The following is a 55,712-nucleotide window of genomic DNA, read 5'->3' on the forward strand; positions in this document are numbered from 1 at the left end:
CCGTCGTCTCCGACGGCGCCGGTGCCGATCGCGACCCGGTAGCGATGCGGGGCGATCCGCAGCACGTTGACCTTGTGGACGGTGCCGCGCAGCTTGAGGTCCACGCCGCGGCCGACCTGGTGGTGCACCTGCGGGCGGCCGCCCCGAGCGGTCTCGAAGAGGCGGGCCCGCTCGATGGCCTCGGCCTCCTCGTAGGCCTCGATGCCGGCCGCGACCAGGGCGATCCCGGAATGGCGCTGGGAGACGAGGCGCCCCTCGCCGCGCACGCGGTCGATCCACCCGGTGTCGGCCCACACGGTGTCGGCCCACCCGGGGGCTCCGCCCCCGGGGACAACCGGACGTCCGGTGACCTCGGGCTGCTCGAGCAGGTCGAGGATGAAGCTCTTGTTCGTGGCCCCGCCCTCGATGACGACCGTCGTCTCGGCCATCGCGCGGCGCAGTCGCGCCAGCGCCTCGTCGCGGTTGCGGCCGTAGGCGATGATCTTCGCGATCATCGAGTCGAAGTCCGCCGGGATCGAGTCACCCTCACCGACACCGGTGTCCACCCGGATCCCGGGACCGGAAGGGAAGTCGAGCAGCGCGATCCGCCCCGGGGACGGCGCGAAGTCCCGGTCGGGGTCCTCCGCGTTGAGGCGCGCCTCGATGGCGTGGCCCCGCTCGACCGGCCGCTCACCCTCCAGCCGCCCTCCGTCGGCGACATGGATCTGGAGCTTGACGAGGTCGGTGTCGGTCGTCACCTCGGTGATCGGGTGCTCGACCTGCAGGCGGGTGTTGACCTCGAGGAAGGCGAAGAACTTCTCGCCCGGGTGGTAGAGGAACTCGACCGTGCCGGCGCCCGCGTAGCCCACCGCGACCGCGAGGCGTTCCGCTGCGGCCCGCACCTCGCCGGCCTCGTCGGCCGACAGGACGGGTGACGCCGACTCCTCGATGACCTTCTGGTTGCGCCGCTGCACCGTGCAGTCCCGGACGCCGACGGCCCAGGCCGCGCCCTGGCCGTCCGCGATGACCTGGACCTCGATGTGGCGGGCCCCGGTGACGAGCTTCTCGAGGAAGACGACACCCGAGCCGAACGCCCGGGCAGCCTCGTCGCGGGTGCGCTCGTACGCCTCGGTCAGGTCGGCGTCCGACTCGACCTTGCGGATCCCCCGGCCACCACCACCGGCGGTCGCCTTGAGCATCAGCGGGTAGCCGATGCGGGCCGCCGCCTCCTTCGCCTCCTCGAGCGTGTCGACGCCGCCGCGTGACCAGGGCGCCACCGGGACGCCCACCTCCTCGGCGATGAGCTTGGAGCCGATCTTGTCGCCGAGCTTGCGCATCGCGTCGGCGCTGGGACCGATGAAGACGACCCCGATCCGCTCGCACAGCTCGGCGAAGGCGGGGTCCTCCGCGACGAAGCCCCAGCCGACCCAGGCTGCATCGGCCCCCGACTCGACGAGCGCACGCTCGAGCACGGCGTGGTCGATGTAGGGGCGGTTCGCGGCCGGGCCGAGGTCGTAGGCGTGGTCGCTCTCGCGGACGAACATCGCCCGCCGCTCACCTTCCGTGTGCAGCGCGATCGTCTCGATGCGGTGGCCACCGGGGCCGGACTCGGCGTTGAGGTCGCGGACGGCGTGGATGAGCCGCATGGCGGCCTCACCACGGTTGACGATCGCGATGCGCGAGATCATGGAGCGGTTCTCCTTCGGTCACCCGGTCGGGCAGTGACGCGACACACGTCACAGCGCAGCCTTGCACTCGCAGCAGGTTACGGGCGAGTGCACTCCCTGACCATCGCGGGTCGGGAAGAGAGATCCTGCCGCTCACCACCCCTGCGGGACGTCGACTCCGTGCGCGCGCAGGACGGTCCGGACCGTCGCGGCATGGCGGTTCCGGTAGACGAGCGATGCCGTCGGCTCTGCGTCGACCGGTGAGTCGATCCGGTCCCACCACGGTTGGTCGTACCGAGGGTCCGGGCGTACCTCCGTGTCGACTCCCCGGCTCCGGAGCTCATCGGCGATCCGGGCCACGTCAGCGACGGACGCGCTCCAGACGAAGCTCGTCTCCATCGCGGCCCACCGCCGGCGGTCGGCGACGAGGACGATCACGACCGGGAGGAGGGCGAGGGACGAGCCCCACCAGCCGGGCAGGTCGATCGCCCGGACGAGGAGAACGCCCGCGATGCCGGCAGCAGCGCACAGGCCGAGGAGGGCGGACCAGCCAGCGAGGTTGAGCTGCGCGGTGCGCAGCCAGGGACGCCGGGGGGAACGGCCCTCGCGCAACGGCGCGTACTCGCCGAACCCTCGGCCGCTCCTGCTCGGTGGCATGCGCACAGCGTGCCACTCGGGTCGATCGATGTCAGGCTGAGGTGTCAGGCGGAGCTGACCGGCAGGACCGGACTCCAGGGGAGCTGGTCGGCGAGGATCATGCTGCTGCTCGGCCTTCCGTAACGGGCCAGGCGGTCGATGAGCTCCTCGAAGGTGTCCATCGACGTCGTCGCGACGACGAGGACCGAGCAGCCTTGGCCCGTCACCCGGTAGAGCTGTTGCACCTCGGGCCACGAGGCGACGTCGGGATCACGGAGCAGGCACGTCGGCCCATAGCAGTCCATGACGACGACGGCCCGCACCGGGCGCCCCACCCGCTCGAGGGCGACCTGCGCGTGGTACCCGGCGATGACGCCGGCGTCCTCCAGACGCCGCACGCGGTCCGCGACCGCGGGCGCTGACAGCTTGACCCGACGGGAGAGCTCGTTGAAGGACAGCCGGGCATCCGCCTGGAGCTCGGAGAGGATGTGCCAGTCGACGCGGTCCACGGGACCCATCATGACCGAGTCCGGCCGACACCCGACGGGTTGTCGGGTTCGCCGGGTTCGCCGGGTCGGCCGGGTTTGCCGGGTCGGCCGGGTCGGCCGGGTCGGCCGCCGGGTCGGCCGGGTCGGCCAGGTCGTCGACCGCGGGCAGCCGTGGATCAGGCTGCGGGACGTCCGATGCGCACGCGCCAGACCTCGGGACCCTCCTCGAGGTAGTCCCAGGTGAACTGGTCCTTGTACTCGGCGTCGAACTGGTCGTAGAGCGGCTTCGGGTCGTGGTCGTTGACGAGCTCGAAACCGGTGCCCGGCGTCAGCGCGTGGTACGAGTCGAGGATGAGGGTGTGCCGGCGGGCAGGCGGCTCGGAGCGGACGTCGAGCTGGGCGTCGGTGGTCATGCGGGCTCCTTGAATAAACACGGAATGTGCCGTAACAAACATCGGTAGCGTACCCCACCGCCGGCCGACGTTGCGATCGTGACCCGAAGGGCCGGATCAGGCCATGAAGACAAGGCGACCACGCCCAGACCGGGCCCATCGCGCCTTCCGAGCCCAGCGGCATACGGACACGATGTGCGCATGCACGACGACTCCCCCTTCCGCACCATCTTCGAGCCCTTCCGGATCCACTCCGTCGAGCCGTTGACCATGACGACCCGGGCCGAGCGCCGCGGCCATCTCCAGGCGGCCGGCCACAACCTCTTCCAGCTGCGTGCCGAGCACGTCCTCATCGACCTGCTCACCGACTCCGGCACGGGCGCGATGAGCCGTGACCAGTGGGCCGCGATCCAGCACGGCGACGAGTCCTACGCCGGCTCACCCTCGTACTACGTCTTCGTCGATGCGGTCCGCGAGCTGTTCCCGTTCGAGCACGTCATCCCCGTCCACCAGGGACGCGCGGCCGAGAAGATCCTCTTCTCCGCCCTCGGCGGACCCGGCAAGGTCGTCCCCAACAACACCCACTTCGACACGACGCGCGCCAACGTCGAGGCGACCGGGGCGCGAGCCGTCGACCTCGTGATCCCCGAGGGGCGCGACGCGGCGAGCGACCACCCGTTCAAGGGCAACATGGACGTGGCCGCCCTCGAGTCGCTCCTCGCCGAGCACGCCGACGACGTGCCCTGCGTCATGGTGACGATCACCAACAACAGCGGGGGCGGCCAGCCGGTCTCCCTCGCCAACCTCCACGCCGTCCGCGAGGTGTGCGACCGCTTCGGCAAGCCGCTCTTCCTCGACGCGTGCCGGTTCGCCGAGAACGCGTGGTTCATCCGGGAGCGCGAGGAGGGCCAGGGCGATCGCGAGGTGGCCGACATCGTCCGCGAGGTCGCCGGCCTCGCCGACGGCATGACGATGAGCGCCAAGAAGGACCCCATGGGCAACATCGGCGGCTGGCTCGCCATGAACGACGACGAGCTGGCCCAGGCGTGCCGCAACACGCTCATCCTCACGGAGGGGTTCCCGACCTACGGTGGCCTGGCCGGGCGCGATCTCGAGGCGCTGGCCCAGGGTCTGCGTGAGGTGGTGCAGCACGACTACCTGCGCTACCGGATCCGCTCGACCGCCTACCTCGGGGACGCGCTCGTCAGGCTCGGCGTGCCGGTCCTGACCCCGATCGGCGGCCACGCCGTCTACATCGACGCCAGGGCGCTCGCCCCTCACCTCTCGCCGCTGGAGTACCCGGGCCAGGCGGTCGCCGTGGCGCTCTACGAGCTCGGTGGGATCAGGTCGTGCGAGATCGGGACGGTGATGTTCGGCCGCCAGCCGGACGGGTCCGAGCGCCCGGCGTCGATGGACCTCGTGCGGCTCGCGATCCCCCGCCGCACCTACACGCAGAGCCACATCGACTACGTCATCGAGGTGTGCGAGCGACTCGGGGCGGTCGCCGACTCGCTGCCCGGCTACCGGATCAGCTCGGAACCGCCGGCGCTGCGCCACTTCACGGCGACCTTCGAGCCGCTCACCTGAGCGGCTCGACCCGGCGGACGGCAAGCCGAAGGGGCCCGGTGTGGTGTGGCGACGCCCGGGCCCCTCGGTCAACTGGTTGTCAGGCGCCTGCGAGCGCCGGCTCGGACCTCCCTTCCTCCAGGGCGGCCACGGCCGCGAGCGGTTCGAAGCGTGAGGTGAAGAAGCGGAGCGTCGGCGGCTCGTAGACGAACGTCAGGCCGCGGATCTCCCGGCGCCGTCGGAAGACCCGGATGACCGACTCGGCGACGACGTCCATGTGGGAGTTCGTGTAGACGCGCCGCGGGATCGTGAGCCGGACGAGCTCGAGCTTGGGGTGCCGGTGGTTGCCGTCGGCGTCCCGACCGGCGGAGACGATGCCGCGCTCCATGCTGCGGACCCCGGAGTCGAGGAAGATCTCGGCAGCGAGCGCCTGGGCGGGGAGGTCGTCCTGCGAGAGGTGGTCGAGGAAGGCGGCTGCGTCGATGAAGACGGCGTGCCCCCCGATCGGCTCGACGATCGGCACGCCGGCCTCCTGGAGCCGCTCCCCGAGGTAGCGGACCTGGCCGATGCGGTGGGTGAGGTAGTCGTCGTCGAGCGCCTCCCTGAGCCCGACGGCCATGGCGTCGAGGTCACGACCGGCCAGGCCGCCGTAGGTCGGCATGCCCTCGTAGACGACGACGAGCTCGCGTGACTTGGTGAGGATGCGCTCGTCCCGCATCGCGAGGAAGCCGCCGATGTTGACGAGGCAGTCCTTCTTGCCGGACATCGTGATGCCGTCGAAGTGGGAGAGCATCTCCTTGGCGATGTCGGCCACCCGGCGGTCGCCGTAGCCGTCCTCGCGCTCCTTGATGAACCAGGCGTTCTCGGCGAGGCGGGTCGCATCGGACCACATGATGATCCCGTGGCGGTCACAGATCTCGCGGACGGCGCGGATGTTGGCCATCGAGACCGGCTGGCCGCCGGCCATGTTCACGGTCACGGCGACGTTGATGTAGGCGATCTGGTCGGCGCCGACCTCGTCGATGAGGGTCTGGAGCTTGTCGAGGTCGACGTTGCCCTTGAACGGGTGCCGGGAGCTCGGGTCGTGGGCCTCGTCGATGATGACGTCGTGGAAGGTGCCGCCGGCCAGCTCCTGGTGGACCCGCGTCGTCGTGAAGTACATGTTGCCGGGGACGTGCTGCCCCGGTGTGATGAGGATCTTGGAGATGAGGTGCTCGGCCCCGCGGCCCTGGTGCGTCGGGCAGACGTAGGGGAACCCGTAGTTCTCGCGCACCGACTCGACGAGGTGGTCGAACGACCGGGCACCGGCATAGGCCTCGTCACCCAGCATCATCGCGCTCCACTGGCGGTCGCTCATCGCTGAGGTGCCCGAGTCGGTGAGCAGGTCGATGTAGACGTCGTCGCTGCGCAGCAGGAAGGTGTTGTATCCCGCTGCCCGGATCGCGTCCTCGCGCTGCTCGCGGGTCGTCATGGTGATCGGCTCGACCATCTTGATCCGGTAAGGCTCGGCAATGGCTGGCATGGGTGGCGCCCTCTCTGTGGGGGACCGGCTCGGAGCCGGGTCGTCTGCCGCCACTGTGAGCCCATCAGGATTCGATGCGCAATCGGTCCACCAATCGCTGATCACACTGCCCATTCTGATCACCCAAAGAGGCATTTGGAGGAGCAGATTGCCTACATGCTGCTCAGCGCACGAGAGCACGGTCGCGAGCGATGACGGCCGCCTCGGTGCGCCCGGCAGCCCCGAGCTTGGCGAGGAGGTTGGACACGTGGACGCTGACCGTCTTCGTGCTGATGTAGAGCTGCTTGCCGATCTGGCCGTTGGACAGGCCGCGGGCGACCAGAGCCAGCACCTCCAGCTCGCGCGGGGTGAGCTCGACCGGTCCGCCCGAGGCTCCGGGGTGGGGCGACAGGGCGTCGATCTCGCGGAGGAGCGGTGCGGCGCGAAGCCGAGCCGCCACCTCTCGTGCCTCCGTTGCGAAGCGGCGCGACTCGGCGTCGTGACCAGCCGCGTGCAGGGCGGCGGCGAGCCGGGCGCGGGAGCGGGCTCCCTCGAAGACATGACCGAGCCGGTCGAACGCCTCGACCGCCCGAACCCAGGCGCCGACCATGTCCGCGGCCGGCGGGGCCTCGTCCTGACCCAGCGCCCAGGTCAGCCGGAACCGCTCGGCGCGGAGTCGCGTCGCCCACGCCCACGTCTCCGTGCTCGACTCGCGCAGCACGTCGATGTCGGCCGGGTCCCACTCGGGCCCCGCGGTCTTGCGGATGGTCTTCGCCACGAGCCTGTCGGCCCTCGCCTGCAGCTCGTCGACTGCTCGCACGGCCCGCTCCCGCAGCTCCGCCTCGGCCCGTGGACCGAGCGCGGCGACCTGACCGGCCAGGAGGGCCGCCATCCGCACGCTCGCGTGGTAGGTGCCCCACACCTTGTCGAGCGCCTGCGCCGCCTCACAGGTCAGCTCGACCATGCCGACGAGGTCACCGCTGTCGCCGAGCAGGTCGATGCCGGGCATGACGGTCAGGACCACGGCCAGCCCGTCGACGTACCACCACTCCCGCAGGGCGGGCAGCCGGCTGCCGGCGACGACCTCGCCGCGGCCGACGGGGACGGTGAGCGCCGCCGCCTCGAAGAGCGCACGCGCCGGCTGCGGTGTCACCTTGGAGGCCAGCCCCAGGCGGCTCGCGACAGAGTCCCACTCGCCCAGCTCGTAGGCGGTCAACCCGCTCAGCAGACGGCAGTCCAGCCCCCACGGCGCCCACTGCAGGTGGAGTCGCCGCGCGATGCGGGTGCCCTCGTCGTAGTGCGCCAAGGCGCCGCGCAGGTCTCCACGGCGGTGCGCGACCGCCGCGAGCTGGTGGGCCAGGCGCAGCTGGATGGGGTTGTCCGTCCCCTTGACGTCCTCGAGCAACCCCCGGAGATACGCCTCGACGGCGTCGAGATCCTGCTGTGCCTCGATGACCCGGGTCAGGATCGTCCGGATCTCGAGCAGGGACTCGCCCATCCCCAGCCGCTCCGCCATCGCCATGACCTCGTCCCCGGTGCGGACGGCGGCGACGAGGTCGCCCGCGTCGACGAGCTGCTGGACGTGCGCAATGAGCACGAGCACCCGCCGCGGGGTCTCGTCCGGGTGAAGGAGGGCCACGGCCTGCGCGGTCAGCTCGAGGCCCTCGACCGGGAGGTCGAGCATCCGGGAGAGCGTCGCGTAGCGGGCGAGCAGCTCAGCCCGGACCTCCGGCCGCTGTCGGGGCCCGGGGTTGTCGATGGCGTCCCTGAGCAACCGCACGGCCCGCAGGATGTCGCCGGTGGCCGTGGCGGCCTCCGAGGCCCGGATCGTCACGTCGTCACCCTCGGGGTCGTCCTCCTCCAGCCAGCCGAGCGCCTGCTCGAAGTGGAAGAGGGCGTCCTGCGGCCCGCCGACCTCCATGGCGGCCTCGGCCGCGGCGCGACTGGCCGCCACCGCGGCAGGGAGGTCTCCGCTGGCGGCGGCGTGCCGCGCCAGCTCCGACGCGGGAGCCAGGTCTGGGCACTCAGCGAGCACAGCGGCATACCTCTTGTGGAGCCGGAGCCGCTCGCCGGGGAGGAGCGCCTCCGCTGCCGTCTCGCCGAGCAGGGCGTGACGGAAGGTGTAGGCGGGCGGCCACTTCGTCTCGAGCACGTGGTGCTCGACCGCCTGGGCGATCGCCGCCTCCAGATCCGGCTCGGGCAGGGCCATGATCCGGGCCAGCAGCTCGTGCCCGATGAACCGGCCCCCCTTGAGGGACACCGCGCGCACGACGCTCTGGGCTGTCTCGTCGAGGCGTTCGATGCGGGCCCGGAGGACCCGGCCCAGCCCCCCGCTCACCTGGTGACCGGCGACCGCGCTCGCTGCGAGCTCTTCAGCGAAGAACGGGTTGCCCTCCGCCCGTCGGGTGATCTCCCGCAGCGTGCGCTCGTCGTCGGGCACGCCCTCGATGCCCTCGACGATCTCGTCCACGGCGGCGTCGGAGAGGGGAGCCAGGCTGACATGGGCCACGTGGGGGATGCGATCCCACACGGCGAGGGTCTCGTGGAGCGGGTGCTGGCGGTGCAGGTCGTCGGACCGGTAGCTCGCGACGAGGCCGACGGGAGTCGTGAAGGCGCGGGTCAGCAGGAGGGTGAGCAGGTCACGGGACGAGTGGTCGGCCCAGTGGACGTCCTCGATGACGACCAGGGTGGGTTGCTTCGCCCCGAGCGCGGTGAGCAGCGCATGGACCGACTCGGCGACGAGGCCGGGGCTGGCCTCCTTCGCCGAGTCGGTGCTGCCCGGGGTGTCGCCGTCCCTGCGTGGGAGGAGCCGGGATAGGCTCGGGTGGGAGCCGAGCACCTGGGTGACGACATCGGGCGCCATGGTGTCGAGCAGGCCGATGAGCTCCACGAACGGGAGGTACGCGAGAGCGCTACCGGCCTGCCCGACACAGTGGCCGGTGACGGTGAGCCAACCGGCCCGGCTCGCGTCCGAGGTCAGCTGCATCAGCAGGCGCGACTTACCGATGCCAGCATCCCCGGAGACGATGGCCACGCCGCCGCGGGAGGCATCGGGCGAGTCGACGACTCCGACGGCTCCCGCGAGGCGGGCCAGCTCCGAGTCGCGGCCGACCATGGCACCGGTGGTGAACGGCATACGCCGGATTATCCGGTATGGGTCGGACCACGTCTCGGGGGTTTCGGGGACGGTGGAGGTGGCAGCGGTCGGTGCGCTCTTGACGGTGTCCACGAGAGAGCTCCGTGTGCAGCTCGGGCCGCGAGACGGTTGGGGGCCCGGGCCAGGGTCAGTACGCCCGGGCCGGCGTGGCCACGCGGGTGCCCTCGTCACGGCGCCGGCGGTGGGCGCGCGCCTCGACGGAGAGCGACGGTGCCGGCCGGCGCCGCCACGTGCGGCGGGGGCCCGGCTCGTACCGAGCCTGCAGCTCCGCCTTCATGAACTCTGGGGTGATCAAGGTGATGGAGGTGGTCATGATGTTCCCTGTCGTCGTCCGCTCGTTTCTGACCTCCCCAGAGTCGGCTCGTGAGGTAGTCGCCCACATCGGGCGAGATCCCTATCTCCGCCCCCGACGTCCACGGCCCGCCTACCTCAGGTGGCTGGGTCCTTGGGCGGCGGGTACCTCAGACGGCGGGGTACCTCAGACGGCTGCCTGGGTCGCTGTGACCTGGCGGACACCGGCTTGCTTTAGGTAAGGCTTACCTATTCAATGTTGCGCGTGACTGCGGTGGTCGAGACGGCGTCGCGGGTGTCCTCCGGGCTCCCGTGGCTGCGCGACCTCGCGGACCGCGGGCAGGCCCGGGCCGTCGTCACCCAGCAGGGCACGGTCACCTACGCCGAGCTGGCGCGCCGGGTCGACGCCGTCGCCGGCGCGCTCGGCACCGCGCGCCGACTCGTCCTCGTCGAGGGTGGCAACCAGCTGGAGAGCCTCGTCGGCTACCTCGGTGCCCTCGCGGGCGGCCACGTGGTGCTCCTGGTCCCGAGCGAGAGCGAGCCCGCCCGCGTGACGATGCGGGCGGCCTACGAGCCGGATGCCGTCATCGCCGCGGACGGCACGATCACGCTGCTGCGCGACACGTCGACCCACGAGCTGCATCCTGACCTCGCCCTGCTGCTCAGCACGAGCGGCTCCACCGGCTCCCCGAAGCTCGTGCGGCTCTCGTGGGAGAACCTCGAGGCCAATGCCGACCAGATCGCGACCTACCTCGGCATTCGCGAGAACGACTGCGCCGCGACGACGTTGCCGCTCCACTACTGCTACGGACTCTCGGTGGTGCACAGTCATCTCAGCCGGGGCGCGAGCATCGCCCTGACCGACCTGTCGGTCGTCGACGAGTGCTTCTGGCAACTGTTCCGCCACGCGGGCGCCACCACGCTGGCCGGGGTCCCCTACACCTTCGAGCTGCTCGAGCGGGTCGGCTTCGAGTCGATGGACCTGCCGACCCTGCGCTACGTCACGCAGGCCGGCGGCCGGCTCGAGCCGGACCGGGTCCGGCACTGGGCGCGGGTGGGACGGACGCGGGGCTGGGACCTCTTCGTCATGTACGGCGCCACCGAGGCGACGGCGCGCATGGCGTACCTGCCCCCCCACCTCACGCTCGAGCACGCAGCGAGCATCGGCGTGCCGGTCCCCGGGGGGTCCTTCGAGGTCGTCGACGGCGAGCTCGTCTACTCCGGACCGAACGTCATGCTCGGCTATGCGGAGTCGCCGGCGGACCTCGCCCTCCCGCGCACCATCGACCGGCTCCGCACGGGCGACCTGGGGCACCTGACGGAGTCCGGCCTCTACGAGGTGACGGGCCGGAGGAGCAGGTTCACGAAGGTGCTCGGTCACCGCATCGACCTCGATCGCATCGAGGCCGGCCTGCGGGCCGGCGGCTACGACGTGCGCTGCGCCGGCCGTGAGGGCCTCCTCGGGGTCGCCGTGCGCGAGTCGGCGCGCGGCGCCCGGGCGGTGGACCACGGCGCGGTCCGGCGCCTGACGAGCAGGCTCAGCGGAGCGCCGGTCTCGGCCGTGCGGGTGGTCGGCGTTGCGGAGCACGCCACCCTCTCGAACGGCAAGACGGACTACCACGAGGTGCTCGCGCTCGTCGACTCCAGTGCTCCGGTCGACGAGAGAGCCTCCGGCCCCGCGACCTCCGTCGCTGCCCTCTACGCAGCAGCGTTGGGCCGCGCTGACGTCGCCGCGTCGTCGACGTTCGTGTCCCTGGGAGGGGACTCCCTGTCCTATGTCGAGGTCTCGATCCGCCTGGAGGAGCTGCTCGGGACCCTGCCGCCCGCCTGGCACGTCACGTCGGTCGAGGTCCTCCAGCAGGTGGCGACGGGCCGATCCGCTGCGGTCGGCGACGCCTCACCGGGTGGACCGGCCGACGGCGGGGCCGCATCGTCCACACGGCCGTGGAGCCGCCGCCGCCCTGGCCGGACCGTCGAGACGAACGTCTGGCTGCGGGCAGTCGCGATCGTCCTCATCGTCGGGACCCATGCCGATCTCTTCGCCCTGCAGGGAACCGCGCATGCGCTGCTCGTCCTCGTGGGCTTCAACGTCGTGCGCTTCGCCCTCGCCTCGGAGCGTGCGCGAGTCCGGGTGCGGGCCCTGGCCAGGGGGGCCGCGCGCGTCGTCCTGCCCACGGTGGCAGTGATCGTCCCGGCGCACCTCGTCGGCGGTTACTACGAGCCGCGCAACCTCTTGCTCGCCAACTGGCTGCTGGGCGAGGAGCGACTCGGTCCGCCGTGGCGGTTCTGGTTCATCGAGGCGCTCGTCGTCGCCCTCGTCGTCGCCATGGCACTCGTGGCGCTGCCGGCGTTCGCACGGGCGGAGCGGCGCTGGCGTTTCGGCCTGCCGCTGGCGCTGACGGCCGCCGCCTTCACCCTGCGTCTTCCGCTCTACCCGTTACCGGGGCCACGCATGCAGGGCTCGGCGCTCGTCGTCCTGTTCCTCTTCTTCCTCGGGTGGAGCATCGCCCGTGCGGGGACGCGCCGCGAGCAGTGGATCGTCACTGCCGTCGCCGTGCTCAGCGTCGGCACCTTCTCCGGCAACCCGGCCCGGGACGGGCTCTCGCTCGCCTTCGTGCTGCTGCTCATCTGGAAGCCGCTCTCGCGGATCCCGAGTTGGCTCGTCCCGGCGGTCCAGGTGCTCGCCGCGAGCTCCTTGTACGTCTACGTCATCCACTGGCAGGTGCTCGAGCACCTCTGGGGAGCGCCCATCCCCGCGTTCCTCGGCTCGCTCGCGGTCGGTGTCGGCTACTGGTGGCTCTGGACCAAGGGCGCTCCCGCTGCCCGCCGCGCGCTGACGGCTGCCGCGAACGCGCGTTTGGCGCCGTGTCAGCAGCACCCCGGTGATGCAGAGCGCCCCACCGAGGAAGGTCAGCGCCGGTGGAACCTCTCCGAGCAGGACCCAGGCGACCAGGGTCGCGATGAACGGCACGAGGAAGGTCGTCAGCGTCAACCGGCCCGCGTCGCGGCGCGCCAGGACGAAGGCCCACAGGGAGAAGGCGACGGCAGTCGGGAAGATGCCCAGGTAGGCGATCCACAGGAGTGAGCTCGGGTCGGCCTCGCGCACGACGGTGACGAGCTCGCCCGACCACGGCAACAAGGTCACCACGCCGATGACGCACGCGAGGAACGTCACCTCGGGTCCGGGCAGCCGCCGGAGGAGCGGCTTCTGAGCCAGCACGCCGATCGCGTAGGTGACTGCTGCGGCCACGGCGAGCCAGACACCCAACCGGTCGCCGGACCCGCCGTTGGCGAAGCCGCGGGCGATGATGACGACGCCACCGAAGCCGATCACCATTCCGACGAGCAGCCACGGAGTCATGCGCTCGCCGAGGAAGACCGTGGCGAGCAGCGCGACGATGATCGGGCCGATCTGGACGAGCAGCGCGGCCGTGCCGGCGTCGATGCGGCGTTCGGCGTCGTTGAGGGCGAGGTTGTAGATGCCGAACCACGCCACGCCACAGAGGATGAGCAGGCCCCAGTCGCCGGGGCGCGGCCACGTGGGCGGCCGCCGGAAGACGAGGACGCCGAGGGCGAGGGTCGCGACGAGGAGTCGGCCCAGGGACAGGGCTCCGGGCGGGACGTCATGGCCCAGGTGTCGGATTGCGACGAAGGCCGACGCCCAGAGGACCAGCGTGATGCCCATGGCCGCGAGGACGACCCAGGTCGGGGCGCGGCTCGGGGTGGTCGGCAGCGGGGCGGAGCGGCCGGCGTCCGCGGTCTCGGTGGAGGACGAGCGTGCGGGCATGGTCATGGCACGACCGTAGGCATCGCGCGCGCCGGCGTCGTCCGAGTTTTCGCGACCGCGCCCGGCGACGCGGAGCAGGTGCCGGAGGACGGCGCGACGGTGGAGCCGGTCCGGACGCTGAGGTCGCGAAGGAGCCTCTCGTCGTCACGGTCGGGTCCGGACCCACCCGGGCGCCAGCCCGGCGTCGTGGAGGAACGCCGGTGCTGCGCCTGGAGGGCGACGACCAGAAGGCCGAGGAACACGAGGGGGATCAGGGAACGCATGGCAGAAATATGTCGCACGATCAATTCCGGCCACGAGTGGCAGAACCGACGATGTTCGCCAGATTCCTGCCACGTGTGTCAGACTCGCTGCATGTTGCGCTCGGTCGCCGTGATCCTCGAGGAGCCCGTCGCGCCGTTCGAGCTCGCCGTCCTCTGCGAGGTCTTCGGCATCGACCGGACCGAGGACGGTGTCCCCTCTTTCGACTTCCGGGTGTGTGCCGCTGACCCGACCCGAGTCCTCGCGACCAAGACCGGGATGGGTGTGGTCGCCACCCACTCCCTCGACGCAGCGCGGGACGCGGATCTCGTTGCCGTCCCGGGCGGCTCGGTGAACGGCCCGTCCCGCCCAGAGGTGCTCGAGATCCTCCGGGAGGCGGTCGACCGCGGCGCGCGCGTGCTCTCCGTCTGCAGCGGCGCCTTCTGGCTGGCCGAGGCCGGGCTCCTCGACGGCCGTGACTGTGCCACGCACTGGAAGTACGCGAACCTCCTCGCCACCCGGTTCCCCAGAGCGAGGGTCGACCTCGACGCCCTCTACGTGGACGACGGTCCGGTCCTGACTAGCGCCGGGACGGCTGCCGGGATCGACGCCTGTCTCTACCTCGTCGGTCAGGAGCTCGGCACCGACGTGGCCAACCGCATCGCGCGCCGCATGGTCGTGTCCCCGCACCGTGCGGGGGGCCAGCGCCAGTTCGTCGAGTCGCCGATGCCGGCCGAGCCGTCGGACGGCCTGCAGGGGCTGCTCGACTGGCTGCTCGAGCACCTCGACGAGGAGCACTCGATCCCGAGCCTCGCGGCGCGGGTGACGATGTCGGAGCGGACCTTTGCCCGGCGGTTCAGCCAGGAGGTCGGCACGACGCCGCACAAGTGGCTGACCGCCCAGCGCGTGCTGCGGGCGCGGCGGCTCCTCGAGACGACCACCCTCGACGTCGAGGGGATCGCCCGGGCCTGCGGCTTCGCGACCGCAGCCCTGTTGCGCACCCACTTCCAGAGGGAGGTCGGCCTGGCCCCCCTCCAGTACCGCAGGACCTTCGCCGGCCACGGGGCGCGGTCACCGTCCGGGCAGCCGCCGTGGAAGGCCTCGAGTGAACAGTCGATCGTGCTATCTACCGACGTATTGGCAGCACACTAGACGGGCATAGAACTCGTCATCGCCGGTTCCGTCGGTGGATCGCGGCGCTGAGCACGGTTGCGAAGCCGCACCACACGGCGTAGGGCACCAGGGCTCGGCCGGCCACCGGTTGGACGGCTGCCGCGCGCCGCGCCAGGTGGGCGCCGCTGGCCGTCAGGGCGGCAGCCTCGACGGCGGCGACACCCGGGCTCCGGCCCCTCCAGAAGATGACACTCCACCCCGCGTTGAGCACGAGGTTGCCCGCGAGCGCCGCCAGGAAGCGGTCCCGGGGTGATCCGGTCCTCGCCTCCGCCGGCTCTGCAGAACGGTCCAGCTCGGTGAGCACGGCCGCGGCGCTCGCGGCGATGTCGGCGTAGAGCAGGGTCCAGACGATGGGGAAGGCGGCCTTCGGCGGTTGCCACGCGGGCAGGTCGAGGTTGCGATACCAGCGCGAGTTGGGCTGGGTGGCAAGCGATCCCACCAGAGCCGTAGCTGTGACAGCACCAGCCGTGAGGGCGAGGTTGCGCAGGGCCGTGTCAGGAGGCGTCCCGTCCATGGCCCGCCGGACAGCCTCGTCGAAGCCGGTGAGGCCGGTCGGCACGGCGACGAGGTCGAGCAGGTCCGACTCCTTGGCGACGACCTCGTGGACGAGGCTGCCGACGAGAGGCTTGGCGATCCCGGCGCCGATCGGCGTGACCAGGCCGACCCAGTGGCTGGCGAGGCGGGGGGTCAGGACCGGGACGGTGACGACGAGTCGGCGCCGCAGGCCGGTCACGGCCGCGAACCGCTGGATCATCTCCCGGTAGGTCAGCACCTCCGGCCCCCCGATGTCGAAGGTCTGGTTGACGTCGGCCGGCAGGTCGGCGGCGCCGACGAGCAGCGTGACGACGTCGTCGACGGCGATCGGCTGGATCCTGTTGTCCAGCCACTTGGGAGCGACCATCGCGGGCAGGCGGGTGGCCAGGTAGCGCAGCATGTCGAAGGACACGGACCCGTCCCCGACGACGACGGCGGCCTGGAGGACCGCGGTGGGCACCCCGGAGTCGAGGAGGATGCGGCCGACCTCGACGCGGGACGCGAGGTGGGGCGAGAGCTCCTCGTCGTCCGGGTGGAGCCCGCCGAGGTAGACGATGCGCTGCACTCCCGCCGCGCGCGCCGCAGCGCCGAAGGCAGCAGCCGCCGCCCGGTCGCGCCTGGCGAAGCCGGGCTCGTCATCCATCGAGTGGACGAGGTAGTACGCAGCCCGTATGCCGCTGAGCGCCGTCTCGAGGCCGCCCCGGTCCGCGACGTCCCCCACGACGATGTCGACATCCCGAGCCCACGGCTGGCTGTCGAGCGAACCGGCCCGTCTGGTCAGGACGCGGATCTGCCAGCCCTCGGCGAGGAGCCGGGGAACCAGCTGTCCCCCGATGTAGCCGGAGGCGCCGGTGACGAGGACGGTCCGGTCGCTCGGCTGGTCGGGGGACTGGCCGGGGGACCGGTCGGAGGACTGGCCGGGGGACTGGTCGGCGGGGCTGGCCGCGGGGCTGGCGGTCATGGTTCACCTCACGAGGTCGAGGACGGGTGGGAGGAGCAGGAGCATTCCGGCCGACCACGTGATGTGGGTGATGACCGGTCCGAGGATCCCCCCGGTGACGCGGCGCTGCAGGGCGGTGACGAGGCCCACCACGGCCGCGGCGAGCACGAGCAGGGGGATGCCGCTGCCGACCGTCGTCAGCGCGTAGAGGACCGTGGTGACGGCGACGGCGTGCTTCGGGAGGGCCGCATAGAGGGCGCCGCGGAAGTACAGCTCCTCCGCCACGCCGTTGAGGACCGTGATCCCGAGCACCACGGGGAGGGAGCCGAAGCGGGCGTGGTCGAGCAGGTCGTCGACGGGTTCGCGCAGCACCGGGACCCGGGCCACGACGAGGGCACCGACGAGGAACACGGCGAGGAGCAGGCCGCCCAGGGCCAGCGACTGGACGACCGGGCGCTGCCGGGCACCCCGGCGGGTGTGGCCGAGCCCCAGCCGCAGGCGACCGGAGAGCACCGCACCCAGCGCCCACACGGCCGCCAGGGCCAGGGTCGCAGCGTAGAAGAGGGCGTCGCCGGGGCGGATCCGCAGCGCCCACGCGAGGACAGCGGCTCCGATGACGAGGCTGACGGCGACGACGAGCCGCCGTCGGAGCAGGGCCGCGGGAGGATCCGGTTGTGGGGCCGCGACGGGCCGCACCAGCGCCGCGTCGATGAACGCCCGCAGCTCGGCCACCGGGCCTCGCACCACGTCACCTCCTGGACAGCTCGTAGCGGGTCAGGGCTTCCCTGCGCTCGGCGTCGTGGTCGACCACACGGCGGGGATACCCATGGTCGTACCCATTCGGGCGGTCCCACGGCTCGTGCACTGCGGGACCCTCGAGGTGCCTCAGCTCGGGCACCCATCGCCGCACGTACTCCCCGTCGGGGTCGAAGCGGTGCGCCTGTCGCACCGGGTTGAGCACCCGGAAGTAGGGCGCGGCGTCGGTCCCGGTGCCGGCCACCCACTGCCAGCCGTGGCTGTTCGAGGCGATGTCGCCGTCGAGCAGGTGGTCGAGGAAGTGCCGCGCGCCGACCGGCCATCGGACGTGGAGGTCCTTGGTCAGGAAGCTCGCCGTGATCATCCGCAGGCGGTTGTGCATCCACCCCTCACCGAGGAGCTGGCGCATCCCGGCGTCGACGATCGGGTAGCCGGTCCGGCCCTGCCGCCAGGCGTCGACGAGCCGATCCGTCTCGGGGTCGGAGTCGTAGGGCATCCGGCTGAGCTCGGGCCGCAGGTCCTGCCACGCCGACTCGGGCCGGTGCCAGAGGACGTCGGCATAGAACTCCCGCCAGGCCAGCTCCGTGACGAACGTGCCCGCGCCCGTGGTCCTGCCGTCGGGGTGGCTGGCGATGTCGGCGAGCAGGGTCCGAGGGTGGATCTCGCCGTACTTCAACGGGATCGACATCCGGCTGGTGACGTCGAGGTCGGGGCGGTCGCGGTCGTGGCCGTAGCCGGCCAGACGGCCGTCGGCGAGGAAGTCGAGCCACCGCTGCCGCGCCGACACCTCGCCGGCCAGGCCGACCGAGCTGACTCCGGCGACCGCCGGCAGCGCGACTCCGTCGACGTCTCCGTCGAACCACGGGATCCGCAGCGGGGGGACGGCCGGCGGCGGGGACCCGCGGTCGCGCCAGGCCCGGGCGAACGGGGTGAAGACGCGGTAGGGCGCCCCGGCCTGCGTGACGAGGAGACCGGGCCCAGCGGCATACGGCGTCCCGGTCGCGACGAGGCGACGACCCTCGGCTCCCAGCGCCGCCTCGACCGCAGCATCCCGCCGGCGCCCGAAGGGCGTCGTCTCCCGCGTCACGTGGACGGTCCCGGCGCCGACCTCACGGGCGAGCGCGGGGACGACCTCGACCGGGTCGCCGGTGCGGACGACGAGGCGTCCCTCGAGGGACTCGGCGAGCGCCCGGACCGAGGCGACGAGACGCCGTGACCGGGGTCGGTGAGCCGTCAGGAGGCGGGGGTCGAGGACGAAGACGGGGAGCACCGACGCCCCGGCGTCCAGCGCGGCGAGCAGCGCCGGGTGGTCCGACAACCGCAGGTCCCGCCGGAACCAGAGCACCGAGACCGTCACGCCCGCGCACCTCGTGAGGTGAGGGCCGTCCACACTCTCCCGGGGACGATGCGGGCCACACCCGCCGCCAGGGCCATCCGCTTGGGGAACACGATGTTCTCGTGCCCACGCTCGAGCCCGTCAGCGATGCTCCGCCCCGCCTCGTCGGCCTCGATGAGGAACGGCATCGGGAAGTCGTTGACCGAGGTCATCTCGGTGCGGACGAACCCCGGAGCGACCGTCGTGACTTGGACTCCCTTGGGCGACAGGGAGGCCCGTAGTCCTTCGAGCAGGTTCAGCTGCGCCGCCTTGGTGGCGCCGTAGGCCTCCGACCCGGCCAGCCCGCGGTAGCCGGCCACGGAGGCGATGCCCACGACGTGGCCGCGGTGCTGCGCGACGAACCCGGGCACCACGGCCCCGAGCACGTTGTTCAGGCCGAGCAGGTTGACCTCGACGTGGCGGGCGAAGACGTCACGGTCCCACGCCGCGGCGTCGAACTGCTTCCAGTAGCCGGCGCTGTGGACCACGATGTCGAGGCCGGCGAGGCGCTCGCGGACGGCTGCTGCCGCCGCGTCGACGGCGGCCGAGTCGGTGACGTCGACCGGCACGGTCGTCATGGCACCCGCGGAGACGTCCTCCAGCTCGGCGGTCCGCCGCCCGCTGATGGCGACGTCGGCGCCGCGGCGGACGAGCTCCCGGGCCAGCTCCGCCCCGATCCCGCTCGATGCACCGACGACCCAGACCTTCTGCCCCGCGAGCGGTGCCCTCATGTCGCGTCCCGGGCAGCGTCGGCGTGCCCGGCGACGCCACGCAGACCGGGTCCCTGCCGCTCGAGCCGGATCTGGGCCACGTCGAGGTAGCCGGACGCGAAACCCGCCTCGCAGTAGGCGAGGTAGAACTCCCACTTGCGCCGGAACGTCTCGTCGAAGCCCAGGCGCTGGACCTCGGGCCACTGCTCGACGAAGGTGGCGCGCCAGCGCCGCAGGGTCTCGGCGTAGTCGTGGCCGAAGCCGTGGACACCCGTCACCCGCAGCTGGGTCTCGCGGCCCGTGACGTCGCGGATGGCGCGCAGGCTGGGAATGAGGCCGCCGGGGAAGATGTGCTTCTGGATCCAGCCGTAGGAGCGACGGGTGACGAGGTAGCGGTCGTGGGACATGAGGATGGCCTGGATGGCGACCGTCCCGCCGGGCGCGAGGAGGCCCTCGATCGCTCGGAAGTAGGTGGGCCAGTACTCCTCGCCGACGGCCTCGATCATCTCCACGGACACGATCGCGTCGTAGCTGCCGCGCGCCTCGCGGTAGTCCTCGAGGCGGATGTCGACGCGGTCGCCGACGCCGGCTGCGTCGGCGCGCTGACGCGCGAGCGCGGCCTGCTCCCGCGAGAGCGTCAGGGTCGTCACCCGGGCGCCTCGCTGCGCAGCCTCGATGGCCAGCGTCCCCCAGCCCGTGCCGATCTCGAGGAGCTGGGTGCCCTCGCCGACGCAGGCCTCGTCGAGGATAGCGCGCACCTTGCGCAGCTGGGCGTCCTCGAGGGTCTGGTCCTCGAGCGGGATGGTCCGGTCGAAGAGGGCGGAGCTGTAGGTGAGTGTCTCGTCGAGGAAGGCGGCGAAGAGCTCGTTGGACAGGTCGTAGTGCGCCTCGATGTTCCGCCGGGACCCGGTGAGCGTGTTGCGTTGGTCGCGCGGGATGGCGCGGTCGACGACCTGCCGGAGGGCGACCCAGTGGCGCGGGATCGCCGTCGTGAGACGCTCGGCGAAGGGTCGGAGCACGTCCGCGAGGTCGGTCCCCGGCGCGGCGCGCCAGTCCCCGGCCATGTAGGCCTCCCCGATCCCGATCTTCGGGTGGTGGGCGAGGCGCTCGAAGAAGTCGGAGGGTCGGCGCAGCTCGACCGCGGGCCGTATGCCGCTGGGCTCGCTCCCGCTCGCGGGTGCCCTCCGCAGCGGAGTGCCGTCCGGGAGGAGGACGTCGACGGGAACGCGGTCGAGGACCTGCTCGAAGATCGTGCGGGCCAGCTTGGCCTGCAGCCGGATCGGCGCGAGCGTGGGAAGGACGGGCTGGGGCTGGATCGTGGTCATCGGACTGCCTCCTCCAGGCGGTTTGGTCGGGGTACCACGGGCAGGCGCCGCAACCACAGTCGCACACCGTGCCACCGGATCAGGGCCGTGACGCGGTGGGTCATCAGCGCGTGCCGGGCCGCGGTCGAGACGAGGGCCCGGCCACTCGCCGGTGTCGGGGTGCCCGTCACCGCCGCGTCGAGAACCGTGTGGCCGTCCCTGGTCAGTCGGATCGCCACGGCGACGCGCTGCTCGTCGAGGATGAGACGCACCTCGTACGAGCCGGAGACGTCGTTGAACGGGGAGACGTAGAAGGCCTTGTCGACGACGGCGCGCCCGTCGTCGTCGACGTCGACGAGGTAGGCGTGCCTGCCTCGGTAGGTGTTGTGCACCTCCAGGACAGCCGCCACGAGCCGGCCGTCGGGGGCCAGGCACCAGAAGACGGTGAGCGGGTCGAAGACGTGGCCGAGGGAGCGCGCGTGCGCCAGCATGAGGACTCGGGCCCGGGCCGGGAGCGCGACGCCGCGCGCGGCGAGGAACCGGTCGAGGTCGCCGCGGATCCCCCCGCCCAGCCGCCCGCCGTCGAGGTGGTCGGCCGGCTCGAAGCGGGCGAGCAGGGAGAGCGGCCACGGCAGGCGCGGCAGGGCGTCGAGGTCCACCAGCCACTGGTAGTGCCGGTGTCGGAAGCGGTGCGTCAACGGCGTCCGGCGCGTGTGCGTGACGACCCCCTCGACGAGGCTCGGAACTGCTGGCGGGGCGATGGTGGTGCTCACCAGGAGGCTCCGAACGACTCTGCCGCCTCGACGCCGGAGCGGCAGCCGTCCTCGTGGAAGCCCCAGCCGAGGTGGGCCCCGGCGAAGGCCAGGCGCTCACCCCCGGCGGAGCGCAGCCGGCCCGCGGCGGCGACCGCCTCACTCGTGAAGATCGGGTGCTCGTAGGACATGTCGGCCGTGACCGCCGCGGGGTCCACGTGGGTGCCGGGGTCCAGGGTGACGACGTGGTCCTCGGTGCCGTCGAGGCCCTGCAGACGGTTCATCCAGTAGCTGACCGTGACCTGGGGGCTCGGCGCGTCGCAGGAGCGCATCCGGTAGTTCCACGCGGCCCGGGCCTGCCGGGCCCGCGGCAGCACCGACGAGTCCCGGTGGAGCCAGACGGTGTTGCGGGAGTACCGGATGGCCGCGAGGTCCTCCTTCTCCTGCGGGGTGGCATCCGCGAGCAGGTCCAGGGCCTGGTTGGCGTGGGTGGCGACGACGACCCGGTCGAAACGCTCGGGGGCGGCGTCGCCGACGCGCACGTCGACGCCGTCGTCGTGGCGCTCGACCGCGGTGACGGGGGCTGAGCGGCGCACGTCGGGCAGCCGGGAGACGAGGCGGTCGACGTAGGTGGCCGACCCGCCGACGACGGTGCGCCACTGGGGCGAGCCGCTCACCGTGAGCATGCCGTGGTGGTCGAGGAACTGGAAGAGGTGACGCGCCGGGTACGTCGCGGCGTCGAGGTCGCCGCACGACCAGACCGTCGCGACGAGGGGGATGGCGAAGTGGCGCACGAAGTAGCGGGAGAAGCCGCCGTCGCGCAGGAACTCGCCCCACGTCGGCTCCGTCGAGGGGTCGGCGAGGAGCCGTCGGGCCGCCCGGTGGAACCGGGGGACCTCGGTGAGCAGCCGCACATACCGCGGGTCCGCGGCGCGCCACGGCTGGGCGAGGATGCCCGGGAGGCCTCGGCCGCCGGCGTAGGAGAGACCGCACCCCTCGCATGTGATGCTCATGCTCATCTCGGTGGGGCGGGTCTCGACGTCGAGCTCGTGGAAGAGCCGGAGCAGGTGGGGGTAGGTGCGCTCGTTGTGGACGATGAACCCGCTGTCGACCCGGAGCGGGCTCTGGCCGGCCGGGCCGGTGGCGGGGACGGTGTGGGTGTGCGCGTGCCCGCCGACCCGCTGGTCCGCCTCGAAGAGGGTGACTGCGTGACTGCGGGCGAGGACGTGGGCCGCGGTCAGGCCGGCGACGCCTGATCCGACGACGGCGACCGTCGGCTGCCGGTTCTCGTTCATGGGGGTCTCCCTCAGGTGCTCGTGGAGGTGGGGTTCCCCTCACGTGTGACTCAATGTAAAGTCTCTGTATAAAGTTTGTCAAAGGTTAGTAGAAGGAGAGTGCCATGCAGTTCGTTCGCACCGTGACCGTCAGCCAGCCCGCCGACCGGGTCTTCGCCTATCTGTCCGACTTCACGACGACCACCGAGTGGGATCCCGCCACCGTCACGACCGAGCGCATCTCGGGGACCGGCGGGGTCGGCACGCGGTATCGGAACGTCTCTCGGTTCATGGGGCGTGACGCCGAGGTGAGCTACGTCGTCACCGAGCTCGAGCCCGGCCGGCGCATCGTCCTTCGCGGAGCCAACGACAGCCTGGTCGCCCACGACGACATGACCGTGGAGGGCGACTCCCGGGAGGCGACCGTCACCTACTCCGCGACCTTTGACCTCAAGGGCTACCGGAGGATCGCTGCTCCGTTGCTCGCGCCGGCGCTCAAGCGCCTGGTCGACAACGGCGCCCACGGACTGCGCCACTCCCTGCAGGGGCTCTGAGCGCACTTCGGTGCCGCCGGAGACCTAGACTGCACAAACCATGTACACCATCAAGCGCGCCGCAGAGCTGACCGGCATCAGCCTGTCGACCCTCCGGGCCTGGGAGCGGCGTTACGGCGTCGTCAGCCCCGCTCGCACCGACGGCCGCTACCGCCTGTACTCCGCCGAGGACCTGCAGGCCCTCGGCATCATGTCGTCGCTCGTCAACGAGGGGTGGTCGGCGCGCGAGGCTGCCGCGGAGACGAAGGCCCGCGTCTCGGGCGGTGGGCGCCGACAGGGCCCGCTGTCGGAGGTCGCGGCCGGCCCGTTGCCCCGGCGGGAGCCGCCGCTCCCCGGTGTCGACGACCTCGTCCGGGCTGCCGGGAGGCTCGACACCGTCGCGGTCTCGGAGATCCTCGACGAGGCCTTCAGTCGCGCCCGTTTCGAGCGGGTGGTCGACGACTGGCTGATGCCCGCGCTCGTCGTCATCGGCGACAGCTGGGCCGACGGCAGGATCTCCATCGCCGGGGAGCACCTGCTCAGCTATGCCGTCCAGCGGCGTCTCGCGGCTGCCTACGAGGCGGCCGGGGCCAGGGCGACCGGCCCGATCATCACCCTCGGCCTGCCCCCTGGTGCGCGGCACGAGCTCGGCGTCCTCGCCTTCGCCGTGGCCCTCCGGCGGGCCGGGTTCTCGACGGCCTACCTGGGGGCAGACCTACCGGCGGGGGACTGGGCGACGGCAGTGGTGGCGCGCGGGGCCGCGGCGGTGGTGCTCGCGGTGCCGCGGGCCGCAGATGTGGTCCCGGCCCGCCAGGTGTGTGCGGAGCTGGGCGCGGCCCATCCGGATCTCGTCGTCTTCATGGGCGGCGCGATGCAGGACGACGTGGGGGTCGGGTCGGTGCCCCTGGGCCACGACATGCGTGGGGCCATCGAGCTCGTGGACTCGACCCTGTCCGCGCGGCGCCCGGCCGGGGGTTGGCAGCCGGGCGCCGGCGGTTCAGGCGAGCCTCAGCACCAGGGGTAGACGAAGAGGCTCGAGGAGCCGGCCCGGTGGTCGGCCAGGATGACGGACAGCGGCAGCGGGTCCGGCAGGGCCGACACGTCGGTCGTCGCCCGCGGAGCGACGCCGAGGCCGACAGCTGTCGCGATGGGCAGGCCGCCCCGCGCGACGTCGTCCATGAGACGGGCCTCGATGAGCGTCTTGAGGCCGGCCTGCTGGCACGCGGTGTCAGGTGCCGCCGAGGCGGGGACGGCGGTGGCGACGGCGCCCAGCGAGGCGACAGCGGCCGCGGCGAGGGTGGCGGTGAGCTTCTTCATGGGAACTCCTTGAGGTTGTGGCTCGGTGGGAATCCCATTGTGCGGCCATCTGCACAAGGTCTGTCAAGTGTTTGTGCAATGTCGGTCCACCTTGAGTGACGTGCCAGGCGGCGCGTCCGACACGAATCGGGCCCCGGCCCGATCGGTGGTGGCCGGTCGCACATGCTGACGACACGAACCGGGCCCCGGCCCGTTCGGTGGTGGCCAGCTGGTCGGGGAGCGCACGCCTCAGGCGGCCGGGAGGGTGCGACCAGCGAGGGAGGCCGGCGCGCCTGGCCGGCCCAGCGGCATACGGTGTCCTGTCACGACGGGCCGACGGCTGGAGGCCCGGCCGCGCCCGGACGGCACTGCCGTCGGCGCGAGGGTCATCGACCCGTCGTGGTGGGAGCCGGGCGCCACAGGGCTCGAGGCGCCGGGACCGTTGTCGTATGCCGCTGGGCGGGGATGGCTGCCGCGGGTCGGCATGCGCAGTCCTCAGGGGCCCGATCAGAGCACGGCCTGCAGCGTGACGAAGCCATAGCCCCGCGCCCGCAGCGCGTCGATCATCCGGGGAAGGGCGTCGGCGTCGAGTGTCGAGCCGTCCTCGGGGTGCGCCCCCACGTGCATGAGGACGATCTCACCGGGGACGGCCGCGTCCAGCACCCGGCCGACCACGGTCGAGACCGTCTGGCCGCCCGACGTCCCCTTCCAGCCCAACGTGTCGACGGTCCACCGGAAGGGCACGTAGCACTCCGAGTTGACCACGGCGATGGTGTGCGTCGAGACCGCGCCGAACGGGAAGCGGAAGTACGGCCGGGGGTCCTGACCGGTCACGGCCCTGAGCCGGCTCTCCGCACCGTTGACCTCGACCCGGATCCGGGTGTCGGAGAGGGTCGTCAGGTCGGGGTGGTTGTAGGTGTGGTTCCCGATCGGGTACTTCGCCATCGCCCGGGCGCTGTCCGGGAAGGCGTCGACGAAGTCACCGGTGAGGAAGAAGGTCGCCGGGACGTCCCGTCTGGCCAGCGTGGCGAGGATCGAGGCCACCCCGTCGTTGCTCGCGCCCGCATCGAAGGTGAGCGCGACGACCTTGCGGTCGGTCGGCACCCTCGTCAGGTCACGGCCGAGCAGGCCGTCGGGGATCGAGCAGGCCACCGGGCGCGGGGAGGAGGTGGTGGTCGGACGGGGGGTCGTCGGCGGAGGAGTCGGCGTCGTGGGGGACGACGTGGGTTTCGGCTTCGGCGTGGTGGGCTGGGAACTGGTGGGCCCGGATCTGGTGGGCCCGGATCTGGTGGGCTCGGACCTGGTGGCGGTCGACGAGGACGGTGCACGTGTCCGGGGCTGCGTCGCCGACGTGGTCGGCCGCGGCGCGGGTGTCGACACCGACGGCGGAATGGAGGACGAGGCGCTCGCGGACGTGGTCGGCCGAGGGAGCGTCGGGCTCGTGGATGACGGCTGCCCGAGAGGATCAGGGCCAGGTCCCCCGCAGGCGGCGAGGAGCAGGCTCGCAGCCAGGCTCGCTGCCGCGAACCAGCGGGACCGGGGCCGGTGGAGTGTGGCCATGGCGCCTTCTTCCTACTCCTCCAGTTGACGCCCGTCCTCACCCGCTGGTTGACAGCTGTGGCACACGGCACGCGTCTCGTGCGTCACACCGCGACGGGACGGTACGTTCGGCACGTGAGCGACGGACGGGAGTCGGCGTGGCGCCGGTTCGCGCCCGGGCTGGGCGTCCTCGTCACCTATGACCGCGCCTGGCTGCGCGGCGACGTCCTCGCCGGCGTCACCGTCTCGGCCTACCTCATCCCGCAGGTGATGGCCTATGCCGAGGTGGCGGGACTGCCCGCCATCACCGGGATCTGGGCGTGCGCCCCGGCTCTCGTCGTCTACGCGCTGCTCGGTTCCTCACGGCAGCTGTCGGTCGGCCCGGAGTCGACGACCGCCCTGATGACCGCTGCGGGGGTCGGCGCGCTGGCCGGGGCGGCCGGGGCCGGCCGCCACGCCGAGCTGGCCGCGTTGCTCGCCCTGGCCGTCGGCGTGGTCTGCGTGCTCGCCTGGCTCGTCCGGCTCGGCTTCCTCGCGGAGCTGCTGTCCAAGCCGGTCCTCGTCGGCTACATGGCCGGCATCGCCGCGCTGATGATCGTCAGCCAGCTCGGCAAGATCACCGGGATCGACGTGGAGGGTGGCTCGTTCCTCGAGGAGGTCGGCTTCACCGCGACGCATCTCGAGCAGGTGCACTGGCCGACCCTCGCGATCGCCCTCGGTGTTCTCGCGCTGCTGCTCGCCTTCGGTCGCTGGGCGCGGCGGTGGCCCGGGCCGCTCATCGCGATGCTCGGTGCCGCGGCCCTCGTCCAGGCCCTCGGCCTTGCCGACGAGGGCGTCGCGGTGGTCGGGGAGGTGCCCAAGGGCCTGCCTCCGTTCGGCCTGCCCCGGCTCGACGACGTGGAGATCTGGGCGCTGCTTCCTGCGGCCATCGGCGTCGCCGTGGTGGCCTACAGCGACAACGTGCTCACCGGACGTGCCTTCGCGCTCAAGCGCCGCGAGACGATCGACAGCAACCAGGAGTTCGTCGCACTCGGGGCCGCCAACATCGCCTCGAGCCTGGCGTCCGGGTTCCCGGTCAGCTCGAGCGGCAGCCGGACCGTCCTCGCCGACGCCATGGGCGCGCGGACCCAGCTGCACTCGTTGGTCTCCGTCGGCGTGCTCGCGGCGACGATGTTCTGGCTCGGGCCGGTCCTCGCCGCCTTCCCCACCGCGGCCCTCGGCGGCGTCGTCGTCTACGCCGCGCTGCGCCTCGTCGACGTGGCCGAGCTGCGCCGGATCACCGGGTTCCGGCACAGCGAGCTGGTCCTGTCCCTGTCGACGACCGTCGCCGTGCTCGTCTTCGGCGTGCTGCCGGGCATCGGCGTCGCGATCGTGCTGTCGGTGCTCGACCTGCTCCGCCGCATCGTCCACCCGCACGACGGTGTCCTCGGCTACGTGCCGAACGTCGCCGGCATGCACGACATCGACGACCACTCCAACGCCGTGCAGGTGCCGGGCCTCGTCGTCTACCGCTACGACTCGCCGCTCTTCTTCGCCAACTCGCACGACTTCGTCCGTCGGGCGCTGGCGGCGGTGGGTGACTCCCAGCGGGTCGCGCCGGTGGAGTGGTTCCTGCTCAACGCCGAGGCCAACACCGAGGTGGACCTCACTGCCGTCGACGCCCTCGAGACCCTGCGCCTGTCGCTGGAGGAGGAGGGCATCCGCTTCGCGATGGCTCGCGTCAAGCAGGACATGCGTGAGCCCCTCGAGGCTGCCGGCTTCGTCGACAAGGTGGGCGCGGACCTCATCTTCCCGACCCTGCCGACCGCGGTCGCGGCCTACGCGACCTGGTACGAGCAGACCCACGGGCACCCGCTCGAGGGAGTCGACATCCCGCCCGTCCCGCCCCAGCCGAAGCACCCCGAGCGCTAGCGCACCCGCCGCCCCGTGGCCAGCGCGATCCCGATGGCGACGACGAGCGCTCCGAGGCCGACCCGTTCCGAGAGGCGCCCGGCGCGTGCGATGTCGTATGCCGCTGGGCTCGGTCCCGTTCCCAGCGTCCCCCGGTCCTCGGCGCGGCCCTCGTAGACGTTGGTCCCTCCCAGCGTCACGCCGAGGACGCCGGCGAAGGCCGCCTCGACGACGCCGCCGTTGGGGCTCGGGTGGGCCGGAGCGTCGTGGCTGATCGCGTCCCTGGCGCGGGACACGGCGAGCGAGTCCCCGTCGACCGCGGCCCCGGTCAACGCTGCCCCAGCCGCGACGCGGGCGGGAACCCAGTTGACGAGGTCGTCCAGTCGGGCTGCGGCCCAACCGAATTCGCGGTAGCGCGTGGTGCGGTGGCCGACCATGGCGTCGAGGGTGTTGATGGCGCGGTATGCGAGCAGACCCGGGATGCCCAGGGCGCCACCCCACAGGAGCGGTGCGACGACGGCGTCGGAGGTGTTCTCGGCGAGCGACTCGACGCAGGCCCGCGCGATGCCGCGCTCGTCGAGGCGGGTCGCGTCGCGCCCGACGAGGTTGCGCAGCCGGGCGCGCGCGGCCGCGAGGTCGTCCGCGGCCAGGTGCTCGCTGAGCGCGGCTCCCTCACGGACGAGTGAGCGCCCGCCGAGCACGGCCCACGTGGCCGCCGCAGTCGCTAAGGCATGCGCCAGTGGCGAGCGCCGCGTCGCCCGCTCGGCCACCAGCCCGAGGGCGGCGGTGGAGCCGACCAGCAGCGCGACGTGCCTGACCCCGGCGGCGCGCCCGGCGGCATACGTCCGCATCTCGGCGGCGGCTGCGGCGGCCCCGAAGCCGGCCACCGGGTGCCATCGTCTCGGGTCGCCGAGCAGCCGGTCGGCCGCGAAGCCGACGGCCAGCCCGATCGCTCTCGACCCGACGTCACCGGTCACTGCGGTCCCTCCTGTCGCCGCGGGAAGTCTGCCAGATCCGTGGGGGTGTTCCGCAGGGGCGGACGGCGTGGGCACGTCGCCCGCCCGCTGTGGCACAGTGGCGCCGTGAGCGCACCCGACAGCGTCGCCGAGACACCGGTGTTCTTCCTCGCCGGTGGCACGGGCATCTCCGCCGAGACGCTGGGCAACCTCATGCTCAACCAGTTCCCGACGGTCCGCTTCCGGCGCCGCAAGATCCCGTTCATCACGACTGCGGACGTGGCCCGCCAGGTCGTCGCGGAGATGGATGCGGCGATGACCCCCTCCGTCACCCCTCTCGTCTTCTCGACCGTCGCCGACGAGGAGGTCCGCACCGAGCTGCAGAAGACGCGGTGCGCCTTCATCGACCTCTTCGGCTCGCACCTCGACGCGATCGAGCGGGTCCTCCACGTCAACGCCAGCCACAACCGCGCCGGCCTGCACGGCCTCGGTGACCCGCGCCGCTACGAGCAGCGGATGAAGGCCATCGAGTACGCCATGGAGCACGACGACGGCCAGAGCCTGCGCAACCTCGCCCAGGCCGAGCTGATCCTCGTCGCGCCGTCCCGCTGCGGCAAGACGCCGACGTCGATGTACCTCGCCCTCCAGCACGGCATCAAGGTGGCCAACTACCCCCTCGTCGAGGAGGACTTCCAGTCGAACCACCTGCCTCGGCCGATCCGGCCGTACGCCGACCGGTGCTTCGGCCTCGTCTCGACCCCCGCCCGACTCAGCCAGGTCCGCAGCGAGCGCCGGCCCGGCTCCACGTACGCGTCGCTGGCCCAGTGCAGCTACGAGCTGCGCCGGGCGGACGCGCTCTACCGAGCCCACCGGATCCCCTCGATCAACTCCGCGTCGATGTCGGTCGAGGAGATGGCTGCCGTCATCATGCAGACCCGGCACATGAGCAACCTCGCCTAGCGGGACGGGCCGCCCGTCACCACCGGCCCACCTGCGCTGCCCGTCACCGCCGACGAAAGGACACACACATGACCGCCAACATCCGCTGGTTCCGCGAGCTGGGGCTCGCCGACGTCGACTCGGTGGGCGGCAAGAACGCCTCCCTGGGGGAGATGGTCCAGCACCTGTCGAAGGCGGGGGTGTCCGTCCCCGACGGCTTCGCGACGACCGCGGACGCCTACCGGAGGTTCCTCTCGCACGAGGGCCTCGCCGACCGGATCAACGCGCTGCTCGACGACCTCGACGTCGACGACGTCCGACGACTCGCCGAGGTCGGCCGCGAGATCCGCGACGCCGTGGAGTCGCAGCCCTTCCCGGCGGACCTCGAGGCGGAGATCCGCGGTGCCTACGACGAGCTCGTCGCCGCTGCCGGCACCGACGACGTCTCGTGGGCGGTGCGGTCGAGCGCCACCGCAGAGGACCTGCCCGACGCCTCCTTCGCCGGGCAGCAGGAGACCTTCCTCAACATCAGCGGGATCGACAACATCCTCCACGCGATCAAGCTCGTCTTCGCCTCGCTCTACAACGACCGGGCGATCGCCTACCGCGTCCACAGCAACTTCGACCACTCGGTCGTCGCGCTGTCCGCCGGCGTCCAGCGGATGGTCCGCTCGGACATCGGCGCCTCGGGCGTCATGTTCACCATCGACACCGAGTCCGGCTTCCCCGACGCCGTCTTCATCACGAGCGCCTATGGCCTCGGCGAGGGCGTTGTCCAGGGGGCGGTCAACCCCGACGAGTACTACGTCTACAAGCCGGCGTTGCGCGCCGATCGGCCCGCGATCCTCAAGCGGGGTATCGGGGCCAAGGCGACGAAGATGGTCTACACCCAGGACGCGTCGGTGGGCCGGACGACCGAGTTCGTCCCCGTCGACCCGGCCGACCAGGCGCGGTTCAGCCTGAGCGACGACGAGGTCACCGAGCTGGCCCAGCACGCGGTGCGGATCGAGGAGCACTACGGCCGCCCGATGGACATCGAGTGGGCGCGCGACGGCGTCGACGGCCGGATCTACGTGCTCCAGGCGCGGCCCGAGACGGTCAAGTCGAGGGCCGGCTCGTCGACGCTGCGTCGCTTCCGGATGAACGAGCGCGGCCCGGTGGTCGCCGAGGGCCGCGCCATCGGCCAGAAGGTGGGGTCCGGCTCGGTCCGGGTGCTGACGGACGTCGCGTCGATGCACGAGTTCCAGCCCGGTGAGGTGCTCGTCGCCGACATGACCGACCCCGACTGGGAGCCGATCATGAAGCGCGCGAGCGCGATCGTCACCAACCGGGGCGGCCGCACCTGCCACGCCGCGATCATCGCCCGCGAGCTCGGCATCCCCGCCGTCGTCGGCTCCGGCAACGCCACCACCGCCCTGGCCGACGGCCACGAGGTGACCGTGTCGTGCGCCGAGGGGGACACCGGCTTTGTCTACGAGGGCCTGCTCGACTACAGCGTCGACGAGACCGCCCTCGAGGAGATGCCCGACGTCCCGGTCAAGATCATGATGAACGTCGGCACCCCCGAGCAGGCTTTCGAGTTCTCCCGCCTGCCGCACCGCGGCATCGGCCTGGCCCGCCTCGAGTTCATCATCAACCGGCAGATCGGGATCCACCCCCGCGCCCTCCTCGAGCTCGACGACCAGCAGCCCGAGGTGAGGGAGCAGATCGAGCAGCTCATCGGCGCCTACGCCGACCCGCGGGACTACTTCGTCAAGCGGCTGAGCGAGGGCATCGCCATGCTCGCCGCGGCCTTCGCGCCAGAGCCCGTCATCGTGCGGATGTCCGACTTCAAGTCCAACGAGTACGCCGGCCTGCTCGGCGGCGACCGCTACGAGCCGCACGAGGAGAACCCCATGCTCGGCTACCGTGGCGCCGCCCGCTACGTGTCCGAGAGCTTCGTGGAGTGCTTCGCGATGGAGTGCGAGGCGTTGAAGTACGTCCGCGACGAGATGGGTCTGACCAACGTCAAGGTGATGATCCCGTTCGTGCGCACCGTCTCGGAGGCCAAGGCCGTGATCGACCTCCTCGGTCAGCACGGCCTGCGCCGCGGGGAGAACGACCTGCAGGTCATCATGATGTGCGAGATCCCCTCGAACGCCGTCAACGCCGACGAGTTCCTCGAGCACTTCGACGGCTTCTCGATCGGCTCGAACGACCTGACCCAGCTGACCCTCGGGGTCGACCGGGACTCGTCGCTCGTGGCCGGCTCCTTCGACGAGCGGGACCCTGCGGTGAAGAAGCTGCTCAGCATGGCGATCCGGGCCTGCCGGCAGCAGGGCAAGTACGTCGGGATCTGCGGCCAGGGCCCCTCGGACCACCCCGACCTCGCCGAGTGGCTCCTCGACGAGGGCATCGAGTCGATGTCGCTCAACCCGGACACCGTCGTCGACACGTGGCTGCGCCTCGCCAAGCACGCAGGCTGAGCCCGGCACCCACGCAGACGCCCGCGCGGTCCCAGCCCAGCGGCATACGGCATGGTCCGTATGCCGCTGGGCTCGCCGCCGCTGGGGTGCTCAGTCCTCCCGGCGGAAGGTGAGCAGGTAGTCGCCGGTGAAGTCGTGCGGGAGGGTGTCCCAGTGGACGACGGTCTCGCCCTGGAAGGGCAGGACGGCGCCGACCGCCCGAGCGACGTCCCAGGCGAGCGCAGTGGTGTGCCCGGCATGGCGGATGTTGGCGACGTTGAGCACGAGGTGCCCACCGGGACGGAGCAGCCGACGGATCGTCCGCGCGATGGCGGCCAGGTCTGCGAGGTAGGTCTGGTAGCTGCCCGCGACCAACGTGTAGGCGCTCAACGGGTCGACGGGGTGGGCGTTGGCCGTCATGTAGGGCGGCGACGAGAGGCAGAGCGCCACGGGCTCCGACCCGTCGGGGAGGAGCCGGTGCAGCCCACGGGCGTCGCCCTCGATGACCGTCGCTCGAGGGACCCGCGCCCGGATCAGCTCCACTCGCTCGGGGAGCAGCTCGACCCCGAGCACCCGGCGGCCGAGCCGGTCCGCGACCGACAGGGTGGTCCCGAACCCGGCGAACGGGTCGAGCACGAGGTCGCCCGGCTGCGTGAGACGCTCGACCACCTCGGCGGCGATGTGCTCGGTGAAGTGGACGTCCTCGTCGGCGCCGGCGACCCGCTCGGCCGCGAGCTCGGACGCGGTCGCGGTGAGGTAGGCCGGCAGGCTCGGGTCCGGGCTCAGTTCGTGACCACCTCTCCGCCTGCCTGCTGCCAGGCGCCGATGCCCCCGCCGAGGTGGTACGCGGAGGTGAAGCCGGCGCCCTGCATCAGCTGGAGGGCCGCTGCCGAGCGGTTGCCCGACCGGCAGTACACGGCGTAGGGCGCCTTGGGGTCGAGCTGCGCGATCCGGGCCGCGAAGTCGGGGCTCTGCACGTCGATGTTCACCGCCCCCGGCAGGTGGCCCTCGGCGAACTCGGCCGGGGTCCGCACGTCGAGGATGGTCGTGCCCTCGCGCTTCGCTGCCGCGGCGAAGTCGGCCGCGGAGAGCTCGGCGCCGGGTGCCGGTGCGGCAGCCGCGGCGGAGGCGGACGAGAGGGTGACGGCGTCGTCCGAGCCGCAGGCGGCGACGGAGGTGACGGCGACGAGCGCGAGCAGGGCGCCGGCGAGACGACGACGGTGTGACATGGCTGAGCTCCTGACGAGGTCGGGGTCGCAGGCCCATTGTGGATCAGTGTCCGGGGCCGAGCGGGCGCGGGGCCAGGCCAAAGATACCCCAGGGGGTATGACGCACCCAATCGAGGAGGAGGCCTTCCGCTGATCCTCGGCCGTCGGCTGCCCCAGCACCGATGGTGTCGGTGGGCCCTCCTAGGGTCTCCGCAGGGGCACCGACAGTAGGGACATCGATGGAGCTGAGCGCAGCACTGAAACTGGGCCGCGAGCTGATGGCCGTGCACGGTCTGGGCGACTGGACCCTGAACCTCGATCGCGCGCGGACGAGGGCGGGGGTCTGTCGTCCGGCCAAGCGCGAGATCTCGCTGAGTGCCCACCTGACCCGCCTCCATCCGGAGGCCGAGGTCCGCGACACGATCCTCCACGAGATCGCTCACGCCCTGGTCGGCCCGGGCCACGGTCACGACGCCGTGTGGCGGGCCAGGGCTCGGGCGATCGGGTGCACGGGCGAGCGCTGCTCGTCCGCCGACGCGCCGGGGATCGTGGGCGACTGGGTGGGCACCTGCGCCGCCGGGCACCGCACCACCCGGCACCGGATGCCGTCGAGGGTCGCCCTCTGCACGCGCTGCGCCGGGCCGGAGGCGGCGCGGGTGTTCGACTGGACCCACCGGGGCCGGCGGGTGCCCATGCACCCGAACTACGCGGCCGAGCTCGACGCCCTGCTCCTCGGGCTCCCCCACCTGGCTCCCGGCCGCCTCGGGCCGGGCGCCGTGGTCCGCATCGCGGCGCCGGGCCAGTACGACGGCGCCGTGGGCCGGATCGTCACCCGGGGGCGGACGCGCTACCGGGTGCGCGTCCCGGACGGTGTGCTCTCCGTCCCGTTTGCCTGGGTGGAGCACGCCGGCTGAGCCGACCGGCCCGTCAGCTCGGGTGACCCAAGGCTCTCCGGGCCGCCGCGACGAGCTCGGCGGGGTCGCGCACCACGGCACAGGTGTGCGCGTCCGGCCGGACGAGCCAGATGTCGGCAGGGTGCGCCTTGAGCGAGTCGAGGAGGATGCCGCTGGGCTCGTTCTCCGCGAGCCCGAGGACCGCGTGGGGTGCCGGCCCGGCCCCTGCGGCGAGCGCCTCCCGAGCGCTCGTGACGTCGGCCGCCGGGCCGGCGAGCGCGAGCAGACCCGCACGGGCGAGCTGTCGCACGTGCGTCACCTCGGGTCGCTCCGCGAGCCGCACCGGCGCGTCGGGCAGGATCACGCCGGGCACCGGCTCAGGAGCTGCGCCGCGCGGAGGTCGCCCCGGCCAGGGCCGGTCGTCGGCCGGCGTCGTCAGCGGTGAGTCGAGATACCAGAACGGCTCGGCGAGGCGGCCCGAGTCGACCTGCGCCCTGGCGACCGGGTCCCGCCGCGCGGCCTCGAGGAGTGCCGCGCGGCGGGCGGCGGCCTCGGGGGAGTGGGGGACGAGGAAGTCCATCGTCGCCGACGTCACCTCGAGGTTCTCCGCGGCGGCGGCGCGGCGTTCCTGCTCGTACGTCGCCAGCAGTTCCGGCCCGGCCCAGCCGCGCAGGACCCAGGCGATCTTCCAGGCCGCGTTCTCGACGTCCGGCACGCCGGAGTTGAGGCCGCGGGCCCCGAAGGGCGCGACGAGATGCGCCAGGTCGCCGGCGAGAAGGACGCGACCGACAAGGAATCGCGACGCCATCCGCGCGTGGAACCGGTACACCGACGACCAGTCGAGCCGGTAGCTCGTGTCGCCGACGATCTGCCTGATCCGTCGGTCGAGGTGCCCTGAGGTGCGCTCGGCCTCGAGGTCGAAGTCCGGATCCACCTGCCAGTCGATCCGGAAGAGGCCGCCGGGGCACGGGTGGATGAGGACCTGGCGGCCGGGGTTCCACGTCGGGTCGAAGTAGAACCGGCGTTCCTGCTCCCAGCCCGGGAGACCGGCCTCGATGTCGCAGATGAGGAAGGCGTCGTCGAAGGACTCCCCCTCGAACTCCACGCCGAGCATGGACCGAACGTCCGACGCGCGGGAGCCGGCGCACGCGATCGCGTAGTCGCCGGTGAGCTCGACCTCGCCGTCGGGAGTCTCGCACCGCACGGTGACGGAGTCGCCCGGCTGGCTGATCGCGGTGACGCGGTGCCCCCACCTGACGTCGATGAGGTGGTGCCGGGCGATGGCCTGGTCGAGCACCTCCTCGGTCCGGGCCTGGGAGATGTTGACGAAGGGTGGGTACGGCGAGCGGCCCGGGTCGCTGAGGTCGACCACGAACAGCTCCTCGTCGCGGTGGAACGTCCGGGCCCGGGACCAGGTCAGACCCTCCTCGGCGATCGCGCCGGCGCCGAGCTCGGCCCAGAAGTCGAGGACGTCGCGTTGCTGGCAGATCGCCTTCGAGCCGACGGGGTCCCGCTGCGGCCGTTGGTCGAGGAGGATGACGGGAACCTCCCAGCGGGCCAGGGCCAGGGCGGCCGTCTGACCCACGGGTCCGGCTCCGAGCACGAGGACGGTCATCGCTGGAGCTGGTCCCACACCTCGCGGTCGCGCTCCGCCGTCCAGATGACGGGCCGCTCGACGCCGTTGAGCTCGTCCCAGAAGCGAGCCACGTCGAAGGGCAGGGAGTGCTCGAAGATCGGCCAGCGCCCGTACTCCCCGACGAGGGCGGAGTGCGCGGCGTCGAAGGCGTCCTTGAGCGTGCCGCGTTGCTCGTGGACCGCAGACACCTCCGCCATGAGGACCTCGAGGAAGTGGCGGGTCTGGGCGATCGCCGCGTCGACGGCCTCCCGGCCCCTGGCCACGGCACCACGGCCGCCGACGACCGCCTCGGCGCCGAGGGAGGTCACCGCGTCGAGCGTGCCCGTGGCCCAGTCCCGGTGGTAGGCGTCGCCGGTGTAGAGGGCGGCGTGGGACTCGACGAGGTCGCCCGCGAAGAGCACCTTCTGCGCGGGCACCCAGGCGACGATGTCACCCTCGGTGTGTCCGCGCCCAACCCATCGCAGGACGAGGTCACCCCGATCGCCGCCGAGGGGGATCCACAGCTCGTCGGCGAAGGTGATCGTCGGGTGGGTGAGGCCGGGGATCTCTTCCGGCTTCTTGAACAGCCTTGGCATCCGTCCGAACTCGCTCTTCCAGTCCGCCTCGCCGCGCTCGTCGATGAGTCGTCGGGTCGACTCGTGAGCGATGATCTCCTCGGCGCCGTAGGCGCTCGCGCCGAGCACTCGGACCGCGTGGTAGTGGGACAGGACGACGTGCCGGATCGGCTTGTCCGTGTGCTCGCGCAGCTTGGCGAGCCAGTCCCGGGCGGCGGCCGGGGTCGCGCGGACATCGAAGCAGACGACGAAGTCCTCGCCCTCGATGGCCCCGACGTTCGGGTCGCCCTCTGCGGTCAGGGCGTACAGCCCGTCGCCGAGGACCTCGACGGTCTCGACCTTCTCCTCCAGATCGGCTGAGGAGGCGAAGGGTCGGCTCGATGATGTCTCTGTCACGGCTCCTCCTTGGTCTGCGGCTCGACGACGTCGAGGATCGCGCTCGAGGACGTCGATCCTCCGCCGAGGTACGCCCGGCGGACCCGGTCGTCCCTGGCCAGCTCCTTCGGTGTTCCCTCGGCGACGACCCTCCCGCGGTCCATGACGACGACCCGGTCCGCCACGAGGAACGCCGCCCGGACGTTCTGCTCGACGAGCAGCACGGCGAGCCCGCGGTCGTCACGGAGCTGCGCGAGGGCGGCGACGATCTCGCCAACCACCTTGGGCGCCAGCCCGAGGCTCGGCTCGTCGAGGACGATGACGGACGGTTCGGCCATGAGGGCCCGCGCCATGGCGAGCATCTGCTGCTCGCCCCCGGAGAGGGCACCGGCCTGCAGGTCGAGTCGCTCGGCGAGCCGCGGGAACAGCTCAAGCGCAGCGGCCCGGCGGACGGGGTACTTCTTGTCCCGCATCCGCAGCCAGCCACCGAGCGCGAGGTTGTCCTCGACGGTGAGCGACGGGAAGACGAGCCGGTTCTCCGGCACGTGGCTCAGTCCGCGGGCAGCGATCTGCTCGGCCCCGAGGCGCGTGACGTCCGCGCCGTTGACGGTGACCCGCCCGGCTGCCGGGCGGAGCAGGCCGGACACCGAGCGCAGCAGCGTCGACTTTCCAGCGCCGTTGGCGCCGACGATCGCGACGAGCTCGCCGGGGCGGACCGTGACGTCCACGTCGTGGAGCACCTCGAGCCGGTCGTATGCCGCTCGCAGCCCTTCCACGCGCAGGCCACCGTCCGCGGTGCCGGGCTTCGTCGCTGCCGCGCTCATGACGTCACCTCGCCTTCCACGCGCGCCGCCGCTTGGCGGACCAGACTCTCGTCCTCTGCGGCGACGCCGAGGTAGGCCGCGATGACCGCCGGGTCGTTGCGGATCTCGTCCGGGCTGCCCATGGCGATGAGGTGGCCGTCGTCGAGGACGGCGACGCGGTCGGCGAGGGCGAGGACGGCCTCGACGTCGTGCTCGACGATGAGGACGGCGACGCCGGCGGCGCTCGCCTCGCGGAGGAGGCGCGAGAGCCCGGTCCGCTCCGGACCGGAGAGTCCGGCCATCGGCTCGTCGAGCATGACGAGCGCCGGGCCGAGCGCGAGGGCCCGCGCGATCTCGACCTGGCGCTGCATCCCGAAGGGGAGGTCGGCGACGGGTCGGTCGGCGTGCTCGGACAGCCCGAGGGCGTCGAGGGCCTCGCGGGCCGCGGTGTCGATGGCCCGCTCCTCTGACCGGGCCAGCCCGGCCATGCCGCGCAGGAGCCCGGCCCGGCTGCGGAGGTGCCGGGCGACCTTGACGTTGCCGAGGACCGTCGTGCTGCCGAACACCTGGAGGTTCTGGAACGTGCGGGTCGCCCCGAGGGACGCAGCCACGTGCGGCCGCTGGCCCTGGACCTCGCGGCCGCGCAGGGTCACCGTGCCGGAGGTCGGTGGCAGGACTCCGCTGATCATGTTGAACGCGGTCGTCTTGCCGGCGCCGTTCGGCCCGATCAGGGCGACGATCTCGCCCGCTCCGACGTCGAGCTCCAGCTGGGCGAGCGCGGTCACGCCGCCGTACTGCTTGGTCAGGTGCCGGACCGTGAGCAGGGCCGAGCCGCGCTCGGGCAGGTCGGCGCCGAGGAGGAGCCCGCCGAGGGCGGCCGGCGCTGCCGCCGGGGCCGCTCCCTCCCTCTCACTTCGCGTCGAGTGTGCACCTCGTGCCGCCGAGAACCCCCGGAGCCGCCCGGTGGCCTGCTGCCACAGCTGGGCGAGGCCACCCGGCACCAGGATGATGACGAGGACCAGCACCACACCGAACGCGATGAGCTGCACCTCGCCGCTCGCACCGGGAATGATGGCCGAGATGAGGTCCCGGGCTCCCTCGTCCATCGCGCTGACCGCGACGGCGCCCGTCACGGCGCCCCACACCGTGCCGAGTCCGCCGAGGACGACCATGAGGAGCATCTCGACGCTCAGCTCGAAGCCCGCGGCCTCCGGCGACACGACGGCGAGCCAGTGGGCGTAGAAGACGCCGGCCAGCCCGGCATACCCGGCGGCGAGGACGAAGACCCGCAGACGCAGCGCGAACGTGTCGACCCCGAGGCACTCGGCCGCCACCTCGGAGTCGTTGACGGCTCCGAGGGCTCGCCCCGTCCGGCTGCGCACGAGGTTCGTGGCGAGGAGCAACCCGACGACGACGAACGGCGCCAGGAGCCAGAAGTACTCCTGCGCGGAGTTGTACAGGCGACCGCCGAACTCCGGCTTGGGGATCCCGTAGAGACCTGACGTCCCGCCGGTGATGTCGAGCTCGCGCACGACGACGGTGACGATGATGCCCAGGCCGAGAGTGGCCAGGGCGAGGAAGTGGCCGCGGAGCCGGAGCAGCGGAAGGCCGACGAGCAGGGCCACGGCCATGGCGGCGAGCGTGGAGACGACGGCCGCGGGCCACATCGGCCACTCGGCCTTCGTCACGAGCAGCGCCTGGGTGTAGCCGCCGACGGCGAAGAACGCCGCGTGGCCCAGGCTCACCTGTCCGGCCAGCCCCATGAGCAGGGACAGGCCGATAGCGGCGAGGCCGTAGATGAGGGCGTAGACGCCGACGTTGACCATCGAGGTCGAGGCGACCAGGGGGAAGACGACCAGGGCGATCGTGAGGACGAGGAAGGGGACCCAGCGGCGCCACCGGGACGAGCCCAGCGGCATACGGATCGACGGGACGCGGCTCGTCGCGGTGGTCACACTCGCACCCCGCTGGTCTTGAGGGCCAGGCCCTGCGGACGGATGAGGAGGACGAGCACGAGCACGACGAAGGCGACGGCGTCGCGGTAGCCCGAGGCGCCGTAGCCGGCCACGAGGTTCTCGAGCACGCCGAGCATGAGCCCGCCGAGCATGGCGACGCGGAACGACACCAGCCCACCGAGGGTGGCCGCCACGAAGCCCTTCAGCCCGAGCGTCAACCCGGACGTCCAGGAGGCGAGGTAGATCGGCGCGCCGATGACGCCTGCCGTGGCGCCGACCAGACCCGCGATGGCGAAGGCGACCATCGTCGCCGTGCGGGGTGAGATGCCGACGAGCCGCGCCGCGGTGGGCTGCTCCGCGCACGCTCGCAGGGCCTTGCCGTGGAGGGTGTGCTCGTAGAAGCGGACGACGAGGAAGCCGAGGACGGCGGCCGTGCCGAGCACCCACAGCTCCTGCGACCTGACGCTCACCCCTCCGACCGTGAAGTCCGACCCCGGGAAGGGCTCGAGCCGTCGCGACTCCGGACCCCAGATGAGCAGCATCGTCGCCTTGACCGCGGTCGAGACCCCGAGCGTGAGGATGATCGACAGCAGCGGCGTCATCCGCTTGATCGGCGCGATCGTCAGCCGCTCGAGCGCGACGGCGACCAGGATGACGATCGGCACCGCGACGACGGCCGCGACGAGCAGCGGCACGCCGAGACCCACGGCACTGATGGCCGTGAGCCCGGCGAGCGCTGCGTACTCGCCCTGGACGAGGTTGACGATCTCGCGGACCGAGAAGATGGCGACGAAGCCGAGCGCCACGAGGCCGTAGACCGCTCCCTGGGCCAGACCCGAGAAGACGAGCTGGAGGAGGTCGCTCATCAGCTGTTGTCTGCCACCGACCAGGTCTGGTCCTTGATCTGAACCATCACGAGGGCGTCCTTGGTCAGGCCGGAGTGGTCCTGCGGGGTCATCGTGAAGACGCCGCTGATGCCCGGCCAGTCGGCGGTCTGCTCGATGGCGTCACGCAGCTTGGCCTTGTCGGTGCCCGCCTTCTTGAGGGCCTCGACGGCGATCATGAAGCCGTCGTACGCGTGGCCCGCGAACGTCGACGGGTTCTGGTCGTACTTCGCCTTGAAGTCGGCGATGAACTTCGTGACGACCGGCTTCTGCGGGTCGTTCTCGCCGAGCTGGTCCGCGACGAGCATGCGGCCGAGCGGGGCGAGCAGGCCGTTGGCGGCCTCGCCCGCAGTGTCGAGGAACGCCTGGTTGCCGATGCCGTGCGACTGGTAGACGGGCGCCTTCAGATCGAGCTGGCGGTAGGCCTTCTGGGCCAGCCCGGCGGCCGGCGGGATGCCCCAGATGACGACGGCGTCCGGCTTGGCCTCACGGATCTTGACCATCTGGGCGGTGAAGTCGGTGGCGTCGGGTGCGAACTTCTCGACCGTGCCGACGGTGATCCCCGCGGACTTGCCGATCTCGCCGAGCATCTCGGCGACCCCCTCGCCGAAGCCGGAGGCGTCCCGGGCGAGCGCGACCTTCTTGTAGCCCTTCGCGGTCATGTCGTCGACGATCTTCTCGAGGACGACGCGGTCGTTCTGCGCCGTCTTGAAGACCCACTTGCTGCCGTCGACGATCTTCTGGTTGGCGGCCAGCGAGATCATCGGGATCTCGGCCTGCTCGGCGATCGGGCGCATCGCGAGGCTGGGCCCGGTGCGGGAGGCGCCGAGGATGATGTCGACCTGCTCGCTGGAGATGAGGTTGTTGACGGCCTTCGCGGCGCCGTCCTCGGTCGACTGGTCGTCCTCGATGAGCAGCTCGATCGTGCGGCCGTTGACGCCGCCGTCGGCGTTGACCTGCGCGGCGAGCATCTCGAGCGTCTGCCGCTCCGGGACACCGAGGGTGGCCCCGGCGCCCGTGATGTCGAGGACGGCACCGATCTTGATCGGTCCTTGGTCACCGCCTCCGGCTGTGCCGGCCGGGGTCGGGGACTCCTCGCTCTCGGCGCAGCCGGCGAGGACGAGGGCGCCGCTGACGAGCACTGCCGACAGCCGGGTCAGCGAGCGCCTGCGGGATGGGGAAGGGATGCGGGAGGTCATGGCTCGTCCCATCTGCCACGTCACTGTGGCTCTGGCGATATCTGGCGTGGAAGGTGTGGCTCGTGTTCAATAATCGAACGGAGGATTTCGATATCAGGGACAACGTAGGGAGGCCCGGCGACCCGTGACAAGACCCCCGTCCCCAACCGTTACGGTCACCGCCGGCGCCGAGATCGGGCCGGGCGCCCCTGCATCGCAGACCCTCGACCGCGGTCTGCGTGCCCTCGAGCTGGTCGCCGCGGCCGCCGAGCCGATGACGACAGCGGACGTCGCGGTGGCCCTCGGCCTGCACCGCTCGATCACCTACCGGATGCTGCGCACCCTGGAGGACCGGCGGCTCGTCGACCGCGACGGTGGGGGCGGCTGGCTCCCCGGGGTGGGCCTGGCCGTGCTCGCGACGAACGTCGTCCCGGAGATCCGCTCCGCCGCGCAGCCGATCCTCGAGAGCCTCGCGGACGCCACCGCGATGACCTCCTTCCTCGTGATCCGTGACCACGACGAGGCCGTCACCGTGTCGGTCGTCGAGCCCCGCTCGGCCGTGGCCCACGTGACCTACCGCCCGGGCAAGCGGCACCCGGTGCATCGCGGCGCGCCGGGGATCGCCCTGCTCGCCGGGGCCGGCTCGGGGGAGCGCCCGGAGGTCGGCGCGTGCCGTCGGCGCGGGTGGGCCTACTCGGAGTCCGAGGTGCTGCCCGGCATGAAGTCGGTCGCCTCGCCCGTGGTCGACGACGACGGCGCCTGTCGGGCGGCCGTTGCCGTGGTGTTCGTCGGTGACCATGACCTCGCGGCCCTCGGCCGGCGGGTGGCCGAGGCGGCGACCGACGTGGCGAGGCGGGCCTGGTCGGCGCCTCAGGGACGCACCCGCCCGTACATCACCTCGTCCGAGTAGGAGCCGTCGGCGTTCGGGAGCCGCCCGGACAGCACGCCCTCGCGGACGAAGCCGGCACGTGAGGCGACGACGCCGGATGCGACGTTGCCGACCTTGTGGCCGAGCTCGAGGCGGGCGAGCGACGTCGTCCGGAAGGCCCACTCGGCGAGCAGCTCGAGCGCTCGGACGGTGAACCCTCGCCCCCGGAACCCCGGGAGCACCCCGTAACCGATGAGCCCCACACCGGGAGGGCCCATCCTGCTCAGGGAGATGGTGCCCGCGGGTCGGCCCGTGGCCTCGTCCACCATGACGAGCCGCGCCTGGCGACCGCCGGACCATGCCCGCCACGACGCCGCAGCCAGCAGGCGGGCCTCCCGCTCGGTCATCGGCGCGCTGCTGAAGGCCCACCTCAGGGACTCCTCGTTGTTGTGCTCCTCGAGCAGGACCGGCCAGTCCCCGGCGACCATCGGCCGAAGCGTGAGGACCCCGTCCGAGAGCCGCTCGACGGCTGGCCACGGCTCGGGCTTCGCTGCCCCCGGGCGGGATCCGGGGCCCGCGTCGCCGGCCGGCTCCGTCGAGGGTCGCACGAGGTAGGCGTCGAGGACCCACCCGCGAGCACGCTCGGCCGCGGCTCGAGCTGCCCGCAGCTCGTCGGCCACGACGCCCAGGGGTCCGCGCACGAGGGTCTGGTCGGCGGAGCCGAGGTTCGCTCCCCAGCAGACCTCCAGGTCGGGGTAGAGCTCGGCCAGCTCGAGACAGCGCAGGTGTGGGTCGCCGACGACGACCGCGTCGCCCTGCACCGGTTCGTAGTAGTCGACGAGGTGCGCCGGCGAGAGTCGGTGGACGTCGACACCGCCGCGTCCCAGGGAGGTGTGGTGCGCCGCCGCCAGGAGCTGCGCCGCGTCCAGGCCGGGCGTGATGTCGACCGGCGCGCCGAGATGCTGCGCCAGCGCACTGACGACCTCGAGGGTCGGCGCCTCGAGCGCAGGATCCCCCCAGACGAGAACACCCAGTATGTCCTCCTCCGCAGGGAGATCCCTGAGCGCCTCGAGGCAGGCAGTGACCTCACCGCTCAGGGACATCGGGTCGTATGCCGCTGAGCTCCCTTCGCTCCCAGGCAAAGTCGTCGGGCCGGTCGGCTCCAGGATTCGGGGCACACCGCGGGTCGGACGGGCCTCGGCCACCAGGGCTCGCTGGGCAGCGGTGCGCTGGGCCGCGCCTGGGCCGCGCTCGAGGACCACGAGGACGTCCACGCCGGCGAGCGCCTCGAGTGCCGCACGGGTGACGTGTGTGCTGTGGCCCAGACCGATGCCGACGACTCGAATCCGCTTGATCATCGGGCGTCTCCATTCGCTGGTCGGGGCGAGGGCGTGGGGGTGGCGCCGCTCACACTTTGGGGGAATGCTGGGGAGCACCAGTCTCGTTCGATCCGGGAGGGTTCATGAGCACCACAGCGGGCGATGATCTTCACGAGGCAAGTCGCGGCTCGTTCTCGACGAGGCGGGTCTTCATTCTCGCCGCCATCGGGTCCGCCGTCGGGCTCGGCAACATCTGGCGGTTCCCCTACGTCGCCTACGAGAACGGTGGCGGCGCCTTCATCCTGCCCTATCTCGTCGCCCTGCTCACCGCAGGCATCCCGTTCCTGTTCCTCGAGTACGCGCTCGGGCACAAGTACCGTGGCTCGGCGCCCCTGTCCTTCGCGCGCCTGTCGCGGGGCACCGAAGGGCTCGGCTGGTGGCAGGTGGGGGTCTGCTTCATGATCGCCGTCTACTACGCGGCCGTCCTCGCGTGGGCGCTCAGCTACACCGTGTTCTCCTTCAGCAAGTCGTGGGGGGACAACCCGGACGCCTTCCTGTTCGGCGAGTACCTCAAGGTCGCCGAGTCGCCGGGCATCTCCCTGGACTTCGTGCCCGGGGTCATCGTCCCGCTGCTCATCGTCTGGGGAGCCCTCATCGTCCTCATGGCCCTGGGCGTCCAGCGCGGCGTCGGGCGCACCTCGGTGATCTTCATCCCGGTGCTCGTCATCGCCTTCCTCGCCCTGGTGATCCAGGGGCTCACCCTGCCCGGCGCGGCCGCAGGTCTCGATGCCCTCTTCGCACCGAACTGGTCGGCCCTCGCGGACCCGGCCGTCTGGGCCGCCGCCTACGGCCAGATCTTCTTCTCGCTGTCCATCGGGTTCGGCATCATGATCACGTACGCGAGCTACGTGAAGCGCAACACGGACATGACCGGGTCCGCGATGGTCGTGGGCCTGTCCAACTCCGGCTTCGAGATCCTCGCCGGGATCGGCGTCTTCGCGGCACTGGGGTTCATGGCGCAGGCGTCCGGGGTCCCGGTCGGCGAGGTCGCCACGTCGGGGCTCGGCCTGGCGTTCGTCGCCTTCCCGGCCATCGTCAACGAGGCCCCGGCCGGGGCCCTGCTCGGTGTCCTCTTCTTCTTCTCGCTCGTCCTGGCCGGCTTCACCTCGCTCATCAGCGTCCTCGAGGTGGTCGTGTCCGCTGTACGGGACAAGTTCGAGATGTCGCGGATCGGGGCGACGCTGTGGGTCACCATCCCGTGCGCCGTCCTCAGCCTGCTGGGGTTCAGCACGACGAGTGGCCTCTTCGTCCTCGACATCCTCGACCACTTCATCAACCGCTTCGGCATCCTGCTGGTGGCGGTGGTGAGCATGGTCGTCCTCGCCTGGGTCGTCCGAGCGCTGCCGGGCCTGCAGAGCCACCTCAACACGGACGGGTCGGTGCCGGTCCGCTGGTGGTGGATCGCGCTCGTGGCGGTCATCAGCCCGGTCGCGCTCGGCTTCGTCCTCGTCCGCGAGTTCGTCGCCGTGGTGCAGGAGCCCTACGGCGGCGGCGACTACCCGCAGTGGATGCTCCTCGTCTTCGGCTGGGGAGCGGCCCTCGCGGTGCTCGTCGCCGGCTTCCTGCTGGCAAGGATCCCGTGGCGTCCCGACACGCCCGTGCACGGACAAGGGAGGGAGGACTCGGAATGAGCACCGGAGCGATCATCATGATGGTCATGGCCATCCTCGTGGTGTGGGGCGGCCTGGCCGTCGCCATCCACAACCTGCGGCGCGGCGACACCCAGGAGATGCTCGAGCACCGCGACCTCTAGCGACTCCAGCGACCTCCAGCGACCTGCTGGCTCAGTCCGGCTCGCCGTCGGCGAGGAGCTGGTAGAGCCGGCGTCGCGTCTCGGAGAGGATCTCGCGTGCCTCCGCCCGTTGCTGGGGCGTGCCCGTGGTGACGACCTGCCACATCGCACCCATCACCTGTCCGACCACGGGCATGAGGCCGTCGCCACCGGGGCTGGCGCTGAAGCCGTGGCTCCCGCGGTCGGTCGTGGGCTCCTCGTCCTCCGGCTCGAACGGCGCCCACGTGGCTGCCATCTCGTCGGGGTGCTCCTCGACGTAGCGCCGGCCGGCGTCGGTGAGACGCAGGAGGCGGCGGCCGTCGACCTCGCGACCCTCGACGAGGCCCTCGTCCTCGAGCTGCTGGACCGTCGGGTACACCGAGCCCGGGCTCGGCTTCCACGCCCCGCCCGTGCGGTCGGCGATCTCCTGGATCAGCTGGTAGCCGTTCATCTCGTCGCCGGCGAGGACGTCGAGGATGGCCGCTCGCACGTCGCCACGTCGCGCGCGCGGGCGTCGTGGCCGGCGTGGCGGCTGCTCCGGTCCGAAGGCCGGCCCGCCGAACTGACGGATGAGGTCATGGATCCACGGGGGCGGTCCGGGGCGTCCGCGACCCATGCCACCCCATGGCCCGCCTTCCGGGCCCCAGCCCCCGAAGCCGGTGAGCCAGTCGGGTCCTCCTGGGCCGCGGCCACCGGGTCCGTCGTGACGCCGGTGCCCGCCCGGCCCGCCGTGTCCTTCGCCGTGTCCTTCGCCGTGTGAGTTCATCTCTGCCTCCCTGTGGTGTCGCGACCCGAGCGGTCGCGATGCATCAACGATATATCGCGAATGGCTCGTTGGCCATGTTTTCACGGCTCGCCTTGCGGGTAAGACTCGGTTGATGCTTCATTGTTTGCGCCGCTGTACGTAGTTACGCTTACGGCGGGCCACCGGTGCCCTAGGGGAGGAGGACCCGAGTGCCGACCATGCAGGACGGCGCCCCCAGCACGGACGGGGGTGCGCCCCAGAACGAGAAGAGGACTGTGCGCATCCCCTGGGCCCCCTCAGCTGCACCGCGGATCAGGAAGACGCTCGTCGCCGACCTCGCGTCCCGCGAGGTCCCCGGCGACGTGGTGGAGGAAGCGGAGATCGTCGTCAGCGAGCTCGTCGCCAATGCGATCCGCCACGCCAAGCCCCTCTCCGATGGCGCGATCCGCGTCCACTGGAAGGTGAAGAACAACGTCGTGGAGGTCGAGGTCTCCGACGGCGGCGGTCCCACCGTGCCGCGACCCGCACCGCCGACGACCTGGGCCCCGGGGGGCCGGGGCCTGCGCATCGTGCGGTCCCTCGCTCACGAGTGGGGCGTTCTCGAGGAGCCCAACGGCCGCACCGTGTGGGCCTCCGTCGGCGGGCCGTCGAGGCGTCGCTCGCACTGAGCCGCCGCGCCGCCCGTATGCCGCTGGGCCGGCCCACCCTCGCCCGCCACCACCCACTAGGGTGACGTCCCATGGGTAAGGCTTCTCGACGTTCTCGCGCGGACCGCGGTGCCCGCATCTCCGGTCCGATGGCCGCACCGTTCGTGGCCCGCCCGTTCGAGGGCCTCCCGGGCGAGACCGACTGGGTGGCGATGCGAGAGATCGTTCCTGCCGCGACAGCCACGGTTCGCTTCGCGCCGGGGAAGGCCCCGGAGGGGGCTCCGGAGACGGTGACCATCGCCACGGTCCTGCCGTTGGCCTGGCCCGCGCTCCACCGCGACACCGGTGAGGTTCTCGTCGGCATCCAGTCCGGCAACGCCAGCGGCGACACGAGCCGCGACATCGCGCACGCCATCGAGCTCGCGGTGGCGGCAGCCCCGGGCAGCCCGATCACGGCCCTGCCCGTCTCCACCGTCGAGACCGACCGGCTCCAGGACCTCCTCGACCTCGACGCACCCTTCGAGATCGAGGTCCATGACGGCTTCGACTTCTGGGTCGCCGACAGTGAGCTCGACGCCGAGGGTCAGCAGTCCCTCGAGCGCGCCAACGAGTCGGCGATCCCCACGGTGAAGCTCTCGTCGGCGCCTTCGGCGTACTGGTGCCGCATCGGCGAGCGCTGCTACGTCCGCTGGGTGTTGTCCTTCGACGAGGAGACGGCGACGACCGCGCTCGCGCGCCTGCACGCGGCCGGCACCTCGACCCTGGGCGACGGGGGGCGGCTGCTCGGATGCTTCCGGTCCAGCGGGCTGCTCATCCCCGTGTGGGAGGTCGACCCGGAGGCCGAGCCCGAGAGTCATGCGGCGCCGGTCGGCGCGATGAAGGAGCGGCTCGACGCAGCGGCCGCCTCCTCGGAGCCGCTCACTGCGGCCGAGCGCGGCGCGCGGGCCGGGCTGACGAACCGCCAGGTCACCCTCCGCTGAGCGACCGGCCGATGCCCCGCTCCGCCGGCGGTGCCGTCCCCTTCGTCGTCGTCATCCCGGCCAAGGACGAGGCGGCGCGCCTTGCCGCGACGATCCGAGCCGTCCGTCGCCTCCCGGGAGTCGGCCAGATCGTCGTCGTCGACGACGGCTCCCGCGACTCGACGGCCCGGGTCGCCTCCGACGCCGGGGCGCACGTCGTGCGGCATGCCCGCAACCACGGCAAGGCCGACGCGCTGATGAGCGGCCTGGGCCGGATGGCGGGACTCCAGCGGGTCGGCCGAGTCGACCCGGGGGCGGCCGTGCTCTTCGTCGACGCCGACCTGGCCGACTCCGCGACCGAGGTTGCTGTGCTCGTCGACCCGGTCGTCAGGGGAGAGGCGGACCTCACGATCGCGACCCTGCCCCGGCAGCGGACCGCCGGTGGCGGGCGCGGCCTCGTCGTCGGACTGGCGCGGCGTGGCATCGAAGAGCTGACGGGGTGGGCTCCGGTCCAGCCGCTCTCGGGCATGCGGTGCCTGTCCCCGGCCGCGGTGGCCGCGGCGACGCCGTTCGCCCGGGGGTGGGGTGTCGAGGTGGCGATGACCATCGACGTCCTCGACGCGGGTCTCATCGTCGAGGAGGTCCCGTGCGATCTCCATCATCGGGTGACGGGCAGCGACTGGCGGGCGCAGCTGCACCGGGCGGCGCAGTACCGCGACGTCGCGCTGGCGCTCGGCGTCCGCCGCCTCGGCCGCCGCCTCCGCCCTCGCGAGAGCCCGTCGCGACACGCTCCCTGATCGAGAGAGCACCTCGCGACACCCTCGACGGACGGGGTCAGAGGTGGTGGCGGTCGCGCCGGCGCCGGACCGGCTCCTTGGCGCGCTCGATCGCCATGAACTGGGCGACCGCGGAGACCACGAGCGGAACGGTGAGGATCATGGCGACCGGCGGGATCGCCGCGCCCGAGTCGTTGGTGAGGAAACCGATCGCGGACAGGACGACGACGGCGATGAGCCCGTCGCGCAGGAGGGGTGCCTCGTCGACGAGGCGGGCGAAGGGCGCCGTGCCGAAGCGCCCCGGCTGGATGACGAGCACGAGCAGGAACGCCGACACGACGAGGACGAGGGCGAGCAGCGCCGGGTGGGCGGTCGACAGCTCGATGTTGGCGATCAGCTTGCGCGACACGACGGCGAACGCGTCGCCGTCGAGCAGGGTCTGGAAGAAGCGGCCGGGGTGGGAGCGGTACTGCTCGGGGCGGCGCCAGTCGAGGTAGCAGACCAGGGTGACGATGGCCGCGGCGGCGAGGCCGACGAGGGCCAGGCTGCGCACCGAGACGCGCATGCCGGCCACGCGCATGAGGAGCAGCCCGAGCGCCGGGACGAGGGCGATGGGGCCGCCGAAGTCCGCCCCCCACGCCGGCAGCACGTCGACCGCGAGCGCGGTGCCCCCGAGGACGAGGACGACGACGACGGCGAGCCGAGCGGCGTTGCGACGGACCAGCGCGTGGGCCATGGCCGCGCACAGGAGCAGGACGGCCGAGCCGTAGAGGGCGAACGCGACGTTGCCCATCCCGTAGAACCGACCGCCGACGAGGGGCTGGAGTCCGAAGATGGAGGCCATCTGCAGCCGGGAGCCGGTCATCAGGTCGAGGCCGATGACGCCGGCCGTGACGGTCGACATGACGGCGAGCGGGCCGAGCGCCGAGCTGCTCCACGGGCCGTTGAGGCAGAGCACGGCGATGAGGCCGCTGATGAGCAGGACGAGCGCGCTGAGCAGGGCGACGAGAACGGGCGACGGCGGTGACCAGCGCCACCAGGGGATGAGGTTCGCGAGGAAGGTGGCGGCGGGCATCCCGGCGGCCACCAGTCCCACGAGGCGCACGAGCCGCAGGATCCGTGGGCGCGAGAGGCGCGTGTGCCACGGGCGGGAGCGGCGCCAGAGGACCCAGAGGACGATGAGGGCGAGGAGAGCGACGGACAGCCATCCGACGAGGAACGGCACGACGATGCGGTGCATGGCGTCGGCCTTGACGTCGATGTCGGTGAGCCGGGTCAGCTTGCGAGCCGCCGTCGACTCGCTGTTGTTCGCCGACGGGCTGGCCGAGAGGGCCCGCCCGCCGATCGGCTCGACCGGGCGCACGCCGCCGCGCTGGAGGATCGTCGCCGTGACGTCGGAGATCTGGGCGATCCCCTCCATCCGTGTCGATGCCGAGGCGAGGATCCCGGGGGCGTAGTGCGGTCCGGTCGCGGTCAGGAGGCGGAGCCGCTCCTGCTGGTCGCGGTCGGCGAGCCCGACGACGATGAGGTCGGCGCCGCTCGGCATGGCATCCCGGACCTCGGTGATGCGGGTCTCGATCTCCGTGACCTGGGCGCGGTGCTGCGCGGCGTCGGGCCCGGTCGTGAGGATCGAGCCGGCGTCGACGATGGTGATCGGACACTGGGCCAGCTCGGAGACGAGGGTGGCCTTGGCGAACGGCGCGTACTCGTCGACCTTCCCGTCGGAGCCCGCGGCGGCGATGGCCGCGCCGGGGCCGATGGCGGCGACGCAGGAGGTGTGGGTCGCGAAGCTGTCGCCGAGCAGGCCGAGCCGGGCCCCGAAGGCCGCCTCCCGCGACGCCGCGGCGATCTGGGTGAAGCCGTCGACCGAGTAGCCCCGGTCGTCGTCACCGACGACCTGGGGCAGGTCGGTGCACGGGGGCCGGTCGCCCTCGGCCGCAGGCCCGGCCGCCTCGCCGGCGGACAGGGTGGCCCATCCGTCGCTCGGGCACGTGGTCAGGTGCAGCGTCTTGACCGACACGGACGCGGCGGCCCCGTCCCTGAGCAGTCCCCAGAGCACGGGGGTCTGCTCGGGTGAGACGTCGTCCCAGGAGAGGCCGCCCACGCCGACGACCACGAGGGACTCCCCGGGCTCGGGGTCGGCGGTGCGCGGGACCGGGACCGAGTCCCGCGTCGCATACGACCACCCGAGGGCTGCGACCAGCAGGATCAGCACGGCGACGAGCGCCTTGACGGGATGCCTGCGGATCACGGGGGACAGACTACAAAGGTGGCTCGCGGGCCATCCCACCGCCGAGACGCGCGAGGAGGCCACAGGCCGAAACGGCGACGAGCGCGCGACCTGCGGGGGCTACCCTTGCCGATCGTGGAGGAAGCGACCCTGTCGGTCGTGGCCATCGGGGCCGCGGCCGTCGCCGTGCTCGCGCTCGCCCTCGCGGTCGGTGCGCAGCTGCGGCTCGCCCGGATCCGTCGCGACTTCCGGGCGCTCGCCGGGGACGGGTCCACCGACATCGCGCGAGTCGCCGCCACGCAGAACCACCGCATCGACCGGATCGGAGCAGAGGTCACCCGGCTCCGCGAGCAGGTGCTGACCGCTGAGGACGACGTGCGCCAGAGCCTGCGCAACGTCGCCGTGGTCCGTTACGACGCCTTCGGGGACATGGGTGGACGCCTGTCCTTCTCCGCGGCCATCGTCGACGACCTCGGCGACGGGATCGTCATCTCCTCGATCCACGCCCGCAGCGAGTCCCGCACGTATGCCAAGGGCATCGTCGGCGGCGCGTCGAGCGTCACCCTCAGCCCGGAGGAGCAGCAGGCGCTGGCCGCCGCGACGAAGGGCGACCCCCGATCCGCCGTCCCATCCACGAAGAAGGACGTCTCATGACGCCACGGACCCCATCTGACCTGCACCGATTCGGCTACCTCGGTCCCCGGGGCACCTTCACGCAGATGGCCCTCGACGCGTGGGACGGCGCGAGGCACAAGGAGCAGGTGCCGTTCGGCAGCGTCGACGCGGCGCTGGAGGCGCTCCGGTCGGCGGAGATCGACGCGGCCATGGTGCCGATCGAGAACTCCGTCGAGGGCGGCGTGTCCGCGACGCTCGATGCCCTCGCGACGGGGGACCCGCTCGTCGTCATCGGCGAGGTCCTCGTTCCGGTGACCTTCGTGCTCTGCGCCCGGCCGGGTATGCCGCTGGGCTCGGTCCGCAGCGTCGGCACCCATCCGCACGCGTGGGCCCAGGTGCGCAGCTGGATGGCCACGCACCTCCCCGACGCGGTGTACGTCCCGACGCTGTCCACCGCGGCGAGCGCCGCGACCCTCGGCCGGGCCGGGGACGTCATCTTCGACGCGGGAGTGTGCGCGCCCGTCGCGGCGACCAACGAGGGGCTCGAGATCCTCGCTGAGGACATCGGCGACAACAGGGCGGCGGTGACGCGGTTCGTCCTCGTGTCGCGTCCGGGAACCCAGTCGGTGCCGACCGGAGCCGACAAGACGACCGTGGTGCTGTACCAGCGCGATGACCACGCCGGCGGTCTTCTCGAGCTCCTCGAGCAGTTCGCCGTCCGTGGGGTCAACATGACGCGCCTCGAGTCACGCCCGACCGGTGAGGCGATGGGCAGCTACTGCTTCTCGATCGACTTCGAAGGGCATGTGCAGGACGCGCGGGTCGGGGAGACCCTCATGGGCCTCAAGCGCGTGTGTGCTGACGTGCGCTTCCTCGGCTCGTACCCGCGCGCCGACGGGGTCAGGGCCGATGCGCGGCTCGGGACCGCCGACACGGACTTCGATGCTGCGAGGCTGTGGCTCGAGCAGCTGCGCAGCTGACGTCGGGACGGGTTCGGCCGGCGCCGGACGTGCGGAGGGCGCCGGGTCGTCTCGCCCGGCGCCCTCTCTCCCCTGTCTCTCCCCAAAGGTCCGCAGCGGCCCCCTGGACCGATGCGAATCCGGCTGAGACACCGGGCCCGCTGCCCCCCGCAACGCCCCCGGCTGCCCGATGTCCCGCTGCCCCCACCGGACCAGAGTCGGTGCGCGCCGGCGTGATACGTCCGATCCGAGAGAATTTTCCAGGCACCGGTCGACGTATCACTGAGGGCTGATCTCGTCTCTGCTCTGCCAAGGCCGGACAGACGGCCGGAGGCCGGAGACGAGGAGACGAGGGGGCGAGATGACGGAGTACCTGCCGGGGCGGCTGCTCGTCGCGGGCTTCCCGTGCTCGGACGAGGCGCCCTGGCTCGTCGAGCTCCGAGAGGCGCTGGGTGAGCTCGGCCTCTCCTTCCGTCTGACCGCGTCGAGCCGGAGGAGGATCAGCCGGCTGCGGGCCACCCAGGGTCCGGCCCTGGAGATCCTCGACGCCATCTGGGTGTCGACGGCGGTGCTCGAGCCCGGTGCCGAGCCAGCGGGTGCAGTGGGGACGGCGGGGGTGGTGACCGATCCGCCCCGGGCCTGGTGGGTGATCGAACGGCTGCGGAGCCGCCGGCCGGCCCTGGCCGCGCGCCTCTCGCTCGTCGAGGCGCGCAGACCGGCCACCATGGGTGCTGCGCCGCTCGGGTCCGCCCACGGTGTCGGGGTGCCCGCCTAGCGACGTGGCTGGCGCGTCCGGGGCCCGAGGTGTCATCCGGCCGGGGCGGCACCCGTCACGGCGACGGGACCGGCACTCCCCCGCGGAGCACCCGCACCGGCCGCGCGAGGGCCGAGGGATCGTGGTCGAGCCGTCCGGCCACGACGAGCGCGTCGGCGCTGACGCCGGGGCCGAGCCGTCCGGCCCGGCTGCCGACCCCGATGGCGTCGGCGGCGAGCGAGGTGCACATGGCGAGCGCATCCGCGATGGGGATCCCGACCAGCTGCACGGCTTGCGCGATGGCGAGCGGAAGCACGTCGGGTGGCTTGTTGGGTCCGATTCCGGCGTCCGTGCTGAGGATGCACCTGACGCCTGCATCCCGCAGGGCCCGGATGTGCGCGAGCAGCGCCGGGAGCCGGGCCGCGATGGCGGGCAGCAGCGGGGCGCCGGGAACGGTGCCGCCGGTGAGCGACGCGATGGTCGCTGAGCCGGCGAGGCGGCGGACGAGCTCCGGGTCGGCGGCGACCCCCCCCGCGGTGAAGAAGCTGCAGTGCTCGATCGTGTCGACGCCGGCGGTCACGGCGTCGGCGACGCCCCCGGTGCCGTGCGCGTGCGCAGCCACGGGGAGCCCCGCCGCGTGGGCCGCCTCGACGACCGCCGTCAGCGCGGCCGCCCCGAACTGCGACTCGTGCGGCGCGGACCCCGGGGTGATGGTCCCCCCGGTCGCCATCACCTTGATGACGTCGACGCCGGCCTCGTCGAGTCGCGCGACGGCCCTGACCAGGTCGGCGGCGTCCGCGCACTCGCCGCCGAGGAACCAGCAGTGCCCCCCGGGCGTCGTCAGCGCGGGCCCGGCGACCAGGATCGTCGGTCCGGCTGTCGCGCTGCGGGCCGTCTCCTCTCGCAGGTCGAGGGCGGTCCGGCCGCGGCTGCCCAGGTCCCGCACGGTGGTGACCCCTGCCGCGAGTGCCCGACGGGCGTTGCTCCGACCCTGCTCGAGCAGCTGCCGGTCGTCGTGCTCGGTGTGCCAGGCCACGGGGTCGGGTGAGCAGTCCCAGGTCAGGTGCTGGTGCGCGTCGACGAGGCCGGGGAGGATGGTGACGTCACCGAGGTCCTCGACGACGACAGCGCTCGCGTACTCCGACGGGGTGCGGACGCCGACGACGTTGGGTCCGTCGAGAACCAGGTCAGCGGCGCCGCGGAACTGCCGTCCGTCGAAGACCTGCCGGGCGCGGATCACGTGCATGGTGTCCTCCTGCCTGGGGCAGCCGTCGGTGCCGACGCCCTTCGGGAGCCAGTCTCGACCCTGATCATCGGCCGGTCATCCGTTTCGCCGAGACCGAGGGGACCCTCTCAGGTTTCTCCCAGACTGATTAGGTTAGCCTTACCTTCATGCTCGTCAGCAACGCTCTCATCGGCCTGCGCGAAGGACTCGAGGCAGCCCTCGTCGTCGTCATCCTCATCGCCTTCCTCGTCCGGACGGATCGGCGCTGGGCGCTGCCCTGGGTCTGGGCCGGGGTCGCCGTCGCCGTCACCCTGTCCGTGGCGCTCGGCGCCGCCCTCACCTTCGGCACGGGCCGGCTCAGCTTCGAGGCCCAGGAGATCGTCGGCGGTGTCGCCTCCATCGTCGCCGTCGTCTTCGTCACCGGCATGGTGTTCTGGATGCGCTCCGCAGCGCGCACCATCTCCGGGGAGCTCAAGGGCCGGCTCGACCGCGCCATCGACGTCGGTCCGCTCGCGGTCGCCCTCGTCGGGTTCCTCGGCGTCGGGCGGGAGGGCCTCGAGACGGCGATCTTCTTCTACGCGACGACCGAGGCGGCCGGTGCCGGCAACCCGCAGCCGCTCCTCGGCTGGGTCATCGGCCTGACGTCAGCCGTCGTGCTGGGCTGGCTCATCTACAAGGGAGCCGTCCGGATCAACCTCGCGACCTTCTTCCGATGGACCGGCGCCCTCCTCGTCGTCGTGGCGGCGGGCATCCTCGCCTACGGGGTCCACGACCTCCAGGAGGCAGGACTCCTTCCCGGCCTGACGACCCTCGCGTTCGACGTGAGCTCACTCATCGCTCCGGACGGCTGGCTCGGCAACCTCCTCAAGGGCATCTTCAACTTCTCGCCCGCGACCACGACGGCCCAGGCGATCGTGTGGACGCTCTACGTGGGCATCGTCCTCACGCTCTTCCTGCGCCCCCAGCGCACCTCCTCACCGGACGCGCCGGCCAACCCGGCCGCCCGCCCGAGCCAGCCGTCTCCCGCGGTCTGAGCCCAGCGGCATACGCCCGCACTTCTCCCACCTCCCCGATCCGCCCTCCCAAGGAGAACCATGCCCCGCGCCCACCTCGCCCTGCCCGCCGCCCTCGCGGTGCTCGGCCTCACCGCCTGCGGCTCGGCCGCCGAAGCGTCCGACC

General features: G+C 72.2%; 52 protein-coding genes and 2 pseudogenes (2 of these 54 running past the window's edge). 23 read left to right on the plus strand and 31 right to left on the minus strand.

The window, feature by feature from the left end:
• The 4 genes from ABWV20_RS08910 to ABWV20_RS08925 all read right to left on the minus strand — a co-directional run.
• Positions 1-1,667, minus strand: the 5' end (the start) of a protein-coding gene (locus tag ABWV20_RS08910) for an ATP-binding protein (RefSeq protein WP_353354675.1). 3,955 nt of this gene lie to the left of the window's left edge; only the first 1,667 of its 5,622 coding nucleotides appear in the window; its start codon is at positions 1,665-1,667; the stop codon falls past the left edge of the window.
• 132 nt (positions 1,668-1,799) lie between these two features.
• The gene (locus ABWV20_RS08915) at positions 1,800-2,303 is read right to left on the minus strand and encodes a hypothetical protein (protein WP_353354676.1); all 504 of its coding nucleotides are present in this window, start codon (positions 2,301-2,303) and stop codon (positions 1,800-1,802) included.
• Between the two features lie 44 nt (positions 2,304-2,347).
• Complete coding sequence (locus tag ABWV20_RS08920; protein ID WP_353354849.1) at positions 2,348-2,800, minus strand: Lrp/AsnC family transcriptional regulator; 453 nt, start codon at positions 2,798-2,800, stop codon at positions 2,348-2,350.
• A gap of 146 nt (positions 2,801-2,946) precedes the next feature.
• A complete protein-coding gene (locus ABWV20_RS08925) occupies positions 2,947-3,183 on the minus strand; it encodes a DUF2249 domain-containing protein (protein ID WP_353354677.1) in 237 nt (78 codons plus the stop codon).
• Positions 3,184-3,363: 180 nt separating this feature from the next.
• On the opposite strand from ABWV20_RS08925, the gene ABWV20_RS08930 reads away from it, so the two are divergent.
• Complete coding sequence (locus tag ABWV20_RS08930) at positions 3,364-4,749, plus strand: tryptophanase (protein WP_353354679.1); 1,386 nt, start codon at positions 3,364-3,366, stop codon at positions 4,747-4,749.
• 79 nt (positions 4,750-4,828) lie between these two features.
• Here the strand turns inward: ABWV20_RS08930 and ABWV20_RS08935 are convergent, their stop codons facing one another.
• From ABWV20_RS08935 to ABWV20_RS08945, 3 genes are all read right to left on the minus strand, one after another.
• Positions 4,829-6,250 carry a tyrosine phenol-lyase gene (locus tag ABWV20_RS08935; RefSeq protein ID WP_353354680.1) on the minus strand — a complete coding sequence of 474 codons (1,422 nt, stop codon included), beginning with the start codon at positions 6,248-6,250 and terminating at the stop codon, positions 4,829-4,831.
• A 163-nt stretch (positions 6,251-6,413) separates the two neighbouring features.
• Positions 6,414-9,365: a helix-turn-helix transcriptional regulator gene (locus ABWV20_RS08940; protein ID WP_353354681.1), complete on the minus strand. Its 2,952-nt coding sequence runs from the start codon at positions 9,363-9,365 to the stop codon at positions 6,414-6,416.
• A gap of 148 nt (positions 9,366-9,513) precedes the next feature.
• A complete protein-coding gene (locus tag ABWV20_RS08945; RefSeq protein WP_353354683.1) occupies positions 9,514-9,699 on the minus strand; it encodes a hypothetical protein in 186 nt (61 codons plus the stop codon).
• A 234-nt stretch (positions 9,700-9,933) separates the two neighbouring features.
• Between ABWV20_RS08945 and ABWV20_RS08950 the strand changes: the two are divergent.
• Positions 9,934-12,462 (plus strand): annotated as a pseudogene (locus ABWV20_RS08950) (AMP-binding protein); the annotation flags it as partial.
• Between the two features lie 141 nt (positions 12,463-12,603).
• Here the strand turns inward: ABWV20_RS08950 and ABWV20_RS08955 are convergent.
• Positions 12,604-13,362 (minus strand): annotated as a pseudogene (locus tag ABWV20_RS08955) (DMT family transporter); the annotation flags it as partial.
• Here ABWV20_RS08955 and ABWV20_RS08960 point away from each other — a divergent pair.
• The gene (locus ABWV20_RS08960; protein WP_353354859.1) at positions 13,361-13,483 is read left to right on the plus strand and encodes a hypothetical protein; all 123 of its coding nucleotides are present in this window, start codon (positions 13,361-13,363) and stop codon (positions 13,481-13,483) included. The pseudogene ABWV20_RS08955 and the gene ABWV20_RS08960 overlap by 2 nt on opposite strands.
• Here ABWV20_RS08960 and ABWV20_RS08965 read toward each other — a convergent pair.
• Positions 13,467-13,727 (minus strand): hypothetical protein, encoded by a 261-nt coding sequence (locus ABWV20_RS08965; RefSeq protein WP_353354684.1) that lies wholly within the window; start codon positions 13,725-13,727, stop codon positions 13,467-13,469. The genes ABWV20_RS08960 and ABWV20_RS08965 overlap by 17 nt on opposite strands.
• A 91-nt stretch (positions 13,728-13,818) precedes the next feature.
• On the opposite strand from ABWV20_RS08965, the gene ABWV20_RS08970 reads away from it, so the two are divergent.
• Positions 13,819-14,856, plus strand: a complete 1,038-nt coding sequence (locus tag ABWV20_RS08970) for a GlxA family transcriptional regulator (protein WP_353354685.1) — start codon at positions 13,819-13,821, stop codon at positions 14,854-14,856.
• A gap of 16 nt (positions 14,857-14,872) precedes the next feature.
• Here ABWV20_RS08970 and ABWV20_RS08975 read toward each other — a convergent pair whose 3' ends face one another.
• The 7 genes from ABWV20_RS08975 to ABWV20_RS09005 are packed head-to-tail and all read right to left on the minus strand — an operon-like array spanning position 14,873 to position 22,543.
• Entirely contained in the window at positions 14,873-16,372 is a 1,500-nt protein-coding gene (locus ABWV20_RS08975) for a tryptophan-rich sensory protein (RefSeq protein ID WP_353354687.1), read from the minus strand.
• 3 nt (positions 16,373-16,375) lie between these two features.
• On the minus strand, positions 16,376-17,095 hold the full coding sequence (locus ABWV20_RS08980) for a CPBP family intramembrane glutamic endopeptidase (RefSeq protein WP_353354851.1): 720 nt from the start codon (positions 17,093-17,095) through the stop codon (positions 16,376-16,378).
• Between the two features lie 4 nt (positions 17,096-17,099).
• Positions 17,100-18,464: a cryptochrome/photolyase family protein gene (locus ABWV20_RS08985; protein WP_353354688.1), complete on the minus strand. Its 1,365-nt coding sequence runs from the start codon at positions 18,462-18,464 to the stop codon at positions 17,100-17,102.
• On the minus strand, positions 18,461-19,213 hold the full coding sequence (locus ABWV20_RS08990; RefSeq protein WP_353354690.1) for an SDR family NAD(P)-dependent oxidoreductase: 753 nt from the start codon (positions 19,211-19,213) through the stop codon (positions 18,461-18,463). Before ABWV20_RS08990 ends, ABWV20_RS08985 begins: the two co-directional genes overlap by 4 nt.
• Complete coding sequence (locus ABWV20_RS08995) at positions 19,210-20,517, minus strand: class I SAM-dependent methyltransferase (protein WP_353354691.1); 1,308 nt, start codon at positions 20,515-20,517, stop codon at positions 19,210-19,212. Before ABWV20_RS08995 ends, ABWV20_RS08990 begins: the two co-directional genes overlap by 4 nt.
• Entirely contained in the window at positions 20,514-21,269 is a 756-nt protein-coding gene (locus ABWV20_RS09000) for a DUF1365 domain-containing protein (RefSeq protein ID WP_353354693.1), read from the minus strand. The genes ABWV20_RS08995 and ABWV20_RS09000 overlap by 4 nt, the downstream gene beginning before the upstream one ends.
• On the minus strand, positions 21,266-22,543 hold the full coding sequence (locus ABWV20_RS09005; RefSeq protein WP_353354694.1) for an NAD(P)/FAD-dependent oxidoreductase: 1,278 nt from the start codon (positions 22,541-22,543) through the stop codon (positions 21,266-21,268). The genes ABWV20_RS09000 and ABWV20_RS09005 overlap by 4 nt, the downstream gene beginning before the upstream one ends.
• A gap of 104 nt (positions 22,544-22,647) precedes the next feature.
• Between ABWV20_RS09005 and ABWV20_RS09010 the strand changes: the two genes are divergently transcribed.
• A complete protein-coding gene (locus ABWV20_RS09010) occupies positions 22,648-23,076 on the plus strand; it encodes an SRPBCC family protein (RefSeq protein WP_353354695.1) in 429 nt (142 codons plus the stop codon).
• 40 nt (positions 23,077-23,116) lie between these two features.
• Positions 23,117-24,079, plus strand: coding sequence for a MerR family transcriptional regulator (locus ABWV20_RS09015; RefSeq protein ID WP_353354696.1), 963 nt, complete (start codon positions 23,117-23,119; stop codon positions 24,077-24,079).
• Here the strand turns inward: ABWV20_RS09015 and ABWV20_RS09020 are convergent.
• Both ABWV20_RS09020 and ABWV20_RS09025 read right to left on the minus strand, forming a co-directional pair.
• Complete coding sequence (locus ABWV20_RS09020; protein ID WP_353354698.1) at positions 24,064-24,372, minus strand: hypothetical protein; 309 nt, start codon at positions 24,370-24,372, stop codon at positions 24,064-24,066. The two genes, ABWV20_RS09015 and ABWV20_RS09020, sit on opposite strands and share 16 nt — an antisense overlap.
• A 486-nt stretch (positions 24,373-24,858) precedes the next feature.
• The gene (locus tag ABWV20_RS09025) at positions 24,859-25,503 is read right to left on the minus strand and encodes a polysaccharide deacetylase family protein (RefSeq protein ID WP_353354699.1); all 645 of its coding nucleotides are present in this window, start codon (positions 25,501-25,503) and stop codon (positions 24,859-24,861) included.
• 19 nt (positions 25,504-25,522) lie between these two features.
• On the opposite strand from ABWV20_RS09025, the gene ABWV20_RS09030 reads away from it, so the two are divergent.
• Both ABWV20_RS09030 and ABWV20_RS09035 read left to right on the plus strand, forming a co-directional pair.
• Positions 25,523-25,939, plus strand: a complete 417-nt coding sequence (locus ABWV20_RS09030; protein ID WP_353354700.1) for a hypothetical protein — start codon at positions 25,523-25,525, stop codon at positions 25,937-25,939.
• Between the two features lie 86 nt (positions 25,940-26,025).
• Positions 26,026-27,801, plus strand: coding sequence for a SulP family inorganic anion transporter (locus tag ABWV20_RS09035; RefSeq protein ID WP_353354702.1), 1,776 nt, complete (start codon positions 26,026-26,028; stop codon positions 27,799-27,801).
• On the opposite strand, the gene ABWV20_RS09040 is transcribed toward ABWV20_RS09035, so the two are convergent.
• A complete protein-coding gene (locus tag ABWV20_RS09040) occupies positions 27,798-28,757 on the minus strand; it encodes a cobalamin biosynthesis protein (protein ID WP_353354703.1) in 960 nt (319 codons plus the stop codon). The two genes, ABWV20_RS09035 and ABWV20_RS09040, sit on opposite strands and share 4 nt — an antisense overlap.
• Positions 28,758-28,862: 105 nt before the next feature.
• Between ABWV20_RS09040 and ABWV20_RS09045 the strand changes: the two genes are divergently transcribed.
• Positions 28,863-29,696 carry a pyruvate, water dikinase regulatory protein gene (locus tag ABWV20_RS09045; protein ID WP_353354705.1) on the plus strand — a complete coding sequence of 278 codons (834 nt, stop codon included), beginning with the start codon at positions 28,863-28,865 and terminating at the stop codon, positions 29,694-29,696.
• A 68-nt stretch (positions 29,697-29,764) separates the two neighbouring features.
• On the plus strand, positions 29,765-32,140 hold the full coding sequence (gene ppsA / locus ABWV20_RS09050; RefSeq protein ID WP_353354707.1) for a phosphoenolpyruvate synthase: 2,376 nt from the start codon (positions 29,765-29,767) through the stop codon (positions 32,138-32,140).
• Between the two features lie 90 nt (positions 32,141-32,230).
• Here ppsA and ABWV20_RS09055 read toward each other — a convergent pair whose 3' ends face one another.
• Together ABWV20_RS09055 and ABWV20_RS09060 are read right to left on the minus strand one after the other, a co-directional pair.
• Complete coding sequence (locus ABWV20_RS09055) at positions 32,231-32,938, minus strand: DNA methyltransferase (RefSeq protein WP_502901776.1); 708 nt, start codon at positions 32,936-32,938, stop codon at positions 32,231-32,233.
• Complete coding sequence (locus ABWV20_RS09060) at positions 32,902-33,348, minus strand: rhodanese-like domain-containing protein (RefSeq protein ID WP_353354855.1); 447 nt, start codon at positions 33,346-33,348, stop codon at positions 32,902-32,904. The genes ABWV20_RS09055 and ABWV20_RS09060 overlap by 37 nt, the downstream gene beginning before the upstream one ends.
• Before the next feature lie 218 nt (positions 33,349-33,566).
• Between ABWV20_RS09060 and ABWV20_RS09065 the strand changes: the two genes are divergently transcribed.
• Positions 33,567-34,241: a SprT-like domain-containing protein gene (locus ABWV20_RS09065; protein ID WP_353354709.1), complete on the plus strand. Its 675-nt coding sequence runs from the start codon at positions 33,567-33,569 to the stop codon at positions 34,239-34,241.
• A 13-nt stretch (positions 34,242-34,254) separates the two neighbouring features.
• Here the strand turns inward: ABWV20_RS09065 and ABWV20_RS09070 are convergent, their stop codons facing one another.
• From ABWV20_RS09070 to ABWV20_RS09095, 6 genes are read right to left on the minus strand one after another with little or no spacing between them, the layout of a single operon-like run.
• Positions 34,255-35,835, minus strand: coding sequence for an FAD-dependent monooxygenase (locus tag ABWV20_RS09070; RefSeq protein WP_353354710.1), 1,581 nt, complete (start codon positions 35,833-35,835; stop codon positions 34,255-34,257).
• Positions 35,832-36,806 (minus strand): MBL fold metallo-hydrolase, encoded by a 975-nt coding sequence (locus ABWV20_RS09075; protein ID WP_353354712.1) that lies wholly within the window; start codon positions 36,804-36,806, stop codon positions 35,832-35,834. Before ABWV20_RS09075 ends, ABWV20_RS09070 begins: the two co-directional genes overlap by 4 nt.
• A complete protein-coding gene (locus tag ABWV20_RS09080; RefSeq protein ID WP_353354714.1) occupies positions 36,803-37,609 on the minus strand; it encodes an ABC transporter ATP-binding protein in 807 nt (268 codons plus the stop codon). The genes ABWV20_RS09075 and ABWV20_RS09080 overlap by 4 nt, the downstream gene beginning before the upstream one ends.
• Positions 37,606-39,543, minus strand: coding sequence for a branched-chain amino acid ABC transporter ATP-binding protein/permease (locus tag ABWV20_RS09085; RefSeq protein ID WP_353354715.1), 1,938 nt, complete (start codon positions 39,541-39,543; stop codon positions 37,606-37,608). The genes ABWV20_RS09080 and ABWV20_RS09085 overlap by 4 nt, the downstream gene beginning before the upstream one ends.
• Positions 39,540-40,409, minus strand: a complete 870-nt coding sequence (locus ABWV20_RS09090; RefSeq protein ID WP_353354716.1) for a branched-chain amino acid ABC transporter permease — start codon at positions 40,407-40,409, stop codon at positions 39,540-39,542. The genes ABWV20_RS09085 and ABWV20_RS09090 overlap by 4 nt, the downstream gene beginning before the upstream one ends.
• Positions 40,409-41,626 (minus strand): ABC transporter substrate-binding protein, encoded by a 1,218-nt coding sequence (locus ABWV20_RS09095; RefSeq protein ID WP_353354717.1) that lies wholly within the window; start codon positions 41,624-41,626, stop codon positions 40,409-40,411. The genes ABWV20_RS09090 and ABWV20_RS09095 overlap by 1 nt, the downstream gene beginning before the upstream one ends.
• A gap of 124 nt (positions 41,627-41,750) precedes the next feature.
• On the opposite strand from ABWV20_RS09095, the gene ABWV20_RS09100 reads away from it, so the two are divergent.
• Positions 41,751-42,515, plus strand: coding sequence for an IclR family transcriptional regulator (locus ABWV20_RS09100; RefSeq protein WP_353354719.1), 765 nt, complete (start codon positions 41,751-41,753; stop codon positions 42,513-42,515).
• Here the strand turns inward: ABWV20_RS09100 and ABWV20_RS09105 are convergent.
• Complete coding sequence (locus ABWV20_RS09105) at positions 42,476-43,831, minus strand: GNAT family N-acetyltransferase (RefSeq protein WP_353354721.1); 1,356 nt, start codon at positions 43,829-43,831, stop codon at positions 42,476-42,478. The two genes, ABWV20_RS09100 and ABWV20_RS09105, sit on opposite strands and share 40 nt — an antisense overlap.
• A 104-nt stretch (positions 43,832-43,935) precedes the next feature.
• Between ABWV20_RS09105 and ABWV20_RS09110 the strand changes: the two genes are divergently transcribed.
• Both ABWV20_RS09110 and ABWV20_RS09115 read left to right on the plus strand, forming a co-directional pair.
• Entirely contained in the window at positions 43,936-45,483 is a 1,548-nt protein-coding gene (locus ABWV20_RS09110; RefSeq protein ID WP_353354722.1) for a sodium-dependent transporter, read from the plus strand.
• Positions 45,480-45,605, plus strand: coding sequence for a methionine/alanine import family NSS transporter small subunit (locus ABWV20_RS09115; protein ID WP_353354723.1), 126 nt, complete (start codon positions 45,480-45,482; stop codon positions 45,603-45,605). Before ABWV20_RS09110 ends, ABWV20_RS09115 begins: the two co-directional genes overlap by 4 nt.
• 31 nt (positions 45,606-45,636) lie before the next feature.
• Here the strand turns inward: ABWV20_RS09115 and ABWV20_RS09120 are convergent, their stop codons facing one another.
• Positions 45,637-46,113: a PadR family transcriptional regulator gene (locus ABWV20_RS09120; RefSeq protein ID WP_353354724.1), complete on the minus strand. Its 477-nt coding sequence runs from the start codon at positions 46,111-46,113 to the stop codon at positions 45,637-45,639.
• 87 nt (positions 46,114-46,200) lie between these two features.
• Here ABWV20_RS09120 and ABWV20_RS09125 point away from each other — a divergent pair, with 87 nt between their 5' ends.
• The 4 genes from ABWV20_RS09125 to ABWV20_RS09140 all read left to right on the plus strand — a co-directional run bounded on the left by ABWV20_RS09125 (position 46,201) and on the right by ABWV20_RS09140 (position 48,771).
• Positions 46,201-46,383, plus strand: a complete 183-nt coding sequence (locus ABWV20_RS09125) for a hypothetical protein (protein WP_353354725.1) — start codon at positions 46,201-46,203, stop codon at positions 46,381-46,383.
• Between the two features lie 203 nt (positions 46,384-46,586).
• On the plus strand, positions 46,587-47,036 hold the full coding sequence (locus ABWV20_RS09130; protein WP_353354856.1) for an ATP-binding protein: 450 nt from the start codon (positions 46,587-46,589) through the stop codon (positions 47,034-47,036).
• A 128-nt stretch (positions 47,037-47,164) separates the two neighbouring features.
• A complete protein-coding gene (locus ABWV20_RS09135) occupies positions 47,165-47,995 on the plus strand; it encodes a DUF5926 family protein (protein ID WP_353354726.1) in 831 nt (276 codons plus the stop codon).
• 11 nt (positions 47,996-48,006) lie between these two features.
• Positions 48,007-48,771 (plus strand): glycosyltransferase family 2 protein, encoded by a 765-nt coding sequence (locus ABWV20_RS09140; RefSeq protein WP_353354728.1) that lies wholly within the window; start codon positions 48,007-48,009, stop codon positions 48,769-48,771.
• 37 nt (positions 48,772-48,808) lie between these two features.
• Here ABWV20_RS09140 and ABWV20_RS09145 read toward each other — a convergent pair whose 3' ends face one another.
• Positions 48,809-51,001, minus strand: coding sequence for a hypothetical protein (locus tag ABWV20_RS09145; RefSeq protein ID WP_353354729.1), 2,193 nt, complete (start codon positions 50,999-51,001; stop codon positions 48,809-48,811).
• A gap of 114 nt (positions 51,002-51,115) precedes the next feature.
• Here ABWV20_RS09145 and ABWV20_RS09150 point away from each other — a divergent pair, with 114 nt between their 5' ends.
• The 3 genes from ABWV20_RS09150 (at position 51,116) to ABWV20_RS09160 (ending at position 53,329) form a co-directional block, all read left to right on the plus strand.
• Positions 51,116-51,634 carry a DUF4446 family protein gene (locus tag ABWV20_RS09150; RefSeq protein WP_353354730.1) on the plus strand — a complete coding sequence of 173 codons (519 nt, stop codon included), beginning with the start codon at positions 51,116-51,118 and terminating at the stop codon, positions 51,632-51,634.
• Entirely contained in the window at positions 51,631-52,575 is a 945-nt protein-coding gene (gene pheA / locus ABWV20_RS09155; protein WP_353354732.1) for a prephenate dehydratase, read from the plus strand. The genes ABWV20_RS09150 and pheA overlap by 4 nt, the downstream gene beginning before the upstream one ends.
• 340 nt (positions 52,576-52,915) lie before the next feature.
• Positions 52,916-53,329, plus strand: coding sequence for a hypothetical protein (locus ABWV20_RS09160; protein WP_353354733.1), 414 nt, complete (start codon positions 52,916-52,918; stop codon positions 53,327-53,329).
• 55 nt (positions 53,330-53,384) lie between these two features.
• Here the strand turns inward: ABWV20_RS09160 and ABWV20_RS09165 are convergent, their stop codons facing one another.
• Positions 53,385-54,554 carry an amidohydrolase family protein gene (locus ABWV20_RS09165; protein ID WP_353354734.1) on the minus strand — a complete coding sequence of 390 codons (1,170 nt, stop codon included), beginning with the start codon at positions 54,552-54,554 and terminating at the stop codon, positions 53,385-53,387.
• Positions 54,555-54,700: 146 nt separating this feature from the next.
• Between ABWV20_RS09165 and efeU the strand changes: the two genes are divergently transcribed.
• The gene (gene efeU, locus ABWV20_RS09170) at positions 54,701-55,567 is read left to right on the plus strand and encodes an iron uptake transporter permease EfeU (RefSeq protein WP_353354736.1); all 867 of its coding nucleotides are present in this window, start codon (positions 54,701-54,703) and stop codon (positions 55,565-55,567) included.
• Positions 55,568-55,627: 60 nt separating this feature from the next.
• Positions 55,628-55,712: the start of an iron uptake system protein EfeO gene (gene efeO, locus ABWV20_RS09175; RefSeq protein WP_353354737.1), read on the plus strand. 1,049 nt of this gene lie beyond the right edge of the window; the window shows 85 of its 1,134 coding nt (coding positions 1-85); the start codon lies at positions 55,628-55,630; its stop codon lies beyond the right edge, outside the window.

It is taken from the genome of Intrasporangium sp. DVR (genome assembly GCF_040365325.1).
Taxonomy (GTDB): domain Bacteria; phylum Actinomycetota; class Actinomycetes; order Actinomycetales; family Dermatophilaceae; genus Intrasporangium.

Excerpts from the sequence above, each read along its gene's own strand:
- ABWV20_RS08930 (WP_353354679.1), top strand. The coding sequence starts at position 3,364 with ATGCACGACGACTCCCCCTTCCGCACCATCTTCGAGCCCTTCCGGATC.
- ABWV20_RS08920 (WP_353354849.1), bottom strand. The coding sequence starts at position 2,800 with ATGGGTCCCGTGGACCGCGTCGACTGGCACATCCTCTCCGAGCTCCAG.
- ABWV20_RS08940 (WP_353354681.1), bottom strand. The coding sequence starts at position 9,365 with ATGCCGTTCACCACCGGTGCCATGGTCGGCCGCGACTCGGAGCTGGCC.
- ABWV20_RS08945 (WP_353354683.1), bottom strand. The coding sequence starts at position 9,699 with ATGACCACCTCCATCACCTTGATCACCCCAGAGTTCATGAAGGCGGAG.
- ABWV20_RS09065 (WP_353354709.1), top strand. The coding sequence starts at position 33,567 with ATGGAGCTGAGCGCAGCACTGAAACTGGGCCGCGAGCTGATGGCCGTG.
- ABWV20_RS09080 (WP_353354714.1), bottom strand. The coding sequence starts at position 37,609 with ATGAGCGCGGCAGCGACGAAGCCCGGCACCGCGGACGGTGGCCTGCGC.
- ABWV20_RS08925 (WP_353354677.1), bottom strand. The coding sequence starts at position 3,183 with ATGACCACCGACGCCCAGCTCGACGTCCGCTCCGAGCCGCCTGCCCGC.
- ABWV20_RS08990 (WP_353354690.1), bottom strand. The coding sequence starts at position 19,213 with ATGAGGGCACCGCTCGCGGGGCAGAAGGTCTGGGTCGTCGGTGCATCG.
- ABWV20_RS09125 (WP_353354725.1), top strand. The coding sequence starts at position 46,201 with ATGGATCCACGGGGGCGGTCCGGGGCGTCCGCGACCCATGCCACCCCA.
- ABWV20_RS09010 (WP_353354695.1), top strand. The coding sequence starts at position 22,648 with ATGCAGTTCGTTCGCACCGTGACCGTCAGCCAGCCCGCCGACCGGGTC.
- pheA (WP_353354732.1), top strand. The coding sequence starts at position 51,631 with ATGACGCCACGGACCCCATCTGACCTGCACCGATTCGGCTACCTCGGT.
- ABWV20_RS09095 (WP_353354717.1), bottom strand. The coding sequence starts at position 41,626 with ATGACCTCCCGCATCCCTTCCCCATCCCGCAGGCGCTCGCTGACCCGG.
- ABWV20_RS08975 (WP_353354687.1), bottom strand. The coding sequence starts at position 16,372 with ATGACCGCCAGCCCCGCGGCCAGCCCCGCCGACCAGTCCCCCGGCCAG.
- ABWV20_RS09015 (WP_353354696.1), top strand. The coding sequence starts at position 23,117 with ATGTACACCATCAAGCGCGCCGCAGAGCTGACCGGCATCAGCCTGTCG.
- ABWV20_RS09130 (WP_353354856.1), top strand. The coding sequence starts at position 46,587 with ATGCAGGACGGCGCCCCCAGCACGGACGGGGGTGCGCCCCAGAACGAG.
- ABWV20_RS09110 (WP_353354722.1), top strand. The coding sequence starts at position 43,936 with ATGAGCACCACAGCGGGCGATGATCTTCACGAGGCAAGTCGCGGCTCG.
- ABWV20_RS08965 (WP_353354684.1), bottom strand. The coding sequence starts at position 13,727 with ATGCGTTCCCTGATCCCCCTCGTGTTCCTCGGCCTTCTGGTCGTCGCC.
- ABWV20_RS09060 (WP_353354855.1), bottom strand. The coding sequence starts at position 33,348 with ATGTCACACCGTCGTCGTCTCGCCGGCGCCCTGCTCGCGCTCGTCGCC.
- ABWV20_RS09090 (WP_353354716.1), bottom strand. The coding sequence starts at position 40,409 with ATGAGCGACCTCCTCCAGCTCGTCTTCTCGGGTCTGGCCCAGGGAGCG.
- ABWV20_RS09140 (WP_353354728.1), top strand. The coding sequence starts at position 48,007 with ATGCCCCGCTCCGCCGGCGGTGCCGTCCCCTTCGTCGTCGTCATCCCG.
- ABWV20_RS09005 (WP_353354694.1), bottom strand. The coding sequence starts at position 22,543 with ATGAACGAGAACCGGCAGCCGACGGTCGCCGTCGTCGGATCAGGCGTC.
- ABWV20_RS09165 (WP_353354734.1), bottom strand. The coding sequence starts at position 54,554 with ATGCACGTGATCCGCGCCCGGCAGGTCTTCGACGGACGGCAGTTCCGC.
- ABWV20_RS08935 (WP_353354680.1), bottom strand. The coding sequence starts at position 6,250 with ATGCCAGCCATTGCCGAGCCTTACCGGATCAAGATGGTCGAGCCGATC.
- ppsA (WP_353354707.1), top strand. The coding sequence starts at position 29,765 with ATGACCGCCAACATCCGCTGGTTCCGCGAGCTGGGGCTCGCCGACGTC.
- ABWV20_RS08915 (WP_353354676.1), bottom strand. The coding sequence starts at position 2,303 with ATGCCACCGAGCAGGAGCGGCCGAGGGTTCGGCGAGTACGCGCCGTTG.
- ABWV20_RS08995 (WP_353354691.1), bottom strand. The coding sequence starts at position 20,517 with ATGACCACGATCCAGCCCCAGCCCGTCCTTCCCACGCTCGCGCCGATC.
- ABWV20_RS09115 (WP_353354723.1), top strand. The coding sequence starts at position 45,480 with ATGAGCACCGGAGCGATCATCATGATGGTCATGGCCATCCTCGTGGTG.
- ABWV20_RS08970 (WP_353354685.1), top strand. The coding sequence starts at position 13,819 with ATGTTGCGCTCGGTCGCCGTGATCCTCGAGGAGCCCGTCGCGCCGTTC.
- ABWV20_RS09105 (WP_353354721.1), bottom strand. The coding sequence starts at position 43,831 with ATGATCAAGCGGATTCGAGTCGTCGGCATCGGTCTGGGCCACAGCACA.
- ABWV20_RS09070 (WP_353354710.1), bottom strand. The coding sequence starts at position 35,835 with ATGACCGTCCTCGTGCTCGGAGCCGGACCCGTGGGTCAGACGGCCGCC.
- ABWV20_RS08960 (WP_353354859.1), top strand. The coding sequence starts at position 13,361 with ATGGCCGCGAGGACGACCCAGGTCGGGGCGCGGCTCGGGGTGGTCGGC.
- efeU (WP_353354736.1), top strand. The coding sequence starts at position 54,701 with ATGCTCGTCAGCAACGCTCTCATCGGCCTGCGCGAAGGACTCGAGGCA.
- ABWV20_RS09020 (WP_353354698.1), bottom strand. The coding sequence starts at position 24,372 with ATGAAGAAGCTCACCGCCACCCTCGCCGCGGCCGCTGTCGCCTCGCTG.
- ABWV20_RS09160 (WP_353354733.1), top strand. The coding sequence starts at position 52,916 with ATGACGGAGTACCTGCCGGGGCGGCTGCTCGTCGCGGGCTTCCCGTGC.
- ABWV20_RS09135 (WP_353354726.1), top strand. The coding sequence starts at position 47,165 with ATGGCCGCACCGTTCGTGGCCCGCCCGTTCGAGGGCCTCCCGGGCGAG.